The 53,719-nt window shown below is 55.9% G+C and carries 53 protein-coding genes; 14 read left to right on the forward strand and 39 right to left on the reverse strand.

Going from position 1 to position 53,719, the window contains the following annotated elements; all coding sequences use genetic code 11:
• From gltB to AC4GMC_RS02525, 6 genes are all read left to right on the forward strand, one after another.
• A partial coding sequence (gltB, locus tag AC4GMC_RS02500) for a glutamate synthase large subunit (protein WP_490367884.1) occupies window positions 1-4,502 on the forward strand: 4,502 nt, incomplete at its 5' end.
• 130 nt (window positions 4,503-4,632) lie between these two features.
• Window positions 4,633-5,352, forward strand: a complete 720-nt coding sequence (gene mtgA / locus AC4GMC_RS02505; RefSeq protein WP_487879247.1) for a monofunctional biosynthetic peptidoglycan transglycosylase — start codon at window positions 4,633-4,635, stop codon at window positions 5,350-5,352.
• 58 nt (window positions 5,353-5,410) lie between these two features.
• Window positions 5,411-6,076, forward strand: a complete 666-nt coding sequence (fzlA, locus tag AC4GMC_RS02510) for an FtsZ-binding protein FzlA (protein WP_487878083.1) — start codon at window positions 5,411-5,413, stop codon at window positions 6,074-6,076.
• Window positions 6,057-7,112 (forward strand): tRNA epoxyqueuosine(34) reductase QueG, encoded by a 1,056-nt coding sequence (queG, locus tag AC4GMC_RS02515; RefSeq protein WP_487878084.1) that lies wholly within the window; start codon window positions 6,057-6,059, stop codon window positions 7,110-7,112. Before fzlA ends, queG begins: the two co-directional genes overlap by 20 nt.
• Window positions 7,109-7,951 carry an SDR family oxidoreductase gene (locus AC4GMC_RS02520; RefSeq protein WP_487878085.1) on the forward strand — a complete coding sequence of 281 codons (843 nt, stop codon included), beginning with the start codon at window positions 7,109-7,111 and terminating at the stop codon, window positions 7,949-7,951. Before queG ends, AC4GMC_RS02520 begins: the two co-directional genes overlap by 4 nt.
• A 133-nt stretch (window positions 7,952-8,084) precedes the next feature.
• Entirely contained in the window at window positions 8,085-8,582 is a 498-nt protein-coding gene (locus tag AC4GMC_RS02525) for a L,D-transpeptidase family protein (RefSeq protein WP_487878086.1), read from the forward strand.
• Here the strand turns inward: AC4GMC_RS02525 and dalA are convergent.
• Complete coding sequence (dalA, locus tag AC4GMC_RS02530) at window positions 8,579-9,127, reverse strand: divisome-associated lipoprotein DalA (protein WP_487878087.1); 549 nt, start codon at window positions 9,125-9,127, stop codon at window positions 8,579-8,581. The genes AC4GMC_RS02525 and dalA overlap by 4 nt on opposite strands.
• A 433-nt stretch (window positions 9,128-9,560) precedes the next feature.
• On the opposite strand from dalA, the gene AC4GMC_RS02535 reads away from it, so the two are divergent.
• Window positions 9,561-9,737, forward strand: a complete 177-nt coding sequence (locus tag AC4GMC_RS02535; RefSeq protein WP_038005366.1) for a hypothetical protein — start codon at window positions 9,561-9,563, stop codon at window positions 9,735-9,737.
• Window positions 9,738-9,768: 31 nt separating this feature from the next.
• Here the strand turns inward: AC4GMC_RS02535 and AC4GMC_RS02540 are convergent, their stop codons facing one another.
• The 3 genes from AC4GMC_RS02540 to AC4GMC_RS02550 all read right to left on the reverse strand — a co-directional run bounded on the left by AC4GMC_RS02540 (window position 9,769) and on the right by AC4GMC_RS02550 (window position 14,591).
• Window positions 9,769-12,687 carry an error-prone DNA polymerase gene (locus AC4GMC_RS02540; protein WP_487879246.1) on the reverse strand — a complete coding sequence of 973 codons (2,919 nt, stop codon included), beginning with the start codon at window positions 12,685-12,687 and terminating at the stop codon, window positions 9,769-9,771.
• A gap of 109 nt (window positions 12,688-12,796) precedes the next feature.
• Window positions 12,797-14,005 (reverse strand): dual-specificity RNA methyltransferase RlmN, encoded by a 1,209-nt coding sequence (gene rlmN, locus AC4GMC_RS02545; protein WP_487878681.1) that lies wholly within the window; start codon window positions 14,003-14,005, stop codon window positions 12,797-12,799.
• 58 nt (window positions 14,006-14,063) lie between these two features.
• Complete coding sequence (locus tag AC4GMC_RS02550; protein ID WP_487878382.1) at window positions 14,064-14,591, reverse strand: invasion associated locus B family protein; 528 nt, start codon at window positions 14,589-14,591, stop codon at window positions 14,064-14,066.
• Between the two features lie 184 nt (window positions 14,592-14,775).
• Between AC4GMC_RS02550 and AC4GMC_RS02555 the strand changes: the two genes are divergently transcribed.
• The gene (locus tag AC4GMC_RS02555) at window positions 14,776-15,765 is read left to right on the forward strand and encodes an asparaginase (protein WP_487878383.1); all 990 of its coding nucleotides are present in this window, start codon (window positions 14,776-14,778) and stop codon (window positions 15,763-15,765) included.
• On the opposite strand, the gene AC4GMC_RS02560 is transcribed toward AC4GMC_RS02555, so the two are convergent.
• Window positions 15,762-17,903: an ATP-binding protein gene (locus tag AC4GMC_RS02560; RefSeq protein WP_487878384.1), complete on the reverse strand. Its 2,142-nt coding sequence runs from the start codon at window positions 17,901-17,903 to the stop codon at window positions 15,762-15,764. The genes AC4GMC_RS02555 and AC4GMC_RS02560 overlap by 4 nt on opposite strands.
• A 109-nt stretch (window positions 17,904-18,012) precedes the next feature.
• Window positions 18,013-18,339 (reverse strand): heat shock protein HspQ, encoded by a 327-nt coding sequence (gene hspQ, locus AC4GMC_RS02565; protein ID WP_487884289.1) that lies wholly within the window; start codon window positions 18,337-18,339, stop codon window positions 18,013-18,015.
• Window positions 18,340-18,424: 85 nt separating this feature from the next.
• Here hspQ and AC4GMC_RS02570 point away from each other — a divergent pair, with 85 nt between their 5' ends.
• Both AC4GMC_RS02570 and AC4GMC_RS02575 read left to right on the forward strand, forming a co-directional pair.
• The gene (locus tag AC4GMC_RS02570) at window positions 18,425-19,306 is read left to right on the forward strand and encodes an AEC family transporter (protein WP_487878641.1); all 882 of its coding nucleotides are present in this window, start codon (window positions 18,425-18,427) and stop codon (window positions 19,304-19,306) included.
• Between the two features lie 83 nt (window positions 19,307-19,389).
• Window positions 19,390-19,974 carry a transglycosylase SLT domain-containing protein gene (locus AC4GMC_RS02575; protein ID WP_487878640.1) on the forward strand — a complete coding sequence of 195 codons (585 nt, stop codon included), beginning with the start codon at window positions 19,390-19,392 and terminating at the stop codon, window positions 19,972-19,974.
• Between the two features lie 97 nt (window positions 19,975-20,071).
• Here AC4GMC_RS02575 and AC4GMC_RS02580 read toward each other — a convergent pair whose 3' ends face one another.
• The 3 genes from AC4GMC_RS02580 to AC4GMC_RS02590 all read right to left on the reverse strand — a co-directional run bounded on the left by AC4GMC_RS02580 (window position 20,072) and on the right by AC4GMC_RS02590 (window position 22,399).
• The gene (locus AC4GMC_RS02580; RefSeq protein WP_487878639.1) at window positions 20,072-21,172 is read right to left on the reverse strand and encodes a DNA methyltransferase; all 1,101 of its coding nucleotides are present in this window, start codon (window positions 21,170-21,172) and stop codon (window positions 20,072-20,074) included.
• Window positions 21,173-21,271: 99 nt separating this feature from the next.
• Window positions 21,272-21,886: a ribonuclease HII gene (rnhB, locus tag AC4GMC_RS02585; RefSeq protein ID WP_487879279.1), complete on the reverse strand. Its 615-nt coding sequence runs from the start codon at window positions 21,884-21,886 to the stop codon at window positions 21,272-21,274.
• Window positions 21,887-21,976: 90 nt separating this feature from the next.
• Complete coding sequence (locus AC4GMC_RS02590; RefSeq protein WP_487878447.1) at window positions 21,977-22,399, reverse strand: hypothetical protein; 423 nt, start codon at window positions 22,397-22,399, stop codon at window positions 21,977-21,979.
• 138 nt (window positions 22,400-22,537) lie between these two features.
• On the opposite strand from AC4GMC_RS02590, the gene AC4GMC_RS02595 reads away from it, so the two are divergent.
• The 3 genes from AC4GMC_RS02595 (at window position 22,538) to AC4GMC_RS02605 (ending at window position 24,201) form a co-directional block, all read left to right on the forward strand.
• Window positions 22,538-22,816: a hypothetical protein gene (locus AC4GMC_RS02595; protein ID WP_487878448.1), complete on the forward strand. Its 279-nt coding sequence runs from the start codon at window positions 22,538-22,540 to the stop codon at window positions 22,814-22,816.
• 16 nt (window positions 22,817-22,832) lie between these two features.
• Window positions 22,833-23,492, forward strand: a complete 660-nt coding sequence (locus tag AC4GMC_RS02600) for a hypothetical protein (protein WP_487878451.1) — start codon at window positions 22,833-22,835, stop codon at window positions 23,490-23,492.
• Between the two features lie 190 nt (window positions 23,493-23,682).
• A complete protein-coding gene (locus AC4GMC_RS02605; protein WP_487878449.1) occupies window positions 23,683-24,201 on the forward strand; it encodes an invasion associated locus B family protein in 519 nt (172 codons plus the stop codon).
• Between the two features lie 99 nt (window positions 24,202-24,300).
• Here AC4GMC_RS02605 and AC4GMC_RS02610 read toward each other — a convergent pair whose 3' ends face one another.
• The 19 genes from AC4GMC_RS02610 to AC4GMC_RS02700 all read right to left on the reverse strand — a co-directional run bounded on the left by AC4GMC_RS02610 (window position 24,301) and on the right by AC4GMC_RS02700 (window position 40,471).
• A complete protein-coding gene (locus AC4GMC_RS02610) occupies window positions 24,301-24,960 on the reverse strand; it encodes a DUF2628 domain-containing protein (protein ID WP_487878450.1) in 660 nt (219 codons plus the stop codon).
• Between the two features lie 107 nt (window positions 24,961-25,067).
• Window positions 25,068-25,895 (reverse strand): hypothetical protein, encoded by an 828-nt coding sequence (locus AC4GMC_RS02615; RefSeq protein WP_487879280.1) that lies wholly within the window; start codon window positions 25,893-25,895, stop codon window positions 25,068-25,070.
• Window positions 25,896-26,118: 223 nt separating this feature from the next.
• Window positions 26,119-26,352, reverse strand: coding sequence for a hypothetical protein (locus AC4GMC_RS02620; RefSeq protein WP_487880415.1), 234 nt, complete (start codon window positions 26,350-26,352; stop codon window positions 26,119-26,121).
• Window positions 26,349-27,500 (reverse strand): EscU/YscU/HrcU family type III secretion system export apparatus switch protein, encoded by a 1,152-nt coding sequence (locus tag AC4GMC_RS02625; protein ID WP_487878505.1) that lies wholly within the window; start codon window positions 27,498-27,500, stop codon window positions 26,349-26,351. Before AC4GMC_RS02625 ends, AC4GMC_RS02620 begins: the two co-directional genes overlap by 4 nt.
• Window positions 27,500-28,321 carry a flagellar biosynthetic protein FliR gene (gene fliR / locus AC4GMC_RS02630; RefSeq protein ID WP_487878504.1) on the reverse strand — a complete coding sequence of 274 codons (822 nt, stop codon included), beginning with the start codon at window positions 28,319-28,321 and terminating at the stop codon, window positions 27,500-27,502. The genes AC4GMC_RS02625 and fliR overlap by 1 nt, the downstream gene beginning before the upstream one ends.
• On the reverse strand, window positions 28,318-28,584 hold the full coding sequence (gene fliQ / locus AC4GMC_RS02635; protein ID WP_487878503.1) for a flagellar biosynthesis protein FliQ: 267 nt from the start codon (window positions 28,582-28,584) through the stop codon (window positions 28,318-28,320). The genes fliR and fliQ overlap by 4 nt, the downstream gene beginning before the upstream one ends.
• 3 nt (window positions 28,585-28,587) lie before the next feature.
• Window positions 28,588-29,271, reverse strand: a complete 684-nt coding sequence (fliP, locus tag AC4GMC_RS02640; protein WP_487880417.1) for a flagellar type III secretion system pore protein FliP — start codon at window positions 29,269-29,271, stop codon at window positions 28,588-28,590.
• A gap of 67 nt (window positions 29,272-29,338) precedes the next feature.
• Window positions 29,339-29,653 carry a hypothetical protein gene (locus tag AC4GMC_RS02645; RefSeq protein WP_487875666.1) on the reverse strand — a complete coding sequence of 105 codons (315 nt, stop codon included), beginning with the start codon at window positions 29,651-29,653 and terminating at the stop codon, window positions 29,339-29,341.
• Window positions 29,654-29,711: 58 nt separating this feature from the next.
• A complete protein-coding gene (gene fliN / locus AC4GMC_RS02650) occupies window positions 29,712-30,011 on the reverse strand; it encodes a flagellar motor switch protein FliN (protein WP_487875665.1) in 300 nt (99 codons plus the stop codon).
• 9 nt (window positions 30,012-30,020) lie between these two features.
• Window positions 30,021-31,007, reverse strand: coding sequence for a flagellar motor switch protein FliM (fliM, locus tag AC4GMC_RS02655; RefSeq protein WP_487875664.1), 987 nt, complete (start codon window positions 31,005-31,007; stop codon window positions 30,021-30,023).
• A gap of 16 nt (window positions 31,008-31,023) precedes the next feature.
• Window positions 31,024-31,617, reverse strand: coding sequence for a flagellar basal body-associated FliL family protein (locus AC4GMC_RS02660; protein WP_487875663.1), 594 nt, complete (start codon window positions 31,615-31,617; stop codon window positions 31,024-31,026).
• Between the two features lie 22 nt (window positions 31,618-31,639).
• Window positions 31,640-33,361: a flagellar hook-length control protein FliK gene (locus AC4GMC_RS02665; RefSeq protein WP_487875662.1), complete on the reverse strand. Its 1,722-nt coding sequence runs from the start codon at window positions 33,359-33,361 to the stop codon at window positions 31,640-31,642.
• A gap of 81 nt (window positions 33,362-33,442) precedes the next feature.
• On the reverse strand, window positions 33,443-33,862 hold the full coding sequence (locus AC4GMC_RS02670; RefSeq protein ID WP_487875661.1) for a hypothetical protein: 420 nt from the start codon (window positions 33,860-33,862) through the stop codon (window positions 33,443-33,445).
• Window positions 33,862-35,184, reverse strand: coding sequence for a FliI/YscN family ATPase (locus tag AC4GMC_RS02675; RefSeq protein ID WP_487875660.1), 1,323 nt, complete (start codon window positions 35,182-35,184; stop codon window positions 33,862-33,864). Before AC4GMC_RS02675 ends, AC4GMC_RS02670 begins: the two co-directional genes overlap by 1 nt.
• A 4-nt stretch (window positions 35,185-35,188) precedes the next feature.
• Window positions 35,189-36,085: a FliH/SctL family protein gene (locus tag AC4GMC_RS02680; protein ID WP_487875659.1), complete on the reverse strand. Its 897-nt coding sequence runs from the start codon at window positions 36,083-36,085 to the stop codon at window positions 35,189-35,191.
• A complete protein-coding gene (fliG, locus tag AC4GMC_RS02685) occupies window positions 36,085-37,125 on the reverse strand; it encodes a flagellar motor switch protein FliG (protein ID WP_038005432.1) in 1,041 nt (346 codons plus the stop codon). The genes AC4GMC_RS02680 and fliG overlap by 1 nt, the downstream gene beginning before the upstream one ends.
• 24 nt (window positions 37,126-37,149) lie before the next feature.
• A complete protein-coding gene (gene fliF, locus AC4GMC_RS02690) occupies window positions 37,150-38,916 on the reverse strand; it encodes a flagellar basal-body MS-ring/collar protein FliF (protein WP_487875658.1) in 1,767 nt (588 codons plus the stop codon).
• 40 nt (window positions 38,917-38,956) lie between these two features.
• Window positions 38,957-39,295, reverse strand: coding sequence for a flagellar hook-basal body complex protein FliE (fliE, locus tag AC4GMC_RS02695; RefSeq protein ID WP_487875657.1), 339 nt, complete (start codon window positions 39,293-39,295; stop codon window positions 38,957-38,959).
• A gap of 9 nt (window positions 39,296-39,304) precedes the next feature.
• Entirely contained in the window at window positions 39,305-40,471 is a 1,167-nt protein-coding gene (locus AC4GMC_RS02700; protein WP_487875656.1) for a sigma 54-interacting transcriptional regulator, read from the reverse strand.
• A gap of 235 nt (window positions 40,472-40,706) precedes the next feature.
• Between AC4GMC_RS02700 and AC4GMC_RS02705 the strand changes: the two genes are divergently transcribed.
• Window positions 40,707-41,822: a sigma-54 interaction domain-containing protein gene (locus AC4GMC_RS02705; RefSeq protein WP_487875655.1), complete on the forward strand. Its 1,116-nt coding sequence runs from the start codon at window positions 40,707-40,709 to the stop codon at window positions 41,820-41,822.
• A 6-nt stretch (window positions 41,823-41,828) separates the two neighbouring features.
• Here the strand turns inward: AC4GMC_RS02705 and AC4GMC_RS02710 are convergent, their stop codons facing one another.
• The 11 genes from AC4GMC_RS02710 to AC4GMC_RS02760 all read right to left on the reverse strand — a co-directional run.
• Window positions 41,829-42,227 carry a hypothetical protein gene (locus tag AC4GMC_RS02710; RefSeq protein ID WP_487875654.1) on the reverse strand — a complete coding sequence of 133 codons (399 nt, stop codon included), beginning with the start codon at window positions 42,225-42,227 and terminating at the stop codon, window positions 41,829-41,831.
• A 27-nt stretch (window positions 42,228-42,254) separates the two neighbouring features.
• Window positions 42,255-42,974, reverse strand: coding sequence for a sigma-70 family RNA polymerase sigma factor (locus tag AC4GMC_RS02715; RefSeq protein WP_487875653.1), 720 nt, complete (start codon window positions 42,972-42,974; stop codon window positions 42,255-42,257).
• Between the two features lie 12 nt (window positions 42,975-42,986).
• Window positions 42,987-43,772 (reverse strand): P-loop NTPase, encoded by a 786-nt coding sequence (locus tag AC4GMC_RS02720; protein WP_487875652.1) that lies wholly within the window; start codon window positions 43,770-43,772, stop codon window positions 42,987-42,989.
• An 87-nt stretch (window positions 43,773-43,859) separates the two neighbouring features.
• Window positions 43,860-44,537 carry a YcbK family protein gene (locus tag AC4GMC_RS02725; RefSeq protein ID WP_487875651.1) on the reverse strand — a complete coding sequence of 226 codons (678 nt, stop codon included), beginning with the start codon at window positions 44,535-44,537 and terminating at the stop codon, window positions 43,860-43,862.
• Window positions 44,538-44,579: 42 nt separating this feature from the next.
• Window positions 44,580-45,383: a flagellar hook-basal body protein gene (locus AC4GMC_RS02730; protein WP_487875650.1), complete on the reverse strand. Its 804-nt coding sequence runs from the start codon at window positions 45,381-45,383 to the stop codon at window positions 44,580-44,582.
• 71 nt (window positions 45,384-45,454) lie between these two features.
• Window positions 45,455-46,717, reverse strand: coding sequence for a flagellar hook-associated protein FlgL (flgL, locus tag AC4GMC_RS02735; protein ID WP_487875649.1), 1,263 nt, complete (start codon window positions 46,715-46,717; stop codon window positions 45,455-45,457).
• 8 nt (window positions 46,718-46,725) lie between these two features.
• Complete coding sequence (gene flgK / locus AC4GMC_RS02740; protein ID WP_487875648.1) at window positions 46,726-51,015, reverse strand: flagellar hook-associated protein FlgK; 4,290 nt, start codon at window positions 51,013-51,015, stop codon at window positions 46,726-46,728.
• Between the two features lie 2 nt (window positions 51,016-51,017).
• The gene (locus AC4GMC_RS02745; RefSeq protein ID WP_038005451.1) at window positions 51,018-51,341 is read right to left on the reverse strand and encodes a rod-binding protein; all 324 of its coding nucleotides are present in this window, start codon (window positions 51,339-51,341) and stop codon (window positions 51,018-51,020) included.
• A gap of 22 nt (window positions 51,342-51,363) precedes the next feature.
• Entirely contained in the window at window positions 51,364-52,494 is a 1,131-nt protein-coding gene (locus AC4GMC_RS02750; RefSeq protein ID WP_487875647.1) for a flagellar basal body P-ring protein FlgI, read from the reverse strand.
• A gap of 12 nt (window positions 52,495-52,506) precedes the next feature.
• On the reverse strand, window positions 52,507-53,157 hold the full coding sequence (locus AC4GMC_RS02755; protein WP_487875646.1) for a flagellar basal body L-ring protein FlgH: 651 nt from the start codon (window positions 53,155-53,157) through the stop codon (window positions 52,507-52,509).
• An 8-nt stretch (window positions 53,158-53,165) separates the two neighbouring features.
• The coding region (locus AC4GMC_RS02760; RefSeq protein ID WP_488047478.1) for a flagellar hook-basal body complex protein at window positions 53,166-53,719 on the reverse strand (554 nt) is incomplete at its 5' end.

Consider the following 53,719-nt stretch of genomic DNA (forward strand, 5'->3'; position numbering starts at 1 on the left):
AAGCCAAACGCCAGTGGATGGAGGAAAACAGCCTCTTTCGCGATGAGCATGAGCATAGCTCCTGCGGGGTCGGCCTTGTTGTGGCCAAAGACGGGAAGCCTTCGCGCAAAGTCGTGCAGGCGGGTATCAATGCGCTAAAAGCCATTTGGCACCGTGGTGCGGTCGATGCTGACGGGATGACCGGTGATGGCGCGGGTATCCACGTTCAAATCCCGCTTGAATTTTTCTACGATCAAGTGCGCCGCACAGGCCATGAGCCCGACGTCAATAAACTGATGGCTGTGGGTCAGGTGTTCCTGCCACGCTCCGATTTTGGCGCGCAGGAAACCTGCCGGACAATCGTTGAAACCGAAGTTCTACGGATGGGGTACTATATCTACGGCTGGCGCCACGTGCCTGTCGATGTGACGTGCCTCGGTGAAAAGGCGAACGCCACACGCCCTGAGATCGAGCAGATCATCATCAGCAACTCGAAGGGTGTTGATGAAGAAACGTTTGAGCGTGAACTATATGTGATCCGTCGCCGGATCGAAAAGGCCGCTACTTCTGCGGGCGTGCGTGACCTGTATCTTGCGTCGTTCTCGTGCCGGTCGATCATCTACAAAGGCATGATGCTCGCGGAGCAGGTCGCTGTATTCTACCCCGATCTTATGGATGAGCGGTTTGAAAGCGCGTTTGCGATTTATCACCAGCGGTATTCCACTAACACCTTCCCGCAGTGGTGGTTGGCCCAGCCTTTCCGGATGTTGGCGCACAACGGTGAGATCAACACCCTCAAAGGCAACCTCAATTGGATGAAGTCCCACGAAATCCGGCTCTCAAGCCAGAACTTCGGTGAGATGGCTGAGGATATCAAACCCATTGTGCCCGGCGGTTCCTCCGACAGTGCTGCACTTGATGCGGTGTTTGAGGTTATGGTCCGCGCGGGTCGCTCTGCGCCGATGGCAAAAACCATGCTGGTGCCCGAGTCGTGGTCCCAACAGGCGGTGGAACTGCCGCAGGCTTGGGTGGATATGTATTCCTACTGCAACTCTGTGATGGAGCCATGGGATGGTCCCGCAGCATTGGCGATGACCGATGGTCGCTGGGTTTGCGCGGGCCTAGACCGTAACGGTCTGCGCCCCATGCGCTATGTCGTGACGGGCGATGGCTTGCTTATCGCAGGTTCCGAGGCGGGCATGGTGCCGATTGATGAGGCCACCGTTGTCGAAAAAGGCGCGCTTGGCCCCGGCCAGATGATCGCCGTCGACATGAAAGAAGGTCGCCTGTTCCACGACGCTGAGATGAAAGATCAGCTGGCTGCCGAGCGTCCGTTTGGCGAGTGGGTTGAGAAAATCACTGACCTCCAAGAGTTGACCGGTGGTGTCTCTGAGACTGCGCTGCACACAGGCGGTGATCTGCGCAAGCGTCAGGTGGCTGCGGGCTATTCCATCGAAGAATTGGAGCAGATCCTTGCACCAATGGCCGAGGATGGCAAAGAAACGCTGGCCTCTATGGGCGATGATACGCCATCGGCTGTACTCTCTTCGCAGTACCGTCCGCTGAGCCACTTCTTCCGCCAGAACTTTAGCCAAGTCACGAACCCCCCGATCGACAGCTTGCGCGAATTCCGCGTCATGAGCCTAAAGACCCGGTTCGGGAACCTGAAGAACGTGTTGGATGAGGATAGCTCTCAGACCAATATTCTGGTGCTCGACAGCCCGTTTGTCGGCAATGCGCAGTTCGATGCCATGCTCAACCAATTTGGCGACAGCGTTGTCACGATTGACTGTACGTTCCCTGCGGATGCAGGCAAAGGCGCGCTGCGTCAGGCTTTGGATCAAATCCGCGAAGAGGCCGAGGACGCCGTGCGGTCCGGCGGTGCGCATATCGTGCTGACAGATCAATTGCAGTCCGAGGGCAAAGTCGCGATGCCGATGATCCTTGCGACCAGTGCTGTGCACAGCTGGCTGACGCGCAAAGGTTTGCGGACGTTCTGTTCGATCAACGTACGCTCGGCTGAGTGTATCGACCCGCATTACTTTGCTGTTTTGATCGGTTGCGGTGCGACAACCGTGAACGCCTACCTGGCCCAAGACAGTCTTGCAGATCGTATCGATCGTGGACTTTTGGATTGCTCGCTCACCGAAGCGGTGGCGCGCTACCGCAATGCAATTGACCAAGGTCTGCTCAAGATTATGGCCAAGATGGGGATCTCTGTGATTTCCAGCTATCGCGGCGGTCTGAACTTTGAGGCCGTCGGCTTGAGCCGTGCGATGGTCGCTGAATACTTCCCCGGTATGCTGAGCCGGATTTCCGGGATCGGTGTGTCCGGCGTGCAGGGCAAAGTCGAAGAAGTCCACACCAAGGGCTGGCGCGGCGGGTCCGACGTTTTGCCAATCGGTGGTTTCTACAAAGCTCGTCGTTCCGGTGAAAAGCATGCGTGGGAAGCACAGACGATGCACATGCTGCAATCGGCTTGTAACCGCTCCAGCTATGAGATGTGGAAGCAGTATTCCAAGGCGATGCAAAGCAACCCGCCGATCCACCTGCGCGATCTGTTGGCGATCAAGCCGATGGGCACATCCGTACCGATCGAAGAGGTGGAATCGATCACTTCGATCCGTAAACGTTTCGTAACACCGGGCATGTCGCTGGGTGCATTGTCGCCTGAGGCGCACAAACTGCTTAACGTGGCTATGAACCGGATCGGTGCAAAATCCGACAGTGGTGAGGGCGGTGAGGACCCCGCGCACTTTGTGCCCGAGCCGAATGGTGACAACCCATCCGCCAAGATCAAACAGGTTGCATCGGGACGCTTTGGCGTCACGGCTGAGTACCTGAACCAGTGTGAAGAGCTGGAGATCAAGGTCGCACAGGGTGCGAAGCCCGGTGAGGGTGGCCAGCTTCCGGGCATGAAAGTCACGGACCTGATCGCGCGGCTCCGGCACTCGACCAAAGGTGTGACGCTGATCTCGCCTCCGCCGCACCACGACATCTATTCGATCGAAGACCTTGCGCAGTTGATCTACGACCTCAAGCAGATCAACCCGCGCTGTAAGGTGACGGTCAAACTGGTGGCGTCGTCTGGCGTGGGTACGATTGCGGCAGGCGTGGCCAAGGCCAAGGCTGACGTGATCCTGATTTCGGGTCACAACGGTGGCACCGGTGCTTCGCCCGCGACCTCGATCAAATATGCGGGTCTGCCGTGGGAAATGGGCCTGACCGAAGCACACCAAGTGCTCGCGATGAACAAACTGCGTGAGCGCGTGACCCTGCGGACCGATGGTGGCCTGCGGACCGGGCGCGACATCGTCATGGCTGCGATGATGGGTGCCGAGGAATACGGCATCGGTACCGCCGCCCTGATCGCGATGGGTTGTATCATGGTGCGCCAGTGTCAGTCCAACACCTGCCCCGTGGGTGTGTGTACGCAGGACGAAGCCCTGCGTGCCAAGTTCACCGGCACCGCGGACAAAGTTGTGAACCTGATCACCTTCTATGCACAAGAAGTGCGGGAAATCTTGGCTGAAATCGGCGCACGGTCACTCGACGAAGTGATCGGTCGTGCGGATTTGCTGACACAGGTTTCGCGTGGCTCGGCGCATCTGGATGATCTGGATCTGAACCCGATGCTGATCACCGTAGATGGCGCGGCGGACATTCAATATGATCGTCACAAGCCACGTAACGCCGTGCCCGACACGCTGGATGCGCAGATTGTAAATGATGCGCATCGCTTCCTCGAAGATGGGGAAAAGATGCAGCTATCCTACGCTGTGCAAAACACGCTGCGGACTATCGGCACGCGTACTTCCAGCCACATCGTGCGGAACTTTGGCATGCGAAACGCGCTTCAGCCGGATCACCTGACCGTCAAGTTGGAAGGGTCCGCTGGTCAATCGCTGGGTGCGTTTGCGGCACCGGGCCTCAAGCTAGAGGTGTCGGGCGACGCAAACGACTACGTCGGTAAGGGCCTTTCGGGCGGCATCATTGTGGTGCGCCCACCGATGAGTTCGCCGCTCAAAGCGGATGAGAACACCATCATCGGCAACACGGTCCTTTACGGTGCAACGGATGGTTACCTGTTTGCAGCTGGTCGCGCAGGTGAGCGTTTTGCGGTGCGGAACTCCGGTGCGTCGGTCGTGATCGAAGGCTGTGGTTCCAACGGGTGTGAATACATGACCGGTGGTGTCGCGGTAATCCTCGGCTCAATCGGGGCGAACTTTGGTGCCGGGATGACCGGTGGCATGGCCTATCTGTATGACCCTGAGGGCAAAGCGCCTGCGTTGATGAATATGGAAACGCTCGTGACCTGCCCTGTGACCGTTGATCATTGGGAACAACAACTGCACGGCATGATCCAACGCCACGCAGATGAGACAGGCTCGCGCAAAGCGGCTGAGATTTTGCAACATTGGGATCTTGAGAAAGCGAACTTTGTGCAGATCTGTCCCAAAGAGATGCTGGGTCGTCTTGCAGCCCCGCTAGGGATTGAGGACACCGCAGTGCCCGCTGAGTAAGCGACCTGTGCCTTGAAAAACCAAAGACCGCGCCCTTATACGGCGCGGTCTTTTGCATATGGGCAACAGCCCGCTGTGGTTGGGCGCATTCTGCTCGCTCAGCCCGAGGGGCGAGGGTATATTGAGCGCTATGGCAAAAGCGAAACGCAAGACACCGTCAAAACCCAAAGCCGCGCCGCGAGGACGTCGGCTGACGCGGCATGGGCTGCGACGCTGGTTCCTGCGCGGGCTGGTCGTGGCGGTTGTTTTGCCGGTGCTGTATGTCATGGCACTGGCGTTCGTGAACCCGCCGATCACCCCCTACGTCTGGTCTGAACGCGCGCGCCTCGGTGAGGTACGTTGGGATTGGGTCGACCTTGAAGACATGCCGCCTCATGTGGCTCGGTCCTTTGTTGCGGCTGAAGACGCGAATTTTTGCCTGCATTGGGGTTTTGACATGGGGGCGATTCGCCTGGCCCTTGAGGAGGGCGCGAACCGCGGTGCTTCAACCATTAGCCAACAGGTCGTTAAGAACGTGTTTCTTTGGCATGGGCGGTCATGGCCACGAAAGGCGCTTGAGGCCGTGTTGACCCCCGTGATGGAGGCGACTTGGTCCAAGCGGCGGATTATTGAAGTTTACCTGAACGTTGCCGAATTGGACGAGGGCGTATTTGGTGTTGGTGCTGCGGGCCCTTGGTATTTCGGGGTTGAGGCCGGAGCATTGTCAGCGGCACAGGCGGCGCGCTTGGCGGCGGTCCTCCCCGCGCCCAAGGTGCGTTCCGCAAAAGAAGCCTCTACACGCAGCCGTTCTATCGCCGATGGGGCAGCCACGATCCGGGCGGATGGCCGCGCAGCCTGTTTCGAGAGTTGAATCCCGCCTCCCAAGCGGGCAGAAACGTGGGGAACAACACGCGCGGCGTCCTTTTCCCATGATTCAACTCTATCAATTTGCCCTTTCTCCATTTTGTCGCAAGGTACGTCTGGTCCTTGCGGAAAAGAAGCTGGACGTTCAGCTGGTTGATGAGAAGTATTGGGAGGACAACCAAGATTTCAAACGCCGCAATCCTGCTGGAAAGGTTCCGGTATTGCGGATGGATGGCCTGACCCTGTGCGAAAGCCAGGCCATTTGTGAGTATATCGAAGAGACCCATCCAGAGCCCGCCCTGATACCGAGCAACCCCGCCGCCCGCGCCGAAGTGCGGCGGATCGTGTCGTGGTTTGACGATAAATTTCACCATGAGGTGACGTCAAAACTGGTCTATGAGCGGGTGAATAAAAAACTGACCCGCGCGGGATACCCCGATGGGCGCAATGTCAAAGAAGGCTCCAAGGCGATCAAGTTTCATCTCGATTACATGGGATGGTTGCTGGACCAACGCCGCTGGCTTGCGGGAAGCGAGCTGACCATGGCTGATTTTGCAGCTGCCGCGCACCTGTCGTGCCTCGACTACATCTCGGACGTTGATTGGGACCGGAACCGCCAAGTGCGTGAATGGTATGCCAAGATCAAATCGCGGCCCGCCTTCCGTTCCATTCTTGCTGATCAGGTCTCAGGCTTTCCGCCGCCGCGTCATTATGCGGACCTCGACTTCTGATCCCAGCCCCGCGGAATTGCGGGCGCGTCTGGAGGTTGAGGCGCGGGATGCGGGATTTGCCTCCATGGGGGTATGTGCGCCGGATGCGGTGCCCGAACTGCCCGCGCGGTTAAAGGCATTCGTCGATGCTAACCGCCACGGTCAGATGGCTTGGATGGCTGAGCGAATGGCGTGGCGGGGCGATCCCGGCGCGCTGTGGCCTGAGGCGCGATCTGTCATCATGCTGGCTGAGCCCTATACGCCCGATAGCGACCCGCTGGACGATATCACCCACCGCGAAAATGGCGTCATCAGCGTATATGCCCGAAATAGAGACTATCATGACCTCGTGAAAAAGCGGCTTAAGCGTGTCGCGCGGTGGCTTGTTGCGGCTGCGGAATGCGAAGTGAAAGTGTTTGTGGATACAGCCCCAGTGATGGAAAAGCCACTGGCGCAGGCGGCGGGCTTGGGCTGGCAGGGCAAGCATACCAACCTGTTGTCGCGCAAGCTGGGGAATTGGTTTTTCCTGGGCGCGGTATTCACAACGGCAGATTTGCCCAAAGATACCCCCGAGACAGAGCATTGTGGCAATTGCCGCGCGTGTCTGGATATTTGTCCAACGCGGGCCTTTCCTGCGCCGTTCCAACTGGATGCGCGGCGGTGTATTTCGTACCTCACGATTGAACACAAAGGCCCGGTGGAGGAGAGCCTGCGCGCGGCCTTGGGCAATCGTATCTACGGCTGCGATGATTGTCTTGCGGTGTGCCCGTGGAACAAGTTTGCGGTCGAGGCGACCGAGTTGCGCTATCACGCGCGCGATGACCTACGTCAGCCTGCTTTGGCGGAACTTGCAACTTTGGATGACACAGCCTTTCGCGCGCGGTTTTCCGGCAGCCCGATCAAACGGATTGGTCGGGATCGGTTTGTGCGCAATGTGCTTTATGCCATCGGCAATTCGGCGCAGCCCGATCTGCGGCCTGTGGCGCAAAGCTTGTGTGAGGATAATGATCCAACGGTGGCTGATGCCGCGCGCTGGGCGGAGGAGCGACTGAGATGATCCTGTTAAGTTTCGGCCACGGCTATTCGGCGCGGGCGCTTACAAAGCTCTTACTGCCACAGGGGTGGCGGGTGATCGGCACAACCCGCACTGCCGAAAAAGCTGAGGTTTTGCGCGGCGAAGGCGTGGAACCAGTCTTGTGGGGCGAAGACCTCAGCAAGGCCATTGCCGAGGCAACGCATATCCTGACCTCGGCTGGACCAAACGCGGATGGTGACCCGGTGCTAGAAACCTATGGCACAGAGCTCGCCCAACACCTTGGGGACAAGGATTGGGTTGGCTATCTGTCGACCACGGGCGTGTACGGTGATCATGCCGGTGGTTGGGTGGATGAGCAAACACCACTCGCGCCCTCAACACGTCGGGGGCAAATGCGGGTGGAGGCAGAGGCCGCATGGCAGGGGTTATGTCCGGCCGTGAACATCTTTCGGCTCGCAGGGATTTATGGGCCAGGCCGTGGCCCGTTTGAAAAGGTTCGGCGCGGTACCGCGCGGCGGATTATCAAGAAGGGGCAGGTGTTTTCCCGCATCCACGTTGAGGACATTGCGCAAGTGCTTGAGGCGAGCATTCGCCAGCCTAACCCCGGTGCGATTTACAACATGTGCGACAATGACCCTGCACCGCCCCAAGACGTGATTGGCTATGCCGCAGAGTTGCTGGGTGTGCCCCTGCCTGAGGCCGTAGATTTTGAGGTCGCTGAGATGACCCCGATGGCGCGCAGTTTCTATGCCGAGAGCAAAAAGGTCAGCAATACGCGTATCCTAAAAGAGCTGGGCGTGACGCTGCGCTATCCGGATTACCGCACGGGTCTTAAGGCCTTGCTGGCCGCTGGCGAGTAAATCGCGCAGTCCCCCTAAAAAAACTACCGCATAATTGTAATTCAGATTGTCGTGATCCGGTCGCGTTTTGATTCACAAATCGGATAAATGCGCCTATCACAGTCAAAAATAGCCGTTCCGAGGCAGAGCATACATGGCGATATCAAGACGACTTCTTCTGGGGATGCTTCCGGCGGCTCTTGCGGGCTGCGTGGGTGGGGCAACGACCCGCTATGCTGGCCCCGCTGTGACCAAGGTTGAGGTGCATAAAGGCCGTCGCAAAATGTATCTGCTGAGCGGTCGGGATGTTCTGCGCGCCTATGACATTCAGCTCGGGTTCACCGCTGCGGGGCCGAAACAGTTTGAGGGTGACGGCAAAACCCCCGAAGGCAGGTTCGTCATTGATCGGCGCAACCCGAATTCAGCTTTTTACCTGTCACTCGGGATCAACTATCCACGGCCACATGAGGTGGCTTTTGCTAAATCGCAGGGACGCGATCCCGGCGGGGATATTTTTATCCACGGGTGGGGCAATAAACGGCGACCGCGCTCAGCCGATTGGACGGCGGGATGCATCGCCGTGACCAATGCCGAAATGCGTGAAATTTATCTGATGGTCCAGGATGGGACCATCATAGATATCGTGGCCTAGCTTGAGGGCGCGTCTGGGATTTCGCTGCTGCCGCCAAAGCCGGTGTTAAGCACCCACCAGATTTTGCCGTTCGGTTCTTGGAAAAACGCAAAGCCGAGTTGGCGCGCATCGGGGTCTAGGATCACGGCCCGAGGCCCTTCTTCCTGCATCCATGCGGCGACGGTTTCTAGTTCAGATTCGTAGGTCTCCGACAGGGTTTCGCCCAAAACGGTGCCGGTATAGCCAACGCTACGCGCCCGATCGATCGGCGATGATCCGTCAGAGCCAAAATGCCAAGGCCGGTTCTGGATTGAGATATCGCGGGCATGTGTTGCAGCGGCGGCAGTCAGGACTGGGTTCAGTTCCAATGCGGGCACACCGGCCCCTTGGCGCAGCGCATTTACAGCATCGAGGACACGAAACGGAATACGGCGCGCGTCGCTTTCGGTGATGCGGTATAGCCGTGGAAGGGGCTTTCCATCTGGCCCCAAAGCCGATGGTGTGGGCGGTGTGCAGGCGGTCAGCGAGGTCGCGGCCAAGAGCGCTAGGGCGTGGCGTCGGTTCATTGTATTTGTCCAGGTTGGGCCCGGATTTGGGCGCGTGTCACGGCTTGGATATCCCTGAGCAGTATGCAAATCAAATGTGCAGATGCAATTCGACATGAGCCGCGCTGCATTGGCCAATGAGTGCGGCTTTGGGGTCATAGAAGCCGCCATATTTTAGGGTTTTGGGCGAAATTCGGGCAAAAATACGCCCATTTCGCCGGATATAATGCACTTTGGGGCAATTGCTGTGTCATATTCGCCATGCTCTTTGACGTGCGTTCTACAGGGTGTTGCCATTTTAATCGCAGTCTGATTTTGGTTAAGAGACCTTTGTTTTCGGGCCGTTGAATATGGCAGGCATTGCTGCCTACACCGGGGCACGAGGTACAGTCTTGGGTGCCATAAGGGCCGGCAATCATGCACGGTCCGTGGCGTATCTTGAAGGAAAAACGGTATGAAAAAAATCGCTCTCGCAGCTGCATTCGCTACTCTGGCCACCGGCGCTTTTGCTGGCAACATGGTCGAGCCTACAATGGAACCAGAAGTCATCGTTGAGGATACATCCTCGTCCGCTGGCGGTATCCTGGTGCCCCTGCTGGCTCTGGTACTGATCGCAGCTGCTGCTTCCTAAGCGAAGCCAAGCTAACGAAAGAAGGCGTCCCTTAGGGGGCGCCTTTTTCGTTTTGTGGGCCACTCAACAAAGGACGCAATAAAGCCAGAGGATGCGCCCGTAGCGAGAGCCGTGTTGAAACGTAGTCTTCTACGACCTCTTCGCCTAAGGTCATCTTTGGTAGCTGAGCTTGCGGTTCATGCAGGACTTCACCATCGATATCCTGCGCAAATAGCGGCAGTGGTTGCGTTTTTTGCAAAGCTTTCGCTTCCCACAATGCGGCGCGGCGGCTTAGTCCAAGACCTGAAAATGCATCCGCCTCGGCGAGCGTTGATAGCATTTGCGCGCTTACACCTGCACGGCGCCACACATCGGCAACATCCCGATATCCGTTGCCGCGCGCGGCCACCAACCAACGCGCGTCTTCTTCCTTTATAGCTTTCACTTGGCGAAATCCCAACCGCAGCGCGAGGCCGCCGCGTCCGTCGGGTTCCATGGTGCAATCCCACGTGCTGTTGTTTAGACAGACTGGCCGAATATCGACGCCGTGCTCACGGGCATCTCGTACGATTTGGGCGGGTGCATAAAACCCCATGGGTTGCGAATTCAGCAGCGCACATGCGTAGATGCCGGGGTGGTGACATTTCATCCAAGCAGATGCATAGACAAGCAGTGCAAAACTGGCAGCGTGACTTTCGGGAAATCCATACGAACCGAACCCTTCGATTTGGGAAAAGCAACGCTCTGCAAAGTCGTCATCATAGCCATTGGCGCGCATACCGCGTAGAAACCGATCCCGCAGTGCGCTGACATTACCATGTTTTTTGAACGTCGCGAGCGCGCGGCGCAGTTGATCGGCCTCTTCGGGTGAAAAGCCCGCGCCGACGATGGCGATCTGCATGGCCTGTTCTTGGAACAGCGGCACGCCAAGAGTTTTGGCCAGCACCTTGCCCAGTGCGTCAGAGGGGAAATGCACGTCTTCTTCACCGTTGCGACGTCGGATGTAGGGATGGACCATATCACCCTGAATGGGGCCGGGGCGCACAATCGCGACTTCGATCACAAGGTCGTAAAAGCATCGCGGGCGCATCCGTGGTAGGAAATTCATCTGCGCACGACTTTCGACCTGAAAAACGCCGATGCTGTCGCCTGTGCATAGCATGTCATAGACGGCAGAATCCTCCGGTGGGAGTGTCGCAAGGTTGTAATCAAGCTGATGATGGCTGGCGATCAGATCAAAGCTTTTACGCAGGCACGACAGCATGCCCAGTGCAAGAATATCAACCTTGAGGATGCCAAGAGCGTCGATATCATCCTTGTCCCAACAGATGATTGTGCGGTCCTCCATCGTAGCATTTTCAATAGGGACCAATTCATCAAGGCGACCTTCTGTGATGATAAAGCCGCCAACATGTTGGGATAAATGGCGCGGGAACCCCTGAATTTCGAAAATCAGCCGCAAGGTTTGCTGCAAGCGCCGGTCGGTTGCATCGAGGCCCAGTTCAGCAAAACGCTCCGGTTCCAGCCCCTTGGTCGAGCCAAACCCCCAGATTTGGCTCGAAAGCGCTGTGATCGTATCTTCGCTCAGCCCCATGGCGCGGCCTACTTCGCGCACGGCCCGCTTGCCACGGTAATGAATGACAGTGGCGCATAGGCCGGCGCGATGACGGCCATAGCGTTCATAAATGTGCTGAATGACCTCCTCGCGGCGCTCATGCTCAAAATCGACGTCAATATCGGGCGGCTCATTACGCGCCTCAGAGACAAAGCGTTCAAACACCATGGTGCCGATTTCTGGCGAAACTGAGGTCACACCCAGCGCGTAACATGTGATTGAGTTGGCAGCCGAACCGCGCCCCTGACACAAGATACCGCGGTCGCGGGCGAAGGCTACAATGTCGTGAACTGTCAGAAAATAAGGCGCAAAGCCGAGCTTATCGATCAGGCGGAGTTCATGCGCCAACTGGTCAGAGGCGCGCTGCGGTACTCCTGCGGGGTAGCGCCAGCGTAGACCGGCTGTGGCCAGCCGTGCCAGTCGTTCAGCGGCTGTTTCTTGGCCAACCAATTCGGAAGGGTACTCGTACCGCAACTCATCTAGGGAAAAGGTACAGGCGTGGGCTAACGCGGTGGCGTTCTCAATCGCGTCGCTGTGGCCTGCGAATAAACTGCGCACTTCATGTGCGCTGCGCAATCGTTGCTCCGCATTGGCCAACGCCTTACCACCAAGCTGCTCAATACGTAGCCCCTCGCGGATAGAGCTCAACACATCTGCCATCTGTCGCCGCCGTCCGTGGTGCATAAGCGGTGCGGTAGACGCGACAGGTAATACGCCAAGACGCTGTGCAAGAGCCTTGATTGCTAAAAAGTCTCGGGTATCGCGGCTGTCATATTGCGGAGACATCATCATGTAGACATCGCCAGCAAAGCGGCGCGTCAACTGTTCCGCTTCTGTCCATGATGCATCCGCGCCGTGCTGCCGATGTACCGCTTGTGGCACGAGTATCAGCGCGCAGCATCCGCCGAACTCCAATAAGTCATCCATACGAATATGGCATTCACCCTTTGGAGCGCGCATTCGCCCCTTGGATAAAAGCCTGCACAGGTTACGCCACCCCTGCCTGTCGCGAGGTATGATCACACAGGTTAATCCACAGACCAAAACCACGCGTGCCGCCGGCAAAAGCCGAGGCACATGCGTAACATCGAGCGATCCAGCGGCGTGTGGGGAATGTTCGGGCCGATGGGGGCCAATTTCGCCGAACTGGGCCAAATGCTTTTCGCGCTCTTGCACAATTCGAGCAATATCACGCAAAGCCACATGTGCGCGGACAATTCCAGCGACAGAATTTTTATCCGCAATTGCAAAGGCCTCAAGCCCCATCTCCGCAGCACGATGCGCATATTCTTCAGGATGCGAAGCGCCGGTGAGAAAGGTGAAATTTGAGGTAATATGAAGCTCAACGACTCCCATACGTCACTTATTCACGTTTTGTTCTAATTTGTGGAGTCCCAATTTCTTTGGTTCACAAATATCCCGGAGAGCGCGAGAGGCAGCGCCTCTCGCCTACATTTCTCGTAAATTACTCGCCCAGTCCTGCTTCCGCCTCAATCGCTTTGCGCGATTTACGAGCCCGTTCTGTGGCGGACTTTAGCTGACCGCAGGCGGCCATAATATCCTCACCGCGTGGCTTGCGGATGGGCGAGGCATAACCTGCCTTGTAGACAATCTCTGAAAAAGCGCGGATCCGATTGTTAGAGGATCGTTTATACGGCGCGCCGGGCCATTCATTGAATGGAATCAAGTTAATTTTGGCTGGAATACCCTTGATAAGGTTCACCAACCTATGCGCATCTTCATCGCTATCGTTAACACCATCCAGCATCACGTATTCAAACGTGATCCGCTCAGAGTTAGAAAGCCGAGGGTATTCCCGAAGCGCGTTGAGCAACGCTTCTATGTTCCAACGCTTGTTGATGGGCACAAGCTTATCACGTACCTCATCTGTTGTTGCGTGGAACGACACGGCCAAAAGGCAGCCAATTTCCTCTGCGGTGCGGGCGATTTCGGGCACAACACCGGATGTTGATAGGGTGATCCGACGCCGTGAAAGTGCGATACCCTCGGGGTCCATCGCAATTTTCATCGCGTCGCGGACGCCCTCAAAATTATAGAGCGGCTCGCCCATGCCCATCAGGACGATGTTCGATAACAGCCGGGTTCTATCTCTTGGTGCGCGACCTGGTTCTGGCCATTCGTCCAAATCATCGCGCGCCAACATGACCTGTCCAATAATTTCACCTGCCGTCAGGTTACGCACCAGACGTTGTGTGCCGGTGTGACAAAAGGAACATGTCAGTGTGCAGCCGACTTGGCTGGAGATGCACAGTGTACCGCGCCCCTCTTCGGGGATGTACACCGTTTCGACTTCGTGGCCTCCGGCGATCCGCACTAGATATTTGCGTGTCCCGTCCTCGGACACCTGACGGCTGACGACCTCAGGCAGTTCAATGACGAAATGCTCAGCCAGCTTTGCTCGGTAATCCTTTGCGAGGTTTGACATCAGTTCAAACTCACGGACGCCTTTTTCGTAGAGCCATTGCCAAACCTGACCTTGGCGCATCTTGGCCTGCTTTTCCGGCGTCCCCACTTCGATCAAAGCGTCGCGCAGTTGCGTGCGGGTCAAGCCGATCAGATTGCGCTTGCCGCCCTCGGGCAGCTTGCGCGGCAGGGTCAGCATGTCTTGGGTGATCGGCGCAGGGGTCGACGGTGGTGTCGATGCGGTTGTCATGGGGCTCTCCAACGGATGAGCCCCCCATATACGGACGAAATTGGGGTTTCGCTAGTCCTCAGCCGCAGCGGGCTTCGGCATCTTCGATCGAAGCAGTGAAACCCAACAGCGAGAATGTGTCGCGTGTTTTGGTTCCGCGTGATGAAACGCCGGATACAACGGCCTCAGATCCGCGCTTCATTGCGGACACGATTTTTGCGTCATCGGCGGGGGTGTCCGCCCAAGCCAGCTCACCGTCGGTGAACAAAAGAAACTTTTCCGAGCCGATTTCGATCTCAACCCGAGACAGTTCTGCAAAGGGGTATCCGCCAGTGAAACTCACCTCTGCGCGCTTTTCGCTTTGTGGCCAATAAGAGACAAATAACCGGATGTCCCCACGCCGCGCGGCCACGACACGACCATCGCGGGTGTTCACGGTGTCCTTAGGCGCGGAAACAACCCAGCACTGGGTGGGGTTGTCTTGAACAAAAACGCTCCAATCGGTGTTGGCGCCAACACGGTTGGACACGTCTGCCTGCGCCCAAACTGGCGCTGCCATTACCGTTAACGCCACAACGGAATAGACCCAAACCATCAATGATTGCATCGCTTTACAGCCTCGCTGCTTTTGCCTCTGCATCCGGCTTGTTGCTTCCCTTGTCGGGGTAAGTCTTGGGGGTAGGCGGACGCGTGTTTTCAATTCTGCACCGAAAGGATACCTACAAAGCAGGCTGCGGAAAAGCCCCGGAGCCAAGTTCGTTGGCATAAATTCGCGCAAAAGAGGCAGAAAAATGAAGGCTCAGAAGCTAGTTGAGGTGCATCGTGGTCCTTTTGAGGAAGGCGAGCATTGGGGGCACGCCGTCATATGTGATGGCGCAGGTGATGTGGTTGAGGCGTGGGGTGACCCAGAGGCCGTGATTTTGCCGCGCTCTTCTAGCAAGATGATCCAAGCGTTACCTCTGTTCGAAAGCGGCGCTGGGGCCAATCTGACCACGCAGCAGTGGGCTTTCGCGTGTGCTTCACACAACGGAGCCCCTTTGCATCGGGACATGGCGCGCCTTTGGTTGAAGGATTTAGGCCTTGGGGATGATGATCTGCGGTGCGGCACGCAGGTGCCGATGTCACGCAAAGTGGCTGATGATATGATCCGTGCAGGCGAGACACCGTGCCAAGTGCACAACAATTGCTCGGGCAAACACTGCGGATTTCTGATGTTGTCGCAGCATCTTGGGGCAGGCCCCGAGTATGTGGAGCCCGATCATCCTGTGCAACGCGCCGTGCGTGATGCACATGAGCATGTCACCGGAATGACCTCTCCGGGTTATGGAATTGATGGCTGTTCTGCGCCAAATTTTGCCACGACAATGACGGGTCTTGCGGCGGCAATGGGTCGTTTTGCGGCAGCGCGTTCTGATGGTGATGGGCGGGAGCGGGCTATGCATGCGCTGACCCGGGCTATGGCCGCTCACCCCGAGTATGTCGCGGGCGAGGGCCGTGCATGTACCGAACTGATGCGTGCAATGGATCACAAGGTTGCGGTGAAAACTGGCGCGGAGGCTGTATATGTGGCGATCGTGCCGGAACTACAACGCGGTATCGCCGTAAAGATTCTGGATGGTGGCACCCGCGCGTCCGAGGCAGTGATCACGGCGCTTTTGGTGCGGTTGGGGGTGTTGCAGGCAGATCATCCCGTGGCCCGTCGCTATATGGAAGGCCCTATCCGTAATTGGCGTGGGGTCGAAACAGGCGGACTGCGGACTGTCGCAGCCCTTAGGTCCTAGCGTTCATCCGGTTTGGTGATGATAATTTCTGAGGGCGCGAAACGGTGTAGCGCGTCCATCAGGGCGGATTTTTTGAATGGCTTCGTCAGATAGTGATTGATGCCCACCGCTTTGATGCGGTCTTCGTCGTCCTCCATCGCGTGTGCGGTCATTGCGATAATTGGCGTCTGTGGAAGCCCGTGTTCCGCTTCTAGTTTGCGAATTTCGCGCGCGGCCTCCATCCCGTCCATTTCCGGCATGGAGATGTCGGTGAAAATAATGTGCGGTTTTAGGTCAAGAAACGCCTCAACGGCATCGCGACCGTTTTCGACCATTTTCAGGTTCATCTCGACGGATTTGAGCATCTTTTGAAACACGAATTGATTGATCATATTGTCTTCTGCGGCCAGCATGCGCAGGGTTTCTGATGGCGACTTATTGCTATGCGCAGGTTTGCGCGGTTGGATCGTTGATATCACATCTTTTAGATCGCTGTTCGCCGTAGGCCATGGCAGATGGGCCTTGCAACGTGTGGCCAATAGCTCGGGCGTGTGGGCGTGTGTGCCGACGCAGGCGATGGGTAAATCCTTGTGTGCGATTTCGCTGATTTTAACCTGATCTGCCTCTGGCAGGCAGGTACATGTGAACAACATATCCGCGTCCAGATCAGCGATTTCGTTTGGCATGACATTCTTGATTGTCACGTCTAGCGACGCCAGCTCATCGGTCAAAAATTTAGCGGTAGGTGTGTGATATCCGCAGAGTGCCAAGGTGCGGGGTACCGGGGTGATGGCTGTTGGCGGGGTGCTGCGAGGGTCAACTTCAAGCGGAAGAGTTACTGTAAAGTGTGACCCTTTTCCTAAGTCGCTGGCAACAGTCAGTGTACCCTCTAGCCGCTCAACTATGCCCTTAGTGATGGACAGCCCAAGTCCGGTGCCCTCAAACTTGCGGTTCATTTCATCTTCGACCTGATTAAATTCGCCAAAGATATGGGCCTGCATCTCATCTGGAATGCCAATTCCACTGTCACGGACAGTGATTTTGACCATCGACCGGCCGGTGGCATCGGGTATGCCGGGGTCAACATCCACCGTTACATGACCCGCAGGCGTGAATTTGATCGCGTTGCCTATCAAGTTTGTCAAAACCTGCCGTAGCTTGCCGTGATCAGTAATGAATCCGGTTTGCCCCATGATGGGATAGTGCAGCGCAAGCTTTACGGGCTTCCCATCAAGGCTGGCTTCTGACAGGCGCAGCAGCTCGAGCAACAAGACCTCTAGGTCCATTGGCTCGGGCCGAAACTCCATCTTGTTGGCCTCGAGCTTTGAGAAGTCGAGGATATCATTAATAATAACCAGCAGAGATTCACCTGAACTGCGGATAGTTTTAGCGTATATTTGATCTTCACTGGTTAGCTCGGATTCCAACAATAGCTCTGCCATGCCAACAACCCCGTTCATCGGGGTGCGAATTTCGTGGGACATCTTGGCGAGAAAGGCGGACTTGGCCCGGTTGGCGGCCTCGGCAGCGTCACGAGCCTCTCGCATCGCGGCCTCGCGTTCTAGGCTTTCGGTGATGTCGGTGCACATAGACACCATGCCACCGTCCGTGGACACTTTGTCCTGAAGCTGGATGCTGCGCCCGTTATACAGCTTGATCACTGTGGTCTGAACGGGGCGACTTTCCCAGCGAGCAAGCATCTCATCGACCCAATCGTCCGGGTTCGCATCGCCGATATCAACAAGGCCCTCGTCCATTAGAACCTGCAAAACAAGGTCGTAGGGCGCGCCGAGGCCGACATCATCAATGCCTTCAAACAAGCGCATATAGTGACGATTTGCGGCGACGAGGCACCAATTGCGATCATATACGGCAAACCCATCGCCAATTGCCTCAAGGCTATCCCACAGCCGTTGTTCTGCTTTTCCGGCTTGCTTTGTGGCAAGGTCTAGGTGCGCGATTACTTTTTGATTTTCGCCTGCAAGGGTCGCGTTTTCTTGGCGTTGTTCAATCACTGTATACGACAATTTATCCGCATGTGTTGCCAACTGCCGGTTGGCTTCGAGCAGTTCGTTCGACTTTTGCGCAAGCAATCGCTCCGCCGCCAAGCGGCGGCGGCGTTCTTGTTGAATGAAGTCATCGTGCGATTGAATTGACATCGGGCCCTCTACTAAGGCCCGAGTATCTACCTAAAAAACGTGAATCCCGTCTTAACCTATGACCACATTTTCCAACTGTAAGGCAGCGTACGCTGGGGTCCCTTGACGCCTAGTTCATGTCAAAATGTAGAGGGTATTTTCCGCCATCAAACGCACCGAAAAGATCGTCGATATCAGGGTGCGAAACAGGCTCACCTGTTTGATCTTCCACTAGATTTTGCTCTGATACGTAGGCTACGTAATAGCTTTCGTCATTTTCCGCCAGCAGGTGGTAAAACGGCTGATCTTTGCGCGGACGGGAGTGTTCCGGAATGGCATCATACCACTCTTCGGTGTTCGCAAAAACGGCGTCGATATCAAAAACAACACCGCGAAACGGATGTTTGCGGTGGCGGACAACTTGACCGAGATTGTATTTCGCTTGGCTTTTGAGCATAGCGCATCGACTCCTTGCTCGATTTACTATCCCTTGCGCGGACCGATTGTCCATCGGGGTTGCCTAAAAATAAGGGAAACAAACTGTGGAATTGGTTTTAACCGTCCTTGAGATTACTGCACCTGTCTTTTTGTTGGCATTGGTTGGCTACATTTGGGTGCGTGCAGGGTTCGAATACCGGGTGCAATTTGTAACGCGGCTGGCGATGACGCTGGCGGTGCCGTGTTTGATTTTCACGGCGCTGATGAAGACCGAGGTAGAGCCTGCCGCGCTGAGCCTTGTGACCATTGCGGCGATCTTGGCCTACGGGGCCGTGACCGTGGTGACCTGGGCGTTGGTTGCGGGCTTCGGGTTGGACCGGCCGACGTATTTGGCGCCGTTGATCTTTGGCAATACGGGTAATCTGGGTCTGCCGTTGGCGTTGTTTGCATTTGGGCAGGAGGGGTTGGGCTATGCGGTCGTAATTTTCGCGGTCATGGCTGTTATGGCGTTTACCTTTGGGATTTGGTTGGTGTCCGGTGGCGGGTCATTGCTCAAGGCCGTGCAGGAGCCGATGGTATCGGCCACGCTGTTGGGCGCGCTGTTCCTGTGGCAAGGCTGGAAAACGCCTGTGTTCGTGACCAACACGCTTGAATTGATCGGGCAGATGGCGATCCCGTTGATGCTGATCACTCTGGGGGTCGCGGTTGCGCGATTGACGCCGGGGGGCATCGGGCGCGCGCTGTGGTTATCGCTTGTAAAGGTCGTGATTTGCGTGGGCTGCGCATTGGGTGCGGGGCTGTGGTTGGACCTGCCGCATGTGGCTTTGGCTGTACTGGTGTTGCAGGTGGCCACGCCGGTCGCTGTCACTTCATACCTACTGGCTGAGAAATACGAGGCAGATGCCGACGCGGTGGCCGGGTTGGTTGTGATTTCGACCCTATTATCCGTGGTCAGCATTCCCGTGGTACTTGCGTTTTTTGTATAGAGATTGTTGAGGGTCGGGGCCATTTTCAAAATACCCGTTTTGCGCTATACTTTTTCTTAAACAAAACCGAGCAGGTTATAGATATGAAATGGTATTACGCACTGGCCCTTTGCTTGGGCTTGGCTGCCTGTGGTGGCGGCTCTAATCAGGCACCACGCAATCTCGACAATGCGTGTTCCATACTGGAGCAACGACCGGGCTATTTACGGGCCTTTCGTGCGACGGAGCGGAAATGGGGCGTGCCTGTCGCGGTCCAAATGGCGACGATCTATCAAGAAAGTAAGTTCGTTTCCCGTGCGCGGCCACCGCGGCGCTATAAGTTGGGCGTGATCCCTATGGGGCGGCAAAGCTCTGCGCTGGGCTATTCGCAGGCGTTGGACGGCACATGGGCAGATTATCGTCGCGAAGCGGGCCGCATCGGCGCACGGCGCACTAACATTCGCGACGCGTCAGATTTCATGGGATGGTACATGAATAAAACCGTACAGCGGAATGGTATTGCCCTGACCGATGCGCGTAACCAGTACCTCGCGTATCACGAAGGTCACACAGGCTATTCGCGCGGCAGTTACCGCCGCAAGGGGTGGCTGATGCGGGTCTCAAATGAAGTCGCGGCACGGGCCTATGTATACCAACAACAATTGGCCAGCTGCCGCGTGCGGCGCTGATGGCAAAAAGCCCCGCCAGGTCTTGGGCGACCGGCGGGGTGAAGTTGCACGCACCGACATTCCTGCGGTGCGCGCTGGCGGTAAACTTGTGAAGGTCTTAGAACAGCTCTTTGCGTAGCTGCTGGCGCAACTGGTCAATCGGTACGGTTTTGCCGTCGCGCTTAAAGTGCCAGTAGGTCCAACCATTGCAACTCGGTGCGCCCTCTAGGGCAGCTCCAACCTGATGGATCGATCCAGTCACATCTTTGCGCACGAGTGTGCCGTCGGACCGTACTTTGGCGGTATAGCGACCATTCAATGACGTCAGGCTCTCGCCTGGGCGCAGCATGCCGCGCTCCACCAGTTGCCCAAAGGGGATGCGTGGCTCGGCTCGTTTCGATTTCGATACTTGGATCGCGTCGCTGTCAAACTTGCGTACACGTGCAAGCCGTGCTTCCGCCACCTTGCGGTAGGCTTCTTCACGCTCAATCCCGATATAGTCACGACCCAACATCTTGGCGACGGCACCCGTCGTGCCAGTGCCAAAGAACGGGTCCAGTACTACATCGCCCGGGTTGGTGGTGGCGACCATTACACGGTGCAGCAGGCTTTCGGGTTTTTGGGTTGGATGAGCTTTGTCACCCTTTTCGTCTTTTAGTCGTTCGTGGCCCGTACAAATCGGTAGCACCCAGTCCGAGCGCATTTGCACGCCTTCGTTCAAGGCTTTCAGCGCCTCATAGTTGAAGGTGTACTTCGACTTTTCGGATTTCGACGCCCAGATGAGTGTTTCATGAGCATTTGTAAGCCGCTTGCCGCGAAAGTTTGGCATCGGGTTGGTCTTGCGCCAAACCACGTCATTCAGCAGCCAGAAGCCCTCGTCCTGAAGGGTCGCACCAACGCGAAAGATGTTGTGATAGCTACCAATCACCCAGATCGCACCATTTGGTTTGAGCAAGCGATGTGCTGCCTTGAGCCAAGCCTTGGTAAAATCGTCATAGGCCTTAAAGCTGTCAAACTGGTCCCAGTGATCGTTGACCGCATCAACGTGACTGTTGTCGGGGCGATGAAGATCGCCCTTGAGTTGTAGGTTATAGGGGGGGTCCGCGAAGATCAGGTCAACGCTTTCCGCAGGAAGCGCATTCATCCGTTCGATGCAATCGCCGTCCAAAATAGTATTGATCGGAAGCGTCGCCGCTCCCGTTTTTGATGTATCTGCCATGTCCGCCTCGTGAGTCGCGTTTTGCACGCTTATTGCGACTAGAATGCGCCCGGCGGGAATCGCCGTCAAAGGCTAAAATGTGGCACAAATTGGATCACTTTAGGATCCCAACATGTTGTGTATGGGTTTGAAGGAACGTCTATGGTGTGGGGTTACCCCTAGACTTTGCAGCCCGGCTCGGTGCGCAGCAGTGCCATATCCGGCGTTTTTTTCCCATTCGTAGCCGGGGTACTGTTGCGCCAATGCCACCATGCCCCAATCTCGCCTTGTTTTGGCCAAGACTGACGCGGCCGCAATCGACAGGCACTTTCCATCGCCTTGGATAATGGTTTGCGCTGGGCATGGTAGGCCGCGCGGCAGGTCGTGTCCGTCGATCAAGAGATAGTCGGGCACTTGGGGCAGGGCGTTGATCGCGCGGCGCATGGCAAGGTGGGTGGCTTGGCGGATGTTGATCTCATCGATCTCTTCCACGCTGGCTTCGCCGTAGCCGATGTCCGCAACCTGTTCGATCAACGGCACCAACGCTTCGCGCCGTTTGGCCGTAAGTTTTTTACTGTCGTTCAACCCGGCGGGGGCGGGGCCGTGAAGTCGCACGGCACAGGCGACAACGGGGCCCGCCCATGGGCCACGCCCAACCTCATCCACACCCACGATATATAGGTGCCCACGCGCAGCGAGCGCCTCTTCGAATTCCAATGTAGGGACTGTTTTCATCTTTTCGGAGTGACACAGACCGCCCAAATAAAAAAGCCCCCGAGGTTGAGTTCCCCGGGGGCCGTCGGCTTTGCGCATGGGCGTGCGATTTTACCCGTGCACCCAGCCGTTCCGCCGCAAGCACCGCTCGCTATACAGGTTTCTTGTCCCACGGCGGGTGTCTACTTGGCGGATGCACTGAGGAGGCAGGGCACCGGCGCGGCGCACGGTGTTTTGCATGCAGCGTGCGCCATACCCGCGACGGATTTCCCCGCGGGATACAATCTCACGAAAGCATCGATCGGGGATCACCTTGTTGCGGTGACCCAATTGCCTACGCGGTGTCACGGTTGTTTGTCGCTGCACGCGAGGGGCTGCGTTGCTGTCATCAATCGCGCGTCCGATGGCGTATAACACGACCAGCCCGCCGAGAACCTTTGCGATGTCTTCGCCACCCGCCCGAGCGGGCGTTGCGGAAACAGAGGTTAGGATCAGTGACAGCACGAGGGCGCTGGCCATAAGAGGTTTGAGCATGGGACACTTCCTTTCTGGGTCATCGCGTCTGTCTGACCTTCGCCGTAGGGGTGTCCGTCGCTCAATATCGGGGGGCTGATATCGGATAACAGGCCCAAGGATATTGAATATCCGCGCCTACTTGCCCACGATGATGTTATGAAACAGATCCTTTTGACCTGTGCCATTTTAACAATGGCCTCTTCCGCAAGTGCGTCGTGTTTTGCCGATTATAAGGCCAAGCGCGACAATCCCCTACGGCTGCACTACGGTGTGGTAGAGGTCACAGGCGCCTGTACCGTTCAGGCGGCCCGTGCCGAGATTGCCCAACGGATTGCAAAAGATGGATGGCAGTTGCTGAACGTCGTTTCCGTTTTTGGTCCCGAAGGGCTCGCAGAAAGGAAAGAGAGTGCTGGCGTCTATTTCCTCCGCTTCTGAGGTCCGCCGCTCAGGTATGCGCATCGTTGCGCTGGGCATCGCGGCAGTTGTTGTGATCCTTGGGGCAGTGGCTGTTGTGTTGTTCCTGACACTGCCTGACGCAAACGCGTTTAACGCTCGGGTCGAGCAGATATTTATTGAGAATGATGACCTGACAGGTGCCGCAGAATTGCGATTGTTAGAAATACTTGCGCAGTCCGGCACTGCTTTTTCCGATGTCCTAAGCAGCTACCGCATGGTGATCTACGTGCTTTTGGTGTTCGCGGCCTCATTGCTGATCGCTGCGTTGGTGTTTCTGGTATCTTTGGTCGGATTGAACCGCCGCATGGGTGAGATTGAGCGTCAAGGTTTGCAGGTTTCTTCCCTGATCGTGAGCCGGATGGACCGGGTGGTTCTGCTCAACAATATGGAATTCAAGCTGACAGATGCCGCGCTAGAAACGCTTTCGGTGTTGGCAGAGGCGCGGTTGGATGACGATATCCTGACCGGTGCGCAGATTGAGGGGATGATTTCCGGCCGACCCGCTGAGGATTGCGACGAGGCCGCTGGCGCCACCCGGATCAAACGGCTCCGCGATACGTTGGGGAACCAAATGGTGAGTGAGATGCTGGTGCGTAATATTGCGCGGCGGGGCTACGTTTTGTCGATAGACCGCGACGTAATCAAAATGATCTGAAGGTTGCGTTCCGAGGTGCGTGGGCGTGTTTGTCGCAAAATTTAGCGCCATTTGGTTTTCGCTTGGACCGGTTTATGTGCAATTGTGAATGATATCGGTGTGTTGCCGCGCCTGTCGTTCGCCCCTTTTGGGCGTTGGCATGGCGGTCTTGGTGCCGTGCCGGTGTCAGAGTTTTGCTTGAGGTGACTTTATGAAAGACCATTTTAAAACAGCTTTTGCCGCAATCGCGATGACCGCCGCGAGCATTGCGAATGCATCCGCCCAAGACGTTGCAAACAACACGCCGTTCGGTGATTGGCGCGTTTCGTGCGACGCGGTCAGTGTTTCGCAGACATTTTGTCAGTTGGTACAACAGCAATCGGTGCTTGATACAAACGAACTGGCTGGAAGGTTTGCTGCATTTCCGGCGCAGAATGGTGGCGCGATTCTTTTGGCGCAGGTTCCTATTGGGGTGTACCTGCCGGGCGGCGCAGTGTTTCGTTTGGATGACAATGACGCGACCCCACAACAGGAAATGGTTTGGCAGCGCTGCCTTGGGCCTATTTGCGAGGCTGCGATCCTGTTGGATGAGGCGACGGTGTCCCAAATGGGATCATCGGGGGCGATGCTGTTTGGATACCGAATGGATTCTGACGCGGAGCCGATTGTGTTGCGCGTGAATTTGAACCGTTTTGGTGAAGGTATCGAGGCATTGCGTAGCGCGCAGTAGCGTAGGGTCCGCAGGCCTGTCGTAGCTTTTTTCAGCTTTGCTCAGCATTTGATTGATATCTTAAGATATCAAATGTAAACTATCGTTGAGACGAGTCGGCTAAATCAATCCGATATCGACCTCATCCGATCCATCTGCCGCAAGCGGAGCGAACTTGAATTGAAGCTGGTTGTCAAATTTCAAAGCCACGTCCTGCGCCTCCAGATCGGACGCCGCTGCCAAAATCATGATCTTGCGTTTGCCCTCACGCGTCATCGCGAACTGAAGCAAAGATATCTGTCGACTGCCAACATAAACACATATGGCCAAGTACAAACCTGTGCCGAACCATGGGTGGATTACAGTAGCGGTCAGCAAAACGCACAATAGGCCGACCAAAGCCTCCCACTGACGTTGGAACACCAGCCAGAATGGCGGGACCAGCATCGCCCAGAATGAGCGACGCAGTTCCACCACATTTGCTTCAGAGCCACTGCCTGAATAGATCGCAAATCGGGTCAGCCGTTTATTGTCTTTGGGCAGTTTCGTCGGTTTTATGCCCTCTAATTGGCTGACTTCCGGCTCTTCTAGAACCTCCCACTTGCTATCGAGGGGCGCGTCGGTAAAGACGTTGAACACCTGTCCGTTTCGCCAAACTGTTAACAAAACGGGGCCTGTGTCAGCCTCAATCAGTTTGGAAATGGCTTTTTGAACCGACGCAAGACGCGTCCATAGGATGCCATTCACAGCGACGATCAAGTCGCCCTGTTCCAGCAACATGTTTTGGCTTGCGCCCTGCGATCTGGTCTTGGTCAGACGTATCGGACCCGGTGGCGGAGGGGATAGGGAAGCAGCCTTTTTGGGTGCAAAATCCGAGGATCCGTCCATCAGGGATATTTGATCACATCAGCTTGGGGGGCTGCTTCGCGGCGTCTGGTGGCGGATGAATTTGCCTCAACAACGCGGTTCAGGCGCATGTTCATTTCATTGATGCGAGCGTCTAGTTTTTCCTGCAATTCGGCTGCGGATGCAGAACCACCATCGGTATCAATCGCGCCTACGGCCTCGGAAATGTCTGCGGCGAGCGCTTTGTATGCATCCAATTGCACAGCCAGCGCATCTTGGGTGGCGACGGAAACGCTCATGGCGAGTTCGCCGTTCAAGGTCGCGATGCGATCGGCTGTTGTATTGTTGATAGTTTCGGCTCGAACTTGGGCGGCTTCTTGGGTCTCTAGTGCAGGTAAATCCAAGATGATCTGCGCGACACTGGCGCGTAAGTCGGTCATCTGCGACGCATCCGCCGAGATAGTTTCAAGGCTGGCTTGGATGCCAGTCAGTGTTTCGGACAAACCGGCGACCTTTTTATCCATCACGGCCAGCGGTGCCATTCGTTCTTCGAATGCGGTAACGTTTTCGGTCAGGATGGTCAGCAACTGTGTGTTCGTCGCGGCGAGGCGTTGCAACCCCGAGGATGAGCGTTGCCAAACCATACCCATGATCACCACAGCTAAAACCGCAATGCTTCCGGCGGCAATCAGACTGATCCGTGAGATTTTCTCCAACCGTTCGGCTTTTGTTGCGGTCTCGGCGAACTGTGCTGAGATACGCTCAAATTCAGCGGTGACATCCATAGAGGCGTCGGCTGCATCCAAAGCTATCTGGATGCTTTGATCCAAATCGGCTGTCTGGGCCTTTTTCAGCGGTGTCGTGGCCATTGTCGTCGGTCCTGTCCTCAAGGTTTGGGGCTGCGCCGCGCCCTTGGCGTTTTGTATGCACATTCTGTGCCAGTTTCCCGCAGGACCACACGTGCCGGAAGCTCCCGTGATTTGAAGCCAAAACGGGCGCAGCTCCAAGGTTGGTGGGGCTGATAGGTGACGCCCAGATACTTGCAGGTACCGCAAACACCTTGGTTGTTTGGTTTGATGGGCGACTTGGGCTTCATTTGCGATAACCCGCCAGTTTCAGCCATAAATTGTGGATGTGAAACCGTAGGCCCGCTGCCACGCACAGCACGGCGCACAGGCCCATTGCGCCGCCTTTCAACTGGGTGCCCTCATGCCACAAAACGCGCGCCTCACCGGCAAAAAATAGGCCGACTAGAACGAAACAGAAGGTGCTTATCATTTCGCCTCGGCTGCGGTGTGCACGGGGGCGGTGTTGGGGGTTCTTCATGAAATGACCTTTCCGTTTTCGTCAAAACGCATGTCTTCCGGTAGATCCACATCAGGGGGATCAACCTGTTCGTCGTTGTTTAGCCGATAGATAAACGCCAGCACGGCAGCGACGGCTGTGTAAAGCGGGCCCGGAATTTCATCACCAATTTGACCGGCAAAATAGAGAGCCCGCGCAAGCAATTCGTTGCGAAAGACCGTTACGCCTGCGTCCTTGCCGATCTTGATAATTTCTTGTGCCTGGTTGCCGCGTCCCATCGCCAAAATCATCGGCGCGCCTTCGGTGCCAACCTCGTATTTGAGAGCGACGGCAAAGTGTGTCGGGTTGGTGATAATCGCGGTTGCCGTTGGCACAGCCTCCATCGCGGCTTTGCGTTCCTTGGCGCGGGACACGGCTGTCATCTGCATCCTACGGATTTTGGCCTTCACCTCGGGCGAGCCTTCGGTTTGCTTGCTCTCGTCCTTGACCTCTTGGAGGGTCATGCGCAGCTGTTCGTTATGTTGGTAATGAGACCAGATCACATCAAAAACCGAGATCGCAGCCAGCACCAATAAGAAGACAATTACCAATAGCAAAAAAACGTCGCCCATACGCGAAAGCCCCCCCATGAGATGGGTGTTGGGCGTAGTAAACAGCGCATCAATCGTGGCCATAAAGACCAGCAGGGCACTCCCTATCAGTGACGTGACTTTGCCGATGGCCTTGAGCATTTCGACCAAGGCCTTCACGGAGAACATCCGTTTGATCCCGCTCAGCGGGTTGATGCGGTTGGGTTTGAACGCCAGCGCTGAGTTGGACCAGTTGATCGCGCCAGACATGCCCATTTGGGTCATCATGACGATGATCAGGAGTGGCATCGCAAAAATCACTGACTTCCAGAACAAGAACTGAAAGCTGGCACCGAGGTTGCGATAAACCTCATCCATGACGCCCTTTTGTCCCGCGAAGGAGAAGAGGCTGGACCATTCCCGCAGCAAGGAAGGCATGAATGGCATCAGCCCGATGTAGAGCAACAGCCCCACCAGCAGCGTTGAAAAGACGAACAGTTCTTTTGAGCTCGCGACTTGGCCGTCTTCCTTGGCTTTTTCCAACCGTTTCTGGGTTGGGTCCTCTGTCTTTTCTTGGCCTTCGCTTGCGCCCTCTGCCATTAGGTCGCCTCCGCCACTGTGTCGCGCACGAATTGCAGGACGAATTCAACCATGTCTCGGATCGCGTATCCCATTGGTGTCGTTGCCAAGTAGAGCGCGAAAAAACACGTCAGGATCGTGAGCGGAAAGCCGAAGGAAAAGAGATTTAGCTGGGGCGCGGATCGGGTGACCACGCCGACGGTCACGTTGGCCAGCAGCAGGATTGAAACCACGGGCAATGACAAAAGGGATGCAATTGCGAACATATGGCCACCTGAATCGAGACCAGCTGAGATCAGGAATGACATGTCACGCAACTGCCCCAGGGGGAGGACTTCGTACGTCATGCGCATGATTGCGATGCAGTGTAGGTGTCCGTCCATCGACAGAAAAACTGCGATTGCGAACAGGTTTAGGATTTGGCTCACAACTGGGGTTTGGCCGCCTGAATTGGGGTCGACCTGCGCAGCAAAGCCCAAGCCCGCAGAGGCCGCAATCTTTTCGCCAGCAAGTGCGACAGAGGAAAACAGAACCGATAGGATGAGCCCGAGCGATAGCCCAATCGCGACTTCGATAAAGATCACCTCGACCAGAGCGAGAAACGGCAGGCTGCGCGGATCTGGGACTTCGATCATACCAAAGAGGGCCGATGAAATCAGGACGGCCACGATAATGCGCGCCTGCACTGGGATGGCTGCCGCACCAAAAAACGGCGCTGATAAAAAGAACGCGCTAAGCCGTATGGTATGAAGAAAAAACACCAGACCTAGGTCAAACACCTGCTGCAACTCGATCCCGCCGATCCCCATCAACGTATCAAGACTGGGAACCTCCGCGATCATTGGAGAAGGCGGATCTGCTCAAAGATGGTTGCGAAGTAATCCACCATCTGCTGCATCATAAATGTCGACAGACCCGCCATTGCGGCCAACACGATGACCAGTTTTGGCACAAAGCTGAGGGTCATTTCGTTGATCGAGGTCGCCGCCTGCAAAATGCCAATGACCAAGCCAACCGCAAGCGCGACGGCCAAAATTGGGCCGGAGGCCATGATGATCTGCCAGAATGCGCCGCGGAGGCTTTCGATATTTACGTCAAATTCCATAGGTCAATTCACATACGTCGATGCGAGAGAGCCGATCGTCATCGCCCAGCCATCGACCAGAACGAACAGCAGCAGCTTGAATGGAAGCGATACCAACATCGGGCTGAGCATCATCATGCCCAATGACATCAGGATCGATGCGATGACCAAGTCGATGACTAGGAAGGGCAAAAACAGCAGGAAACCGATTTGGAACGCGGTCTTCAGTTCAGACGTGATGAACGCGGGGAACAGGACCGTGTAGGGCACTTCGTCGTTGCTGGCATAGGGCGCGTCTCCGGCCATTTCGGCGAACATCGCTAGTTCTGCTTCTCGTGTGTTGAGGATTAGGAAATCGCGTAGGATCGACGCGCTAAGTTCGATGGCGGGCACCGGTCCAAGTTGCCCATTCAAGTAGGGAGAGATTGCCTGCGTATACATCTGCTCAAACGTTGGTGCCATGATGTAGAACGTCAGGAACAGCGCGATTGAGATCAGGACCTGATTGGGCGGAGTTTGTTGCGTGCCCATGGCTTGGCGCAAGATCGATAGGACAATGATGATCCGGGTGAACGCTGTGATACCCAAAAGGAAAGACGGCAAGATCGTGAGCACTGTCATCAGTGCCAAGATCTGAAGCGAGAGCGAATAGGTCGTCTCACCGTCGTCGCCTGTGCGCACGTTCAGCGCGGGCATTCCGTCAATCATACCCTGTGACAGGGCGGGCCCGGCCAGCGTGATTAATAGGGCGGTTAAGCCCAGTGATGCGAACGACCTAGGGAGCATCGGTATGCTCGCCCCTAAGAGTGTTCGGGTCGACCGACGCGCCATCCTCTAGTTTGATCATCGCAGCTTGACCGCGCGCGCCGTGCAGAACTGCGACGCGCGCGCCGCCAATGTTCAGCAACGACACCTGTAGGGAACGTTCCAATTTGTAGGCGTCTAGCAGGACGATCTCACGCTCGTTAGTGCCGAGCTTGGCTTTGATCGTACCCGCCTTTGCAACAATAATTTGACGCACAGCAATCAGCGCACCCAAGAACGCGAGCACGATAAAAATGCTGCTTAGGTCGGGGGTGGCGGTGGCCATGTGCTGGGCTCCGGTGTTGGGTCAGGCTGGGGTTCGCGCGAGGCGCATGTTGTGGCTTTTAGATCCGCTCGACCCGTTTTTCGGGGTCAACAATATCGGAGAACCGGATGCCGAACCGCTCACCGACCATGACGACTTCGCCCTTGGCAATCATTGTTCCGTTAACCAAGATATCCAGCGGTTCACCCGCAAGACGATCCAGCTCAACCACCGAACCCTCGTTTAGGCGCAGAAGGTCCGCGATAGTGATTTCCGTACGGCCAACCTCAATCGACATCTCAACTTCGATGTTTTCAAGGGCGCGCAGTTTGTCGGCTTCGCTGGCGCGTGGGAGGGTTTGCTGATCATCATCTGACATATTGAGAACTCACTTTTCTGCGCTGGATTTATCCAGCTTGCGGGTGATTGTGATGGCGCTGGTGCCGCCAACCTCGCCAATATCGGCGACAAACATTTTCTGACCTTTGACAATCACGCTCAGCCCTTCCGTCAGCTTGATCGGAAAGACATCCCCGATTTCCATGGCCAACATGCTGCGGAGCGAAAACTTGGGTTTGCCGAGTTGCACATTCAGGGGCAAAGGGACCTGCATGACGGCATGCTCAAGCCGCTCGCGCCATGTCAGGTCGTCGTCGATTACTTCGGATTGCATCCGTGATCGTAGCTGGGCAGCAATCGGTTTGAGGGTTTGTAGCGGATACAGGATATCGATCGAGGATGGCTCGCTTTTGGGCAGCTGCACCACAAACGAGCAAACGATGATCGTTTCAGTGCCCTCAACGAATGATGCAAATTGCAGGTTTTCCTCGCGGGCGTGCTCCGAAAAGGTGAGGGGCATCAAATCCTGCCACGCCATCAGAAGTATCTTGTTCAGGCCTTCGGTGATGATCTCAATGACGCGGGTTTCAGTGGCCGTGAATTCATTGCGCGGAACGTACTTAAGACCCAAATCACCGCCGTAGTAGGCATTGGTCAACGCCGAGATGAATTCTGGTTGGATCACCATCATCTTGGTGCCGCGCAGTTCATCGATGCGAGAGGTGCTCAGGCTCATCAGTGATGCGGCACCTTCACAATATTCGTCAAAGGTTTTGACTGTCGGCATCTGTGCCGAGATACGGGGCTGAACCCGGAGCATTGGTTGGAACACGACCCGGGCAAGGCGGGCAAAGCGTTCATTTATCACGCGTAGGGCGTAGTAGTCGCCAAGCAGCGACAGGTCGTCTTCGCCAAAGGCAAAGTCTCGCACATCCTTTTCGGACACAGTGCCAACACCCGACGCGCTGCCGTTTTGATCGAGGCTGCTGATCAGCGCATCGACTTCGTCTTGCGAGAGTTTTTTGGAGGACGACATGCCGGCTTTCTCGGGGCTATTGCATCACATAAGACGTCAGGTGAACGCCCTCGATGCCACCGAAACCTTCAAGCCGTTCCAGTTCAACATTGATCGAATCCCGTATGTCGTCAGACAATTGCCTGCGTGCTTCACGGCCAACAACGTCCTCTTCGCCATAGTCGCTAAGTGTTTCGAGGATGGCGGCCTTGATCGCTGGCAGGTGCATTTCGACGTTTCGGAGGATTTCTTCGTCGTACTGCGTGGATACACCGATCCCCAACTGCAAGAACCGCCGGGAGTCCCGCAGGTTGGTCGTCAGGTTACCTGGAATTTCATAGTATAGCGTCTGAAAGACCTCTTCCTTGGAGCTTTCCTTGACCACCTTGGAACGCCGCTCTCCCTCGCCTTCTTCTCCTTCGCCCTCTTCTTCGGGCTCCGCTTCGGGGGCTGCGGCACCGTTGCGTTCGATGATCTCGGAGGCCAGCTCCTCAGGGGAGTGCGGCTGTGTCCCGAACATAAAATACCCAGCGCCAAGGCCAATGCCCAGCACAGCCAATGCGGCAAATACCATGATCAAGATTTTGACTAGGCCGGATTTTTTCTTTGGCTCGTCTTCTTCTTCGCTCATGTCGGGGTCCTCGTTCGAATTCTTATGCGATGATGCTGATAAGGGATGAGGTGTCCGCAGTGATCTGCGGTGCTTCCTCAACGGTATTTGTGGAGGTGGCTAGGCCGTTGGTGTCGCGACGCTCATTTGGGGTGTCGCCGCCTTGGCCCTGCCCACCGGTGTTGGCGGAGAACGAGGCAAGTTTCAGACCTGCCTCGTCGAATGCGCCGGAAATCTGTGTTTCGACGCCGCGCAGCATCGAGGCGGTAGATGCGACCTCAGCCGTGATGCGCAGTTCCATGCCCTTGCGCCCTTCGCTGAGCTTGAGCGTGATTTGCCCCAAGTGCTGCGGCAGGATGCTAAGGGTCAGCGTGCCGCCGGCCTGTACGGATTGTGCAGCGCGGTTCACGAGCGTTTTGGTCCAGCCTTGGTGACGCACGTCCAGCATCGCACCTGCCATTGCGCTTTGTTGCATCGGCGCCTGGGCCGGTGCTGCGTTGGATGTGGGGGTGCCCGTCGCACCCGTCGTAGCTGGGGCTGAGGTCATCACAGATGCCTCACTGCTCGGACGGGTTTCAGGGGGCAACGGAGTTGCGGTGTTGTGGTGCATAGCTCCGGGTAACCGTGCCGTTGTCCGCGGGATCACGCTTTGGTCGCTGGTTGTTTTGGGGGGCGATCCGGTAGCGTCATCAATGATTATTCCCTCCGTCGGTACCGTGCCTGTGGGTAGGCGTGTGGGGTCCGCTTTGCGCGCGGTTGTCTGTAGTGGAATTGTCGTCATCGCGGGGACGATAGTCGTTGGCTCAGGGGCCGCTGTACTGGCTGTGATCGCGGTTTGTTGAGCGATTTCGGATGGGGCCGCGGCCACTTGAACAATTGGTCGGGTTGCAGTGTCGAATGTGCTTTGTGGCTTTGGCGCTTGCAACACATCCGGTAGGCCAACTGGCTTCAGCTCAACTGAGACAGCGTCTGCATTAGGGCCGAGGTTGCTGAGGCTAGATGAGTTGTGTTGCGGTAGGCCTTTGAATTCCAGCGGCGTCGGAAGGCTTAACTCAACGTTTGGCTTCCCGTCCTGGGCAATGGGTATAACCTTAGAGGCCGGGTAGGGGGTCATTTCAAAATATGGCGGGATGGGCTTGGCTGTAGTCAGTTCTGTGACTGCTGCTGCGGCAATGCTCTGTTCCGATGGCTGCGGCATCAATTGTAGAGCGGTGGCCAAAATGGTGTCGATCTCGGCGACGCCCATTGGTGCAGCTTTGGCCAGATCATTGGACACATCAACGGAGTCCAGTGTGACTGTGACTTGTGTGACCGGCAATGATGCGCCCAACGTTTGATGGGCTGAGGCCAACATCATTTCGACTTTGGGGGCATTGGCCAACACATCTTGTTTTGATCTATCGATCCCTTTGCCCAGTGTCCCTTCGGGCAGCACTAGTTGGGACAAAGTTTGGGTTTGGGGCACGGCATCCAGTAATATGGTGATGGCGGCGATGTCGTCGGTCGGACTCTGTGTGGCCGCCAAAATATTGCCGGGTGCGTCGGGTATCACATCGGTCAGCACCGCTTGCTGATCTAACGTAGGAAGCTCTGTGCCTTGCGCCAAAGCGAGCGCATCTGAAAAGACCTCACCCGTACTTTGCGCCGTAGCGGTACCCATAGCACCGGGCACAGACGTAGGCATGACGCGGGGACTGCCCTGTGGGGCAGACATAGGCTGCAAAAAGCCGTGCCCTAAGTCCAAAATCTGTGTTGGTCCGTTCATCGGAGGTGTCGCTTATCCATTTGATCGGAAAAATAATGCAAGCAGGGTGCCAATACGCGCGTTCCGAGTGGCAAAATCGCGTCAGGTCCGTTTGATCCTGAAAGGCACCGCATTTGCGTGCTCTTGCTTGGCGTCCCGGTCTTGTTTTGCGGTGCGCTGGGCGACTTGGGCTTTTTCAGCCACTCGCTGCACTTTGTGCCCGATCTGGGCAATCGTCGCGGTCACTTGCTCTAGGTCTGTGCGCAGAAACTCAAGCTTGTTGTCCAGCGTCTGCATCTCTTCGATTAGGCGCAATTCGTACCATCGGTTGGTTTGCAATCGATGTGCTTGCATCACGTCGGTGTTGCGGGCGTCTTCGCGTAACTTTTTGATCCGGACAAGCAGGTCATCTAGATGGGCGATTTCCTTGATCAGGGTCTTTTGACGCTGCACATACTGGGGCATGCGCGCTTGCTCCTTCAGCGCCATGTTCTTGAGCAGTTTGACCTTCCGGTCGCTCATCACACACGCCCAACGATCGCGCTTAGCGTTTGTTGGCTTTCGGGGAGGCTTGCGCTTTGGCCGGCGGATTGACTGATGAATGACATCATTTTCGGCCATGACGCCACGGCTTCGTCCAGATCGCTATCCTGTCCCGAGATATAGCCCCCCATCAGCATCAAGTCCCTGTTTTCATTGTAAAGGGACACCATGCGTTTGAATTTGCGCGCCGCCGCCTGTTGCTGTGGCGTTACGATGTCGTTCATTACGCGACTGATGGACGAGGGAATATCAATCGCGGGATAAATGCCCATTTGAGCGATGGACCGACTGAGCACGATGTGCCCATCTAGAATGGCGCGCGCGGTATCCACGACCGGATCGTTGTCGTCATCGCCATCGGCCAAGACGGTATAGATGCCGGTGATGGAGCCTGCGTTTTCGCCAACACCCATGCCCGCGCGCTCAATCAAGGTCGGGATCATTGAGACGACCGAAGGTGGATACCCCTTGGAGGTCGGTGCCTCGCCCAACGCTAGGCCGATCTCTCGCTGTGCGTGCGCCACGCGGGTCAATGAGTCCATGATAAGCAGCACGTTTTTGCCTTGATCGCGAAAATGCTCTGCAAGTGCGGTTGCGCGGCGCGCGGCGCGGATGCGCAAAAGGGGTGAGCGGTCTGCGGGTACGGCCACGATGCTGATCCGCTCGCGGGCTGCGGGGTCCATGATGCTGCGAACCATTTCGCCGACCTCGCGGGCGCGTTCTCCGATCAGGCCCATAACCACGACATCAGCCGACGTATAGCGCGCCATCATGCCCAAAAGTACGGATTTACCGACGCCAGACCCCGCGATGATCCCGATCCGCTGGCCGCAACCAATCGTCAGCAACCCGTTGACCGCGCGAACCCCGACATCAAGCGCGCCGGGGATCAGGGCGCGGGCCAGCGGGTTTAGCATGCGCCCATTCAAAGGAACGCTAGCCGCGCCCTTTGGGACCTCTTGGTCATCGAGAGGGCGGCCCAATGCATCGACGACGCGGCCCAAGTAGGCGTCGCCTACATCGACTGAGATGCCTTGGTCCAACAGCGACACGCGCGCGCCTGCCTGCACGGCGGCGCCGGATTCGTATAGGATCAGCTTGTTGCGGCCTTCGTCGTACCCGATGACCTCGCCCAGAACATCGATGCCATGCGCCGTTTGGACCGAACAGACGGAACCTACGGACACAGGAAAACCGTCGCATTCTAGCAGCAAGCCGTCATAGCGCGAAACGCGTCCGCTTAGCGTTGTTTTCCTCGCTGCTTGACCCACAGGGCGCATGATTTGGTCAGTTAAGTTCATGCCTTTAGGCATCCGCCTTGACGGGTGGTTCTTCGAGGGGCTCGGTGTCGGTCCAATCCAGTGTGTCGCTGATTTCGGCGCCACCCACCCGAAGGCGCGCGTCGCCGCGGTGCAGGGACGGGTCGCTGCGCAATTGTAGGGGCGATGGATTTTGTTGCGCGTCAAACCCGCGTTGCACAAGGTCTAGGTCGTCGGGGGCGACGAACAGTTCCCGAATGCCCGCCAGATGAGCCATGTCGGCGATCAGGGCTTCAATCCGCGTGATCATCACATCGGGCATGTCTTCTAGCGCAAAGCCAATACGCTGTGAGGTGAGTTCAAGCACCGAAGCGTGAATGCGCTCAGATAAAACGTCGGTTTCGATCAGATCATCTGCGCTAAGCCGCGCGATGATTTGTTCAAGCTGGTGAAGCTGCACGCTTAGCTCTTGCTCACGCGTGCTTTCGGTCATGGCTTTGCCGGCTGATAGGCCTTCGGCGTAGGCATCATCGCGGATGCGCTGCAACTCTGCCTCATCAAGTGCGGGGGCTTGGTGCGGCTCATCCGAGGGCAGGGCGTCTTCTGCAGTCTCTGTCTCGGCCTCTGCATCTGGTTCTGGCTGGGCTTCGATCTCAACCGGTTCAGGCGGTGGTGTATCCTCTGCCGGTATGTCGGCGGTTTCGGCCTCGGCGGCGTGCTCTGGGTCTGCGGTGGGTTCGCTTTCGGCTGTGCCTTCGACCAATTCAGACGGCTGATTGGCCAATGGCACGGCAACGTCGCGCCAAGATAGGGCGCGAAAGGTCGTGTCGCTTGTGCTGCGAATGGTCTTGGCGAAATGATCCTTGTTAGCGGACCGACCCAAGGCCATGAGGGCCTCAATGTTTGCCGCCGGGGGGGCTTTTTTCTCTCGGATGCGGCTCATTAGACCATCTCATCGCCGCCGCGACCCGCCAGCACGATTGTGCCTTCGTCGGACATTTTGCGCGCAACTTCGATGATCTTCTTCTGAGCAGTCTGCACCTCGGTCAAGCGGACAGGTCCAAGGACTTCCATTTCGTCTTTGATATTGGCGGCGGCCCGCGAGGACATACAGCCAAACAGCTTCTCTTGCAGGTCTTCAGGCGCGCCTTTCATCGCCATGATGAGGTCTTCTGACTCGAGCGCTCTGAGCAGGGTTTGTAGCGAACGGTCGTCCGACATGCCGAGGTTTTCGAAGGTGAACATGTTGTCTTGGATCGCGCCCATCAGTTCCTTGTCTTCGCGTTTGATCGCGCCAAGGATGCGTTTTTCCATGTTGGCCTTGGTGAAGTTCATGATCTTGGCCGCCGCCTTTACGCCGCCAACCTTTGACGAACGCAGGCTGGTGTTTGCCTTGAATTTCATCTGCATCACGGCTTCCAGTTCGCGCAGGGCCTCTGGGTCGACGGTTTCAAGTGTCGCGATGCGGTGAATGATTTGGGGCTGCAAATCGTGTGGCAACAGGTTCAGCACATCGGACGCAAGGCTGTAATCCAAATAGGACGACACCAGCGCGATAATCTGCGGGTGTTCGTCTTGGAGAAGCTCAGCGATGGATCGCGCGTCCATCCAGTCAAGAATTTCGATGGGCCGTTCGCTGCTGGCAGGGGTGATCCGGCTCAGAACGGATTGTGCTTTATCCTCGCCCAAGGCGCGGTTCAGGACGTTGCGAATGTAGTTACCAGCGCCCAGACCAAGGCTTGTCTGTTGTTTGATAATTGCCAAAAACTCGTCAAGCACGGCGTTCACCGTTTCCTGATCGGTGCCGCGCACAGAATACATGGCCGCTCCAAGGTGCTGCACCTCACGCGGGCTGAGGTGCTTTAGGATTTCGGCAGCTTCTTCTTCACCCAGCAACATCATTAGGATCGCAGATTTCTGCGTTCCCGTCAGACGTGCGGTGATTTCGGCTGCTTCTTCGGTTGCAGCATTTGCTCCGTCCATGCGGCTATTCCTCCCGCTCGCGGATCATCCTGCTTGGTCCATGTCTTCTTCCATCATGGCCTTGAACACGTTGGACACGCGCCCTGCTTCGTCGCCCACGATCATGCGAATGAGCCTGATCTTGTCGTCGTAGCTGTTGGCGGTATCCAGCATCTCGGCAGAGATGGTTGATTTCTTGGGCTTGAGCTTGGCTTTGATCTCTTCCAGCGTTTGGCCTGCCTCCATTTCGATGGAGTCCATATCGATAATGTCGCCATCATCAGCGCTTACTTTGCGCATGCTATAGGCATCGCCAGGCGCGGTGAGGAACTGGGTGAGCAACGGCTTGACGATGCCAAGTGTGACGACCGCCAGCACCGCAACCCCCAAAAGATTGCGCAACATGTTCCGGACCCAAGGGTCTTCATGCCATTTTTGTTCCAGATCACCGGACATAGAGGCGATGACCGCTTCAGGTGATATGAAAGGCAAGCTCGACACAATCAGTGTGTCGCCGCGTGCGCCATTGATACCGACCGAGCGCTCAACCAATGCTTTGATTTCTCTGATCCGGGTGGGGTCCACGCCAATTGACGGTGGGGCGACGGCCTCTTCGTCGTCTGTAATGGGAAGGGGATCTTGCTCACGCAGAAGGACGGCGACATGAACCCCCGCAAGCATCGCCATAGGGCTGCTTTCGGACGATACTTTGCGGCTGATTTCATAGTTGCGCAGGTTGTTTGACGAACGCATGGTCGACTCTGGCCCGGCGCCACCATCATCCGCATCAACAGCGCCTTCCTCTAGGGCGGGCGTCGGCGGTGGGGTGTTGGAAACAGCACCAGGAATACCGCGATTGTTCTGAGACACTTCTTCTTCGAGGGCCATCTGCTCGCTCAGTAGGGCGGATTGGTCGGGAACAACCATATCCTCTGTGATCTCGCGGCGCGTAAAATCTATTTCAAGGCTGACCTGCGCCGACACATTGCCCGGCCCAACGATTGGCGTCAGGAGGCTTTCGATCCGAGTGCGGTAGATGTCCTCTAGGCGCAGTTGGTATTCGAGCTGCCGATCCGCCAAAGTTGTGGCGGGGTCGTCTACGGTGTCCGACAAAAGACGGCCATTCTGGTCGACCACCGTAACGGCGGTTTTAGGCAAATTCGCAATGGACGATGACACAAGGTTCACAATTGCCGTCACCTGTTGCGAACTAAGGCTTCGACCCGCTTTGACCTGCACAAAGACGGACGCGGTTGGGTTTTGCGCATTGCGCGCAAATGCGGACCTTTCAGGAATGGCAAGGTGCACGCGCGATGCCGAAATTACGTCAATTTCATTGATCGACCGGGCCAGCTCAATTTCTTGGCTTTGCTTCAGGCGCATGCTCTCGACGGAGCGGGACGTGCCCATCGGCATGTCCGCAAGGGCGCTGTAACCATCCGGCATGGACTGGGGCAAACCCTGTGCAGCGAGCGTCATCCGAGAGTTGTAGTAGTCTGAGACAGGCACGGTCACATCGCCGGTGGCGGGGTCAATCTGCACATCTGTGCCCGAATTGCGTAACGCATCCAACACCGCGGCTTTTTCGGCCTCCGGGAGGGAGGCAAAAAGCGTCGTGCGTTGCGGCACTTGCAGCGACATGTAGAGGATCAGGCCCAAAACAACGAGCAAAGCCGCAGCAATCACAGGGAACGCGCGCTGCACCGCAGGCTGGGTATAGACCATACGCAGCTCTTCCAACGTCTGCGTCACGCGGGTCGAAAAACCCGCGCGTGCTGGCGCAATTGGAGAGTTGGTAGAGCGGTCGCTCATGTGCCTGTTGTCCTCAAAACTGTTCTACTCGTGGTCTGCCCTAAACAGGCATGTTCATTATGTCTTTGTATGCGCTTAGCGCTTTATTGCGGACATTCAGCGTGAGCTGAAATCCGAGGGATGACACCTGCTGTGCCACCATAACTTTGGTCAGGTCTGTTTCTGTGCCCATCTCAAAATCGCGGACCAATTTGGCGGCGTCGCCTTGGGCTTCTGCGACGTTGTCGAGTGAATCCTTTAGTCGTTCGCCAAAGGTCGGGCCGTCTGGACGCATTTCGATGCCGTTGCCTGCCGCGCGCTGCGTCATTTCTTTGGCGCGGTTCAGGGCATCCGTGGCGGTGATCGAAGTCGTGGCTCCGACTGCTGGAACACTTGTCATGCTTACCTCCTATGTCTTTTGGGGCGCGGCGATTGCTTGCCCCATTGATGCCTGTGGATAGGAAAACTGTGTCGAAAACTGGTCGATCATAATGGCGTCTGCTGTGATGCAAGGACCTGATTTCAGGACCAACGCCCGTTGTATGACATTTTCCAACTCGCGGATGTTGCCGGGCCAGTCATAAGCCTCAAGGGCACGGATCGCGCAGGGTGCCAGATAGGCAACATCGGTGACATCGCGCACGTGGCGGACCAAAAATTCCTGTGCGATCGGCAAAATATCATCAGGCCGCTCGGACAATGGCATTGTGGCCACGGGAAAAACATTGAGCCTATAGAACAAGTCTTCGCGGAAGCGTCCCGCACTACATTCTTGCTGCATGTTACGGTTCGACGTGGCGAGAACGCGGATATCGACATCAATTTGACGGTTGCCGCCAAGGGGGGTCACGGCCATTTCTTGAATGGCGCGCAATAGCTTGGCCTGTAGCGTCATCGACATCTCGGATATCTCATCAAGCAGAAGCGTGCCCCCGTCGGCCGCACGGATCAGCCCAACATTCGCCGTAGCCGCGCCAGTGAACGCGCCCTTGGTGTGCCCAAACAGCATGGCTTCTAGCATGTTTTCGGGGATCGCGGCGCAGTTGATCGCCACAAATTCGCCGGCACTTCGGGTCGATCGGGCATGGATGTACTTGGCCATCACTTCTTTGCCGCTGCCGGTTGGGCCGTTGATAAACACACTCACGTCTGCTTGGGCCACTCGCGCGGCCATATCGAACAAACGCACGACGCCAGAATTTCGCACAATCGCTCGTCCAGTGCCGTGTAATAAAGCAACGATAAAGAGGGCTGCATATTCATCGTCTATTTGGTCGCCCAAAGCGACGATGGCGATTTTTCCACCCAGTTCAGTTGTGACAGAATACTCGGCGGTTTTTTCGTCGATGACTAGAACAGAGCGTGCGCCAACAGCTTTTGCGGCTTCAATTAGGCCGGCATCTTTCGCCAGCGTTTCTGCACGAGCCTGCGATAATACCAAAAAATCAGTACCGCTACGCTTTTGTGATGAATTGAAACTGGCATATTCGATTGCCTCAACGGAATGCTCCTGCAGTAATTGCAGAATTTTGCCAGCTAGGGCAAATTGCGTTGAATCGATTATTGCGCGTGGCATGCTCAGGCCTCCTTATTGAGGTCCAAAAGGCAAGTTTGATGCCAATAATCCCTAGATCGAAAAATTTCTTGAAAATTTAATATATGAATACCTAAAGATATTAGTCTTATATCTCATTTGCTAATTATCGCCTTCGTGAATTTAAGTATCCTTTTGATATTATTACTTTGATTGCAATATTGATGAGGACTAGCAATATTGTTGACAGCAAATAATTTTATAAATGGGTAAAAAAATGACACCGCCAATTAGTAGGCGTTATCAAGATAATTTGATTGTGGGGCGATCCCCGGCAATCGCCGGTATGTTAGCCGATATCCAAAATGCTGCTCCCTACAACGTCAATATTTTGACGAGCGGGCCAACTGGCGCCGGAAAAGAACTCGTTGCGCAAACAGTACACGCAAAATCAAAACGCAATGGCGCGTTGGTGAGCGTCAATTGTGCGGCTATTCCCCGCGATCTTTTGGAGGCTGAATTGTTTGGCCATGAAAAAGGCGCGTTCACTGGGGCCGCTAGCCGCAGGGTTGGTCGCTTTGAGGAAGCTGATGGCGGCACGCTTTTTCTGGATGAAATTGGGGATATGCCGCTCGACCTCCAAACAAAATTGCTTCGCGTGCTTGAGACGCGGACGATCTCACGCATCGGTTCCAACAAGGAAACTGCCGTGGACTTCCGTCTTGTTTGTGCGACGCATCAAGACTTGAAGGCAAAGACAGCACGGGGCCTCTTTCGAGAGGATCTAATGTTCCGTTTATCTGTAATTGAGATCCGAGTGCCGCCACTCAAAGACCGTTTGTCTGACATCCCAGAGCTGCTGAGCAAGATGGCCGAGCAAATGGAGAACGACGGTACTGGTCTGATTGCACCCGAAATGACTCAAGCGGGCCTTGATGAATTGATGCGCTATGACTGGCCAGGCAACGTACGAGAGTTGAAAAATTTCTTTCAAAGGGCAGCTGTTTTATCACGTGGTGAGCCCATAGACAACGCGTGGGTCCGTAGGTTGTTGTTCGGTGAGATCAAGCTTGTCGATGAGCAGGATCAAATTTGGAATGCAATCCAAGTATTGCCACGATCAGATCAAGTTTTACCTTGCGGGATGATGTCTGAGGAAAGCGGTGGATTGTCAGTATCACGCGACGCGATCCGTGAGTTCCTTGAAAGCAAAGCCGTTTTCTCCGTCAGAGATCACTTGGCATCGCAAGAAAAAGATACAATCGAGATTGCTTTGGACTTGGCTGACAACAATGTGTCGCGCGCAGCTCAACATCTGGATTTAAAGCGAACGACGCTTACAGCGAAAATGCGTAAATACGGTATTGGTTACGAGGCATCTGTTGATGACTGATCTGTTTCATTGAACTGGAATGCTCCAGGATATATCTACGATTGAGCAATGACGAAGTGTGTCAGGTTGAAGGTAGCCGTCTTCTGTCAATAAAATACGCTCCCGTAGCGCTAATAAAACGGATGCTGGTCTTGGCGGAGTGCCGCTCAGTAGGGAAATAAGGGTATCGAACTGGCTACGCCCAACTGTCACGTTGGCTTGCATTACTGGTCGATTTTCTTCAATTTCAAGCGTACCTATGATACCTACGGCTCTGCATTGTGCGGGCTGAAGCGTCAAAACAACATGGCCACGTGCCACGTTCTTGAGCGTTCCATTCACAACCAGGTGTGGATCCGTGTCGTGCCCGATTAGTGTAATTTCAGCTGATTGAACGGTTACATGCACAACATCAATGTGTTCCACGGCGAGTATCCTCCGCATTCAAGTATTTCATTCCGGAGTCACTCCTTCAAAGTATTCTTGAAGCAATGGCTGCATCCGTTTGAACGCGGCTGACTTAATTTGTGAAATCCGCCCAGGTGACACATCAAGAACTGCGGCAATCTCATAAATATTTAGCTCCTCAACATAATAAAGTTGTAGAACCAAAGCCTCACGATCTGGCAGTTGTTTTAGTGCATCAAGCAAAGCCAGCTTGAGACGCGATCCATCAAGCATCTGTTCAATCGGCGCATCTTGGGCGGCAAACCACATTGAGTGTTCGTCGTATTCATCTTCAATCGAATTTTGGTAACTCGCATTAAGGATCTGTTCCCACTCATTGAACTCGTTCAATGACATTGCAACGGCATTCGCCAATTCAGATTTTTCTGGGGTACGACCAAGCTCTTGTTCTAAACGATCACGGGCTGCGTTAACAGCTCGATTAATCTTCATTGATTTACGGCTGAGAACGGAATTTTTCCGTAGAAAGTCGTTCATTGCTCCGCGTATGCGGATAACTGCATAGTTTTCAAATGACACACCTTCTTGCCGGGTATATCTTTGCGCGGCTTCGATCAAACCAATCAATCCTATTTGCAGCAGATCGTCGAATTCAATAATCGATCGCATACGAGAATGTACGCGGTGGGCTATACGACGGACAAGCACCTCATGCTCACGCACGATTTGTTCTATGTTGGTCTGAGAAGAGGTATAGCCATTCATCAGGATGGTTGGTCAGCTAACGCTGTTGACCGTAGTATCGGCCACTCTGGCGCTATTGCGGGGCGACGACAAAATATTTTTGAGCATTGTATCAAAGTCCGAAATTTGCCGCTGCTCTCCGGGTAGTTGCACAATAGGTTTACAGCGAACGGCAGATTGAGCGATCGCCTCCCGTTGTGCCACGTGACCACAATAGGACAGAGAAACGGGGAGAAAATTGGCTACCGTACGTGCGAAATTGTCAAAGACGAGCTGTGCTTGTGACCTGCTGTCCGCAATATTTACCACAACGTTGAACTGCGTAATACGATATTCAAGATAAGCATTTTTGATTAATGCATAGGCGTCAACAAAACTGGTGGCCTGCCCGAGCAAAACAATAACAACGTGGTCGGAATTGGCCATGGAATTGAGCACAGAGCGCCCGGAACCCGCCGGTGCATCAACGACAACAAACTTGGTACCGTCCATCGTGTCGCGAAGCTGAGGTATCAAATCCTTGATCGGGTCGCCATCTTTTTCGACTTTAACGCTTGCGCCCGTGCGTCCCGGTAAAATTGAAAGCGCGCCCGTGGTATCCTGTATCGCATCAGTGATTTTGCATTCGCCATCCAACACGCTAATCAAATCTTTCTTAGGCTTATGGCCCAGAAGGATGTGGACGTTGGCGGCTAATAAGTCAGCATCGACGAGCAATGTGTTCCCAGCGATGGCTTGCAGCCTTAGGGCGTAGTTGATGGCGAGGGACGATTTTCCAACCCCACCCTTACCGCTTGCAATTGTTATTACTGTCGTCATTTGAATCTCCGGTGCCAACACAGGAATGCATGAATCAGGCCAAACAACATTGGGCGGGAAAAATATGTATGCTGGTACGCCATGGATCTAAGCAGACCATCGGCGCAAGGGACCGCTATCGATATGAACAAAATTTGGGTATCGGCCTACACCGCCAGGGCATATCCGACGCGCCGTGCGGGTCAGTACGGACATCGGCACGTCCGGCAGTGAGAAATCAATTGCTCGTGCCTGCACATGTAGTGAATTCCGAGCCACGTTTTGGCTGGTTCTTCGAAGCTGATCATTTGTCGCCTTGGAGCGATAGCCAGATGTTATTCGAACCTTGACCGGATTGCCGCCGCGTCCAAAGTGATTACATATTTCGAGAAATGTTTTCAGTATGTTACTGTCAAATATTTTGATTTCGTTACGCCGCCAATCGCGCAAGAATCGATGGATCTGACCGGTTTGATCGGTGCCTAAACCAGCGTTTGTGCGCAGTGATATCGCCAAACTCTCATTGGTATTTGGGTTTTCAAAGGCGATCTGAAGCGGTCGCGACGCTATAAATTCAGCTTGGCTTGTCAGCGAATTGCGGTTTGTTGAAGAGGGGTTCCCAAACAAATCGAGAGAACCGCTGGAATGCGATGAAAAGGTAGATGATTTTGAAAAAAGCCCCCCACCGCTGGTCAAGTCCAAGAGGGGAGCGGCCATGCCTGTACATGGAGCAGACAACGCAGCGATGCATACTGCTCTACGTGTCAGAACGCTCTGCTGTGTCATGGTCTTGCCCCTTCCGAAAGTGATTGCAAAATTTTGCCGGATCTAGCGGGTCAGTTTTTCGATCATGTCGGTGTAGGCTTGCAAAATGCGGGACGAACCCGAGAATTGTTGTTGCGCGCGGATCATACTGGTCAATTCAGTCGTTAAATCCACGTTGGACGCCTCGAGCAGGCCTGTTTGAATGCTCCCAAACCCTTCTTGGCCCGAAACACCTAAGACAAGCTGACCAGAATCTTGGCTTTCTTGGAACTTATTCATCCCAAGCTGTCGCATAGACGTTGAATTTGGGAATACAGCGATCGCTAGCTGCCCAATGAGCACCGGATCGTCTGGCCCGTAGGTTGCCAACATTCGACCATCGGGGTCAATCTCTAGGGCCGTCAATTGCACGCCTGCCTCGTTTTGGAAGGGTACTACCATCTGGCTTAGGTCGGTGCCGCCAATTCCATCATATCCAAAAACGAGATCATTCGTGGATGATCGCAAAATGCCGTTTCTGTCGAGTGAGAATTCACCGTCGCGCGTAAAGTTGAGGGTATCCGAAGGCGTACCATCAGGGTTGGCTGTATTTGTGATGAACATGCCGTTTCCAGCAATAGCCATATTCAAAACGCCTTCGCGCTCCATAAGGCTGCCTTGCTTTGCGCTTTGACGGGTCTGCTCGATAAGGCTGCCAACACCGGTTGAGGTTCGTGTCACCGTTTCGGGCGAAGCTCCGCTATAGAGGTCCGCAAAGCTCGCGTTGCTTTTGCGAAATGCGGTCGTGCCTGCGTTTGCAACGTTGTTGGATACAACGGAGATTTCAAACATCGACGTGGACATGCCTGACAAGATTGTCCCGAACATCTGCAAATTCCTCTCATTCTGGTCAGAGCAATATTGCAGATGTCATGCCAAACTACGGCTTGGCCGGTTAATCACTTCAAATAGTCGAACAATGTTGTTTGCCCGATTTGCGAATAGGCCTGACGCGCCGCGTTTTGGGTCATCAATAGCGATTGAAGCTCTGTGATGACCTTTTCTAGATCTGCCGCTGACATTTCGTTGACCTGTGATTGAAGGGTCACGGACCGCGATGCCAAAACTTCCTCTTGGACTTCGGCACGTTGCAATCGCGCGCCGACAGTCGTGCGGGAAATGGCGATGTCTTGGCCAGCGTCCACAATTTTTGACAGCTGCGCAGACAAAGTTTGTGCTTTGGGCACCATCGTTGCGGCTGGGTTGCCGCCCGTTGTGATCGTGAATGGCGGCTCTTTGGAAGCAAGATCGACCCCCTCAACCATGAGATCCGAGAGTGAGATTTCCCCGGTAGTGGATGTTAACTTCAAATGGCCTTCGTTAACGATCGCTGTGACGCCGGTCTCAAAAGTGCGCGCGTTGATGGCCTCTGCGATGCCTGAATGCGATCCGTCTACGACATTCGCGGCGGTGATTGATACGCTTCCTTCTGGCCCAGATAACACAAATGACCACTCACGTGGGGTGCGATCTGCGTTGATGCGCAGGGACATCCCCTCCCGTTCTGTGGCGACTAAAGTGTCCTCATGGGTTGCAGCGGTGGACAATGAAGCGATGAAACTGTCGACAATATCGAACAGGCTTTTTGATCCCGCGTCGGTCGAGATTTGCATAAACACTTCCCCACCGTTGACGGACGTGGGCAACCTCATACTTTCTGAAGCCGCGAGCGTATGCTGTCCGCCATCGCCAAGATAGGTAACGCGGCCGTCAGCCTCTTCGCGAAAGGGTTGCAAGTCGGTGTTGTACCCGCCGAACAACGCCTGACCATCGGGGGTGCGCGTGTTCGCGAGACCCACCAACGTGTCGCGCAACTCGTTCACTTCGACACGAATGGCATCCAAATCGGGTTCGGAGAATGTATCATTATTGGCGGCAATCACCCGCTCACGCATTTGGATCATAATGCTATCGACGTTTTCCAGCGTCGTGTCCGCCATGGTCAAACGCTCTTGCGCGGTGGCCACATTGCGCTGAAACCCGGATAGTTGTGTCACGCGCTCTTCCATGGCTGACAGCTTGACGGCCTCAATAGGCTTGTCTGAGGCTTGGGTGATTTCCTTGCCTGTTGAGACCTGCGTTTGGCGCAACTGGATTTCTTCGTTCAGTTGCGAAAAGCGGTTCAACATCTGATCTGCGAACATCTTGGTGGAGACTGTCATGGCGATCCTCAGGCGATTTGCAGGAGCGTATCAAACATTTCGCGCGCGGTTTGCAGGATGCGCGCGGCGGCTTGATAGGCTTGTTGTTGTGACATCAATTTGGCGGCTTCTTCGTCCATGTTTACGCCGCTAAATTCGCTTTCTGCGGCGATGGCGGCTTCATGGACGGCGTCATTGGAAAGACGGGTCAGGCGAGCAGCCTCTAGTGTTGCCCCGACCCCGGCAGCAATCGTGCGGAACTCATCCTGAAAACTGGTTTCACCGGCCCGTTGTTGTCCAAATGATGCCAAAACATCCATGTTTTGCGCATTTCCGGCGGAGCGTTGTGCCGTCGAAAGGTTAAAGGCATCGCCTGTGTCGGCAAACCCTGACAGCTCAATATCCTGACCCGAAATGTTGAACCGCGCCAATCCATTGGAGGTGCGCGTAGCGATTGAAACACCAGACTCTCGATCAAAGAGTTCAACGCGGCCCGTCGCGGCATCGATCATCTCAACGCGGAAATGTTCCGGCGCGCGTTCCGCTTCGGCCAATATGGGGCCAACGTCGAACTGCCCTGCAAGCTGCCGCGCGCCTTCACGGCCCATAATGACAATCAATTCTTCATCAGGAATATTGCTGAGGCGAATGAATGAGCTGGCGGCGCTGGTTCCGCCGGCCACAATATCCAAGGCTGAACCATCAGTGCTATGGGCATGTAGAATACCGTCTTCAACACGCAAATCTGCGTGGGCCACTTTGAAGCCAAGGGCTTCGGCGTCGGTGCTTGGGGTGATGGCAATTGTGCCGATCCCGGCCTGCTTGGCGCGCAGCGATAGCGTGGGTGCGCCCGTTGTATCGGTCCCGAGGTCTACACTCAGCCGGCCTTGCAGACTGAGCGGTACGTTAATGTCGAGGTCACCGTTCAGGGCGGTGACTGTGACGCTATGCGCGGTGCCTTCAAGCGTTAGGCCAATTTCATAGGTGCCGTCACTCAGGTCGGTTGGAATGGCGCGGCCCTGCACTGATGCGCTTGATTGTACAGTGCTAAGGCCAAACGCGGCCGCAGTTGAATTGGCAACCGGCGTGAGACCTTGCCCAGATAAATGCCCGCCAGCCACTGATAGCGACAGAGCATAGACGCCGTCTTCGCCGACAAGCGATGTCGAAATGCGGTCTGCTTCTGGGCCAGTCACCTCAAAGTCTAAGGGGCTGACGCGCGTAGGGTCTGTCTGTGCGATACGTGTCAGGGTGTATTCAGCGTCGCCCAACATAAAACTGGTGCTTTTGCCCACATCAGGAAAGTTTTCGGCAGGCATCGATGCGCCAAGCAACAAGGGCACAGGGGCCTGCGCGCGCATTTGGGATGCTGTGTCCAGAGCGATCATTTCGGCCGAAGGCGTCGCACCGCCGATTGCATTGGCGCCAAAGACAGTCCCGTCGGCCAAGGTTAATGTGGTTTCAAACCGTGCAGATGGTGCACGTGTGCGTGTGCCGTCCGCGCTGGTTCCTGCACCGTCGAGGACCGTATCAATGTTGTATCGTAACGCGGCCGCAGTACCACCCGCACTGAACTCTCGCTGGACCAACCCTCCGACCATTGGATCGGTGGCTGAGGTCATCACATGCCCGACCTCACCTGTGCGGTCACTGCTGAGCGTGAACTCTTGGCTGCTGATAAATTGAACTGTGCCACTGATCCGCAGGTCACCGCTTAACGCGATTGCAGTTTCGGGCGGGTCACCATCATCAAGGGGAAGGGGCTTGAAGTCTTGGTCAAGAGAGGCAGCCTGAATGGCGACACCCGTGGTGGACGCATTGCTAAGCCCAATGTCGAAACCGTCCACTTGGATCAACATGAGCGCGCCGGGCGTCGCAGATAGCTGTGCTTGCACGCCGGTTTCATCGCTGCGGCTGTTGATCGCGTCGGCCAGCGCGCTCAGATCGCCATTGTTCACTTGCGCGCTTATGTTCAACGGATCACCGTTGCGCCCGGTGATGTCAAACTCAACCGCGCCACTGCCGAGTTCTTCGAGCGTCAGTCGAACCGCTGTTTGTGCTTGGGCCGATACACCGACTGCCGCGAATTCAGCGTTGGCCATTTCCGCGACATAGGCCGCGTCTACGGCGGCAGGTATTGTCAGGGACCGTGCATATCCCTTGGACATTTGCAGTCTGACTGTTTGTTCTATGGTGTTGTTGACCCGGCTGTCGGTTGAGATCATGCCTATGTTGCTGCCGCGCAAACCGACCAAGCTTGTGGACAACGTGTTCAACCCGCTTTGCATCGGATCGGCCCCGGTGCGGCTTTGCGTGATCTCCATCCCGCGGTAGCCGGTACCACTGCTGAGTGTGCTGTAATCTGCGCGGTACTCGGCTTCGGCGTTAAATCCGTTGCTGGTAGTGATGAACTGTTCTACCTCATTCGGGGCCAGTGGTGGGCCAGAGATCTGGCGGCCTTCGCGCGTAAAAATGCGCAATTCGGATGCGGCTTGTCCGAATTGCACATCGGTGGCCAGCGTATTCCCTTCGGCGGACACTGCGGACATAGCAGTCAAAACGCGCGACCCGTCTGAGGCCAATGACAGCCCGCTTTCAAAACCGGACACGCTTAGCCCCAGATCGTGAATCGTTTGACCATCCGCCGTCGCGAGTACACCCATATTCAGGTATTCCGCGATTTCGGTGCCCGACTGCCAATTGTCTGCGCTGACGGTTTGTGGGTCCAGGGCAAAGCTATAGCTGTCTCCGTCCAGCTCCAGCGTGATTGCGGCGATATCGGCGCCCTCTGTGGCCGAGACGGTTGCGGTGGTTTGCGTCGCAAGACTTGCGAGTGTGATGTCAGTGGTGCCACGCGGAATGCTGCCCACGACGCCGCCGCGCAGAAATTCCTGTGCGGCCACGGGGGATAGATTGTTGGCCAGCATATCCGTCAAAGCAGGCACGCCGGATCCCGCATCTGCGGCGCGCAACGTTTCAAGCTTGGCCGTGCCCAAATTTGAGGTTTCGGGGTAGATCGCCACCGTTGAGGCGGCTGCGATTTCCTCTGGGCGGCGCAACAGAAAACTGATCCTAGAGGCATCGCCTGCCGCCCGCTCAAATACGATTTTGTCGCCGTCTTTTGGAGTACCAGTTACGTCTATAACTGCGCCGTTAGCCTCAATCTTGGTGCGACCAGTGGCCAGAACGCTGCCGGTGTCATCAGTCAGGGTCCATTGATCGGTGCGCGCGTTGAACTGCATCGACATTTGCTGCAACTGATCCGCACGTCCAGGTACCAAGCGAATAGCGGCCTCAGCGGTGCCTTGGTTGGTTTGGCTGGCTTGCGGGGTAAAGCTTGCGGTGGTGAATAATTCCTTGCCCAGTTGACCTTCCAGGTCGATGCCCTGCGCATGCTGGGTATTCATCTTTGCGGTAAAGGACCGTGCAAGTGTGTCCAGTTCTGACAGCGCCCGGTTCGTCGTGCCATGCGCATCGACTAAACCTCGCAAAGCGCCGCTTTCAAGCTGGGGCACGATCTGTCCCGATCCAATCCGGAACATGATGCTGCCTTGCTCAGACTTCACGACGCTCAACGTTTTGCTGTCCTCACCCCGGAGGATCAGCGCGCCCGCCTCAGAGGTGCCTAACCGCAGCTCGGCCTCATATCGCTCACCTATCGTGACGCTCAGCGGAACCATCTTTGAAAGATTGTCGATCAGCCGGTCGCGTTCATCCAAAAGCGCGTTCGGTGGTGAGCCGCCAAGGTTTGACGCCCGCAACTGTCCGTTAAGGCTCGCGAGCGCATCAAGGTTTTGATTCACACCGACCAATCGCGTCTCGATTTCACTGGCGGTGCCATCGGCCAGATCGCCCAACAACAAGGCAGTCGTGTTGAACGCGTTGCTGACGGTGTGACCCATGTCGATCGCCACGGCCCGCGCGGCCAAATCGCCGGGCTGTGCCGCGATCTGCCCAAGCGTTTCAAAGAATGCGGTCATCGCGACACCCAGATCGCCATCATTGGGCAGAATGCTGTTTTCCAGTCGCTCTAGCTTGGTCACAAACGCATCTGAGCTTTCGAAACGCCCTGCTGCCGCACGTTTGCTGTCCGTCAGAAACGAGTCGTAGGCGCGCCGCACGTCGTCTAGGCGCACGCCCATGCCGGTCTGCGCGTTCAATGATGTCAGCTCGCTCTGAACGCCCGAGACTTCGCTCAGGGTCGCGTCACGGCGACGATACCCTTCGGTGTTTGCATTGGCGATGTTTTGGCCGGTGACGTTCAGCGCCTCTCGTTGCGCATGGATTGCGCTACGGCCGATATCCAGCAGGCTTGCCATGGTCAGTCGTCCCCGTTTGAAACCCGATGCTCGAACTGCCGCACAAGTGCATCCGCAATTCCGAGGGACTCACGCTTGGACAGCGCGGTCGCGTATTCTTGGTCCAGCATAGAGTTAAACGTCTTCAGCCCACCGCTGTTTAGCAAGGGGTCTGCCAATTGGGCGGAACGTGCGCTCGACAGGATGGACTTTACGAACAAAGCCTCAAACTGTTCTGCGACCTCGCTCAGTTGTTGTTGGCCGCTGGATTGGCGCGCCTGCAGGGCGTCAGCTTGTGCGGCTGGTCCAACCGCAAGCTTGAGGGCAGAGGCGCTGATGGTTGTCATTTTTGTCGCCTCCGGCGTGCGGTTAAATAATGATCAACTGGGCACGCAGGGCACCCGCGACCTTAAGGGCCTCTAGGATCGCAACCAGATCGGATGGCGTGGCGCCGATTGCGTTGATCGCATCGACAACGTCGCTCAGGTTCACGCCGGGATCGAAGAGAAAGGCGCGGGCCTCTGGCTCGTCCACAATCAGCCCGGTGTCTGGTGTGATGATGGGTGCTGCGGGCGTGTTGATGATGGTGTTTTCGTTGATGATCGTCTCAGACGTGGGCGTGACTTGCGCGTCTTCGCGGATACGAACCGTCAGGCTGCCGTGGGTTATCACGGCGGGCGTCACGCTGACGTTGCCGCCAATAACAACGGTGCCCGTGCGTGAGTTGACGATGACCTGCGCGGGCGGTGCTGCGGGCTGGACCTCAACCTGTTCGATCAGGCTCGCGAAGGACACTTTTTGGGAGGGGTCGGTCGGAGCCAACACGCGGATGGATGAAGCATCAATCGGCACTGCGGTTTCACCGCCAAACACGACGTTGATCGCCTCGGCTACGTTTGCAGCGGTTGAGAAATCAGCTCGGTGCAAGTTGAGGACAAGATATTCGCCCGTGATGAACGGGTTCTCGACCATCCGCTCGACAGTCGCCCCCTGTGGGACCCGTCCAACCGTCGGCACGTTCACGGTCAGGGATGAGCCGTCCTCACCTGATACGCCCAACCCGCCAACCACGAGATTGCCCTGAGCAATTGCATAGGTTTCGCCGTCTACGCCTAGCAAAGGCGTCATTAAAAGCGTGCCGCCGCGCAAAGACTCGGCCGAGCCGAGGGTCGAGACAGTGACATCCAGCTCTTGCCCGGGCTTTACGAAGGCGGGCAAGTCAGCCGTGACAATAACGGCGGCGGCGTTCACTCCGTCTAGGGCATCTTGTTCAGCCACCATGCCAAAGCGCGAAACCATGGATTGTAGTGATTGAAGGGTGATCCCCAGATCGCCATCGCCAGTGCCCGACAGGCCAACGACCAGCCCATAGCCGACCAGTTGGTTGCTGCGCACGCCTGCGACGCTGGCCAGATCCTTTATCCGATCAGCGCTGGCCACACTGGTCCAAAGTGCGGCGATGAGCACGATGCATAGACGAAGAAGGGATGGGGTGCGCATGTCGATGCAGCCCTAGACCGGGTTCAAGGCGTTAAAGACCTTGGAGAAGAGGCCGCGCTTGGAGGTATCCGCGACATCCCCGGCACCGATGTAGGTGATCTCTGCATTGGCCAGCCGGTTGGAGTTAACCACATTTGCGGGACTAATATCGCGTCGACGCACAATCCCGCTGACGCGGACATATTCGTCACCGTTGTTCAGCGTCAGTTTCTTTTGGCCCAGAACCTCGAGATTGCCGTTGCCTAACACGCGGACAACGCTGACCGTTACAAGTCCGGTAAAGGAATTCGACTGCTCTGCCGCGCCAGTGCCCTCAAAGGTTTGCTGCGATCCAAAGGACGGATCGGTGAGCTTTAGAAAACCAGGCAGCTGGGCTGAGATGTTTTCGGATTTATCGGCAGAGGCGGACTGGGACTTGGTGGCTTGGAACGATTCATCCAGTGCGATGGTCACGACATCGCCCACCTTTGAGGCGCGCTGTTCGACCGCGAACAGGCCCGTTGCACCGGGGTGATAGATCGCCCCATCGGCGGGGCTGGTCCGACCAGTTGGCTCGGGCATAACGGGGTAATACGCCCGCGAGGCCTGATCTTCCACGTAGGTGGAACACCCGGCGACGGTACAAAGGCAGGTCGCAATAACGAGTTTGGATAAAGTACGCATCACGGACCTCAGAGGTTGTTCGAAATGTAGCGCATCATCTCATCCGATGATGAAATCGCTTTGGAGCTAACTTCGTAGGCGCGCTGGGTTTCGATCATCTCGACCAATTGCTGCACGACGTTCACGTTCGATGATTCAAGCGAACCTTGCATCAGTTTGCCGAGGCCCTGTGCCTGCGGTGTGGCGACAGTGGGCAGGCCACTTGCAGCGGTCTCAACGAGGAAACTTTCGCCCACGGGCTGCAACCCGCGCGGATTGGCAAAAACGGCGAGCGTGAGTTGGCCAATTTCCTGTGGTGCGCTCTGCCCCTGTGAGCGGACCGAGACGATGCCGTCCTGTGATATGTTCACCTCTAGCGCATCATCGGGGATCTGAATTTCGGGCTGTACGACATAGCCGCTGGCCGTCGTGAGCGTCCCTTCGGCACTGCGTGAGAACGACCCGTTCCGCGTATATCCGACGCGACCATCCGGCATCAGCACCTGAAAGAACCCCTGACCGTCAATCGCCAGATCAAACGAGTTGTCGGTGTTCACCATCCCACCCTGCGAATAGAGCTTTT

The sequence above is a fragment of the Thalassobacter sp. genome (assembly GCF_982993085.1).

What these genes read in the sequence shown, in the direction of transcription:
- AC4GMC_RS02595 (WP_487878448.1), top strand. Translation starts at nt 22,538, where the DNA reads ATGAAACAGATCCTTTTGACCTGTGCCATTTTAACAATGGCCTCTTCC.
- AC4GMC_RS02525 (WP_487878086.1), top strand. Translation starts at nt 8,085, where the DNA reads ATGGCGATATCAAGACGACTTCTTCTGGGGATGCTTCCGGCGGCTCTT.
- AC4GMC_RS02660 (WP_487875663.1), bottom strand. Translation starts at nt 31,617, where the DNA reads ATGAGCGAAGAAGAAGACGAGCCAAAGAAAAAATCCGGCCTAGTCAAA.
- AC4GMC_RS02625 (WP_487878505.1), bottom strand. Translation starts at nt 27,500, where the DNA reads ATGGCAGAGGGCGCAAGCGAAGGCCAAGAAAAGACAGAGGACCCAACC.
- fliF (WP_487875658.1), bottom strand. Translation starts at nt 38,916, where the DNA reads ATGAGCGACCGCTCTACCAACTCTCCAATTGCGCCAGCACGCGCGGGT.
- fliN (WP_487875665.1), bottom strand. Translation starts at nt 30,011, where the DNA reads ATGTCAGATGATGATCAGCAAACCCTCCCACGCGCCAGCGAAGCCGAC.
- AC4GMC_RS02535 (WP_038005366.1), top strand. Translation starts at nt 9,561, where the DNA reads ATGAAAAAAATCGCTCTCGCAGCTGCATTCGCTACTCTGGCCACCGGC.
- AC4GMC_RS02555 (WP_487878383.1), top strand. Translation starts at nt 14,776, where the DNA reads ATGAAGGCTCAGAAGCTAGTTGAGGTGCATCGTGGTCCTTTTGAGGAA.
- AC4GMC_RS02705 (WP_487875655.1), top strand. Translation starts at nt 40,707, where the DNA reads ATGACACCGCCAATTAGTAGGCGTTATCAAGATAATTTGATTGTGGGG.
- AC4GMC_RS02575 (WP_487878640.1), top strand. Translation starts at nt 19,390, where the DNA reads ATGAAATGGTATTACGCACTGGCCCTTTGCTTGGGCTTGGCTGCCTGT.
- rnhB (WP_487879279.1), bottom strand. Translation starts at nt 21,886, where the DNA reads ATGAAAACAGTCCCTACATTGGAATTCGAAGAGGCGCTCGCTGCGCGT.
- mtgA (WP_487879247.1), top strand. Translation starts at nt 4,633, where the DNA reads ATGGCAAAAGCGAAACGCAAGACACCGTCAAAACCCAAAGCCGCGCCG.
- AC4GMC_RS02755 (WP_487875646.1), bottom strand. Translation starts at nt 53,157, where the DNA reads ATGCGTACTTTATCCAAACTCGTTATTGCGACCTGCCTTTGTACCGTC.
- AC4GMC_RS02700 (WP_487875656.1), bottom strand. Translation starts at nt 40,471, where the DNA reads ATGCCACGCGCAATAATCGATTCAACGCAATTTGCCCTAGCTGGCAAA.
- AC4GMC_RS02590 (WP_487878447.1), bottom strand. Translation starts at nt 22,399, where the DNA reads ATGCTCAAACCTCTTATGGCCAGCGCCCTCGTGCTGTCACTGATCCTA.
- AC4GMC_RS02720 (WP_487875652.1), bottom strand. Translation starts at nt 43,772, where the DNA reads ATGACGACAGTAATAACAATTGCAAGCGGTAAGGGTGGGGTTGGAAAA.
- fliR (WP_487878504.1), bottom strand. Translation starts at nt 28,321, where the DNA reads ATGATCGCGGAGGTTCCCAGTCTTGATACGTTGATGGGGATCGGCGGG.
- AC4GMC_RS02725 (WP_487875651.1), bottom strand. Translation starts at nt 44,537, where the DNA reads ATGACACAGCAGAGCGTTCTGACACGTAGAGCAGTATGCATCGCTGCG.
- fzlA (WP_487878083.1), top strand. Translation starts at nt 5,411, where the DNA reads ATGATTCAACTCTATCAATTTGCCCTTTCTCCATTTTGTCGCAAGGTA.
- AC4GMC_RS02665 (WP_487875662.1), bottom strand. Translation starts at nt 33,361, where the DNA reads ATGAACGGACCAACACAGATTTTGGACTTAGGGCACGGCTTTTTGCAG.
- AC4GMC_RS02680 (WP_487875659.1), bottom strand. Translation starts at nt 36,085, where the DNA reads ATGAGCCGCATCCGAGAGAAAAAAGCCCCCCCGGCGGCAAACATTGAG.
- hspQ (WP_487884289.1), bottom strand. Translation starts at nt 18,339, where the DNA reads ATGCTCAAAAGCCAAGCGAAATACAATCTCGGTCAAGTTGTCCGCCAC.
- AC4GMC_RS02645 (WP_487875666.1), bottom strand. Translation starts at nt 29,653, where the DNA reads ATGGCCACCGCCACCCCCGACCTAAGCAGCATTTTTATCGTGCTCGCG.
- AC4GMC_RS02550 (WP_487878382.1), bottom strand. Translation starts at nt 14,591, where the DNA reads ATGCAATCATTGATGGTTTGGGTCTATTCCGTTGTGGCGTTAACGGTA.
- dalA (WP_487878087.1), bottom strand. Translation starts at nt 9,127, where the DNA reads ATGAACCGACGCCACGCCCTAGCGCTCTTGGCCGCGACCTCGCTGACC.
- AC4GMC_RS02560 (WP_487878384.1), bottom strand. Translation starts at nt 17,903, where the DNA reads ATGTCAATTCAATCGCACGATGACTTCATTCAACAAGAACGCCGCCGC.
- AC4GMC_RS02520 (WP_487878085.1), top strand. Translation starts at nt 7,109, where the DNA reads ATGATCCTGTTAAGTTTCGGCCACGGCTATTCGGCGCGGGCGCTTACA.
- AC4GMC_RS02605 (WP_487878449.1), top strand. Translation starts at nt 23,683, where the DNA reads ATGAAAGACCATTTTAAAACAGCTTTTGCCGCAATCGCGATGACCGCC.
- AC4GMC_RS02600 (WP_487878451.1), top strand. Translation starts at nt 22,833, where the DNA reads ATGCGCATCGTTGCGCTGGGCATCGCGGCAGTTGTTGTGATCCTTGGG.
- AC4GMC_RS02675 (WP_487875660.1), bottom strand. Translation starts at nt 35,184, where the DNA reads ATGAACTTAACTGACCAAATCATGCGCCCTGTGGGTCAAGCAGCGAGG.
- fliM (WP_487875664.1), bottom strand. Translation starts at nt 31,007, where the DNA reads ATGTCGTCCTCCAAAAAACTCTCGCAAGACGAAGTCGATGCGCTGATC.
- AC4GMC_RS02670 (WP_487875661.1), bottom strand. Translation starts at nt 33,862, where the DNA reads ATGAGCGACCGGAAGGTCAAACTGCTCAAGAACATGGCGCTGAAGGAG.
- AC4GMC_RS02715 (WP_487875653.1), bottom strand. Translation starts at nt 42,974, where the DNA reads ATGAATGGCTATACCTCTTCTCAGACCAACATAGAACAAATCGTGCGT.
- queG (WP_487878084.1), top strand. Translation starts at nt 6,057, where the DNA reads ATGCGGACCTCGACTTCTGATCCCAGCCCCGCGGAATTGCGGGCGCGT.
- fliQ (WP_487878503.1), bottom strand. Translation starts at nt 28,584, where the DNA reads ATGGAATTTGACGTAAATATCGAAAGCCTCCGCGGCGCATTCTGGCAG.
- AC4GMC_RS02620 (WP_487880415.1), bottom strand. Translation starts at nt 26,352, where the DNA reads ATGAAGAACCCCCAACACCGCCCCCGTGCACACCGCAGCCGAGGCGAA.
- AC4GMC_RS02610 (WP_487878450.1), bottom strand. Translation starts at nt 24,960, where the DNA reads ATGTTGCTGGAACAGGGCGACTTGATCGTCGCTGTGAATGGCATCCTA.
- AC4GMC_RS02540 (WP_487879246.1), bottom strand. Translation starts at nt 12,687, where the DNA reads ATGGGAGTCGTTGAGCTTCATATTACCTCAAATTTCACCTTTCTCACC.
- AC4GMC_RS02750 (WP_487875647.1), bottom strand. Translation starts at nt 52,494, where the DNA reads ATGCGCACCCCATCCCTTCTTCGTCTATGCATCGTGCTCATCGCCGCA.
- fliP (WP_487880417.1), bottom strand. Translation starts at nt 29,271, where the DNA reads ATGATTGACGGAATGCCCGCGCTGAACGTGCGCACAGGCGACGACGGT.
- flgK (WP_487875648.1), bottom strand. Translation starts at nt 51,015, where the DNA reads ATGGCAAGCCTGCTGGATATCGGCCGTAGCGCAATCCATGCGCAACGA.
- AC4GMC_RS02580 (WP_487878639.1), bottom strand. Translation starts at nt 21,172, where the DNA reads ATGGCAGATACATCAAAAACGGGAGCGGCGACGCTTCCGATCAATACT.
- fliE (WP_487875657.1), bottom strand. Translation starts at nt 39,295, where the DNA reads ATGACAAGTGTTCCAGCAGTCGGAGCCACGACTTCGATCACCGCCACG.
- fliG (WP_038005432.1), bottom strand. Translation starts at nt 37,125, where the DNA reads ATGGACGGAGCAAATGCTGCAACCGAAGAAGCAGCCGAAATCACCGCA.
- AC4GMC_RS02615 (WP_487879280.1), bottom strand. Translation starts at nt 25,895, where the DNA reads ATGGCCACGACACCGCTGAAAAAGGCCCAGACAGCCGATTTGGATCAA.
- AC4GMC_RS02730 (WP_487875650.1), bottom strand. Translation starts at nt 45,383, where the DNA reads ATGTTCGGGACAATCTTGTCAGGCATGTCCACGTCGATGTTTGAAATC.
- rlmN (WP_487878681.1), bottom strand. Translation starts at nt 14,005, where the DNA reads ATGACAACCGCATCGACACCACCGTCGACCCCTGCGCCGATCACCCAA.
- flgL (WP_487875649.1), bottom strand. Translation starts at nt 46,717, where the DNA reads ATGACAGTCTCCACCAAGATGTTCGCAGATCAGATGTTGAACCGCTTT.
- AC4GMC_RS02745 (WP_038005451.1), bottom strand. Translation starts at nt 51,341, where the DNA reads ATGACAACCATCAGCGCCTCTGCCCTCAAGCTTGCGGTTGGACCAGCC.